This is a genomic window from Streptomyces sp. NPDC048417, from assembly GCF_040651615.1.
Lineage (GTDB): Bacteria > Actinomycetota > Actinomycetes > Streptomycetales > Streptomycetaceae > Streptomyces.
This window is the reverse complement of the sequence record NZ_JBEZKI010000023.1, coordinates 115,344-173,014: the sequence shown is the minus strand read 5'-3', so window position 1 is coordinate 173,014 and position 57,671 is coordinate 115,344. Positions and strand designations below refer to the sequence as shown.

Below are 57,671 nucleotides of genomic sequence, written 5' to 3'. Positions count from 1 at the left end.
TGCGGCCGGAGCGGGTGGCCGAGGTGGCGTACGACCACATGGAGAACGGCGCCCGCTTCCGCCACACGGCCCGCTTCCGCCGCTGGCGCCCGGACCGCACACCGGACAGCTGCACCTACGCCCAGCTGGAGGAACCGGTGCGGTACGACCTCTCGGAGATCCTGGGGTCGTAGCCCCGACACCCCTTCCCCTGGTCGGTCATGCATCGGCTCGTGATCGGTTTCGACCAGGTATGGCCACCGATGAGTCGATGAGCACACAATCAAGGGGACGAACGGGGTGGCAACGGTGGGCATGGGACACGGGGCGCCGACGCGCCGGACCGCGTTGAAGGCGGTGCTGGCCGCGGCCGTGCTGACGGCCTCCCTCACGGCCGGCTGCACCCGGCACGGCACCCCGGACGACGGCCGGGCTCCGCACCGCAGCCAGACACCGGACGGCCAGCACACCGCCGGCACCGGCTCGGTACTGGCCGTGAAGATCGACAACGTCGCCGCGGCCCGCCCGCAGACCGGGCTGGACTCGGCGGACGTGGTGTACGCGGAGCAGGTGGAGGGCGGCCTCAGCCGGCTGATGGCGGTGTACGCCACCAAGCTCCCCGAGGCCGTCGGCCCGGTGCGCAGCGCCCGCGAGTCCGATCTGGAACTGCTGCGCCAGTTCGACCGGCCGACGCTCGCCTTCTCCGGTGCCCAGCGCAAGCTGCTCCCGCTGATCGACCAGGCACCGCTGCGGCCGGAGACCCCCGGCGCGGCGTCCGGCGCCTACTACCGGGGCAGCGACAAGCCGGCCCCGCACAACCTGTATCTCCGCCCCGCCAAGCTGATGGCCGGCGCACCCGGCAAGGCGGCCCTCACCACCGGCTTCCGTTACGGCCCGGCCCCGGCCGGCGGCACGGTCACCGCCACCCGCACCGTGCGGTATCCGGCGGCCCGTTTCACCTTCACCTGGTCCGCCGACGAGAAGCGCTGGCTGGTGTCGCTGGACGGCACCCCGGCCCGGACCACGGCCGGGAAGCGGGTGGCGGCCGGGACGGTCGTGGTGCAGCACGTGCGGATACGTACGTCCAGGTTTCACGACGTGCTCGGCAACTACACGCCGTTCACCGAGACGGTGGGGTCGGGCAAGGCCGAAGTGCTGCGGGACGGGCGGTCGTTCGAGACCACCTGGACGCGGCAGGGGGCCACGGACGGTACGACGTTCACCGGGACGGACGGCAGTCCGGTGGACTTCGCCGACGGACAGGTGTGGGTGGTGTTCGCGAAGGCCTAGGCCTGCGGGACGAGGGGCTCCGTGGGATTGCGCAGCCCCTCCGCGGCGTCCGAGACCCGGCGGATCAGATCGAAGAACTGGGTCTGCTCCTCGGCCGACAGCGGAGCCAGGAAGACCTGGTTCATCCGGGCGGTGCGCACGGTGAGCTTGCGGTGGGTGCGCAGCCCGTCGTCGGTGAGGCGCAGCAGGAAGCGGCGGCCGTCCTGCGGGTCGCGCACCTTGTCGACGAGCCCGCGCCGGCCGAGCCGGCTGATGACCTCGGCGATGGTCGACCGGTCCAGACCCACCCGCTCCCCCACCGTGCGCTGGTCCAGCCCCGGCTCGGCGACGAGCGCGTTCAGGACGGCGAACTGCGGCGAGGTGATCTCCTCCGAGACCATCGTGTTCCACAGCAGGTAGTGAGCCTGCTGAAGCCGTCGGGCCAGGTGCCCGGGGTGGGTGGTGAGGTCCACCGCGGCCATATGCGCCCCCAAGGTCCGCTTCCGAATTGATTGGTGCACTGAACAATACTCGCAGTCACCACATCCTGTCTGTACACCCGTCTGCCGTCATCCAAGCTCTTGACGGGTGACAGCACCAGTGGCAGCGTGAAAGATGTCTCGCTGAAATACTCAGTGCCCTGATTAATTCCTTGATCGAGATGAGGTTTCGCGGATGGGCCGGTCGCGCCCACGCGGCGGAGCCGCACATCGATACAGCCCCGCGCCGGTGACGGGGCGCTCACGCCTAGGACTTTCCATGACACTCACCCAGACCGACATCGACCGCGAGATCGCCGCCGAGCACGCCGAGTACGAAAAGCGCGTCGCCGAGGGCGCTCCCGTCGAGCATCACCCCCGCCGGGACTACGCCCCCTACCGCTCCTCCGCCCTCCGGCACCCGAAACAACCCCTGGTCGCCATCGACACCAGCAAGGATCCGGAGCTGGTGGAGCTGCACTCGCCCGCGTTCGGGGAGCGGGACATCACCGGGATAGACAACGACCTGACCCGGCAGCACAACGGTGAGCCCATCGGTGAGCGCATCACCGTCTCCGGGCGGCTGCTCGACCGGGACGGCCGGCCGGTCCGGGGGCAGCTGATCGAGATCTGGCAGGCCAACTCGGCGGGCCGCTACGCGCACCAGCGCGAGCAGCACGACGCCCCGCTGGACCCGAACTTCACGGGTGTCGGCCGTACGATCACCGACGCCGACGGCGGTTACCGTTTCACCACCGTCCAGCCGGGCCCCTACCCCTGGCGCAACCACCTCAACGCGTGGCGTCCGGCGCACATCCACTTCTCGATGTTCGGTACGGCGTTCACCCAGCGGCTCGTGACGCAGATGTACTTCCCGAGCGACCCGCTGTTCCCGTACGACCCGATCATCCAGTCGGTGACGGACGACGCGGCCCGGCAGCGCCTGGTCGCCACCTACGACCACAGCCTGTCCGTGCCGGAGTTCTCGATGGGCTACCACTGGGACATCGTGCTGGACGGCCCGCACGCCACCTGGCTCGAAGAAGGGCGCTGAGCTGCCATGACGAAGATCGACACGAGCAGTCCGGAGCAGGTGCCGCCCACCCCGTCGCACACGGTCGGCCCGTTCTACGGCTACGCGCTGCCGTTCCGCGGCGGCGAGGAGATCGCACCCCTCGGCCACCCGGACACGATCACGGTCCACGGGTACGTCCTCGACGGCGAGGGCCACCCCCTGCCGGAGGCCTTCGTCGAGCTGTGGGGCGCCGACCCGGACGGGAACGTGTCCACGACCGACGGCTCGATCCGGCGCGACCCCGCGACCGGTGACTACCTCGGCCGCAACGGCGTGGAGTTCACCGGCTGGGGCCGGATCCAGACGGACGCCGACGGGCACTGGTACGCGCGGACGCTGCGGCCGGGCGCCCGCGGCGAGAGCGCGCCCTACGTCAGCGTGTGCGTCTTCGCGCGCGGCCTGCTCATGCACCTGTTCACCCGGATCTATCTGCCCGGCGACGACGCCGCGCTCAGCGCCGACCCACTGCTCACCCGGGTGGGCGAGCGGCGCGACACGCTGATCGCCGCCGACGAGGGCCGGGGGACCTACCGTTTCGACATCCGCCTTCAGGGCGAGGGCGAAACGGTCTTCCTGGAGTTCCAGTGACAACAGTGGATCACTGCGGCGGTGACGCCGGGCTGCTCGGTCCCGGGTGGTCCGGCTCCCCCGCCGCGTCCGCGACCGCAGACGGCGCCTGGCTGCGGGCACTCCTTGACGCGGAGGCGGCCCTCACCCGCGCCCAGGCCGCCCTCGGGCTGGCCCCGGCCGAGGCCGCGGCTGCCGTGACCGGGGCGGCCGGTCCGGACCGCTTCGACGTCGGCTCCCTCGCGGAGCGCGCCCGCGCCGGCGGCAACCCGGTCATCCCGCTGGTCGCCGACCTGACGAAGGCGGTCGGCGCGGAGTACGGGCCGTATGTGCACCGGGGCGCCACCAGCCAGGACATCATGGACACCGCGGCGATGCTGGTCGCTGCCCGCACCCTGGACCTGGTCCTGGCCGACCTCGGGCGTACCGAGCAGGCGCTGGCCCGCACGGCCGCCGAACACCGTGACACCCCGATGCCGGGCCGTACGCTCACCCAGCACGCCGTACCGACGGCCTTCGGGCTGAAAGCGGCCGGCTGGCGTTCGCTGGTTCTCGACGCCCGGGACCGCACGGCCCGGGTCCGGGAATCGCTGCCCGTGCAACTCGGCGGTGCGGCAGGCACGTTGGCGGCCTTCGGCGCGTACGGCGCGGAACACGTCGAAGAGCTGCCGACCGCATACGCACGTGAACTCGCCCTGACCGCACCCCTGTTGCCGTGGCACACCCTGCGTACGCCCGTCGCCGATCTCGCCGGCTGTCTCGCCTTCACGGCCGGGGCGCTGGGCAAGGTCGCCGTGGATGTACTGACGCTGTCCCGTACCGAGATCGGTGAGCTCTCCGAGGGCAGCGGGGGCGGTTCGTCGGCGATGCCGCACAAGGCGAACCCCGTGCGGTCCACGCTCGTCGTCGCCGCCGCCCGGCGGGCCCCGCAGCTCGCGGCCGTCCTGTACGGCTGCCTGGTCGCGGAGGACGAGCGGCCGGCCGGTGCCTGGCACGCCGAGTGGGAGCCGTTGCGGGACCTGCTGCGCGCCGTCGGGGGTGCGGCCCGGGACACGGCGGAGCTGGTGGAGGGGCTGCGGGTGCATCCGGAGGCGATGCGCCGGAACCTGGATCTGACCCGTGGGCTGATCGTCTCCGAGCGGCTGTCCGCCGAACTGGCCCCCGTGCTCGGCCGGTCCCGGGCGAAGGAACTGCTCACCGAACTCGCCCGCCGCACCGGCACCGAGCGGCGTACGCTGCGTGAACTCCTCGCCGAGGAAACCGATTTGAAGGACATCGACCTCGACAACCTGACCGACCCGGCCCGCTACACCGGCTCCGCCGGCGCCCTCACCGACCGCGCACTGGAGCGACGTTGAACGAGAACCTCCTCAACCACCGTGCCGAAGGCCCCACTTCCGCTCCCCCGCTGCTGCTCGGGCCCTCGCTCGGCACCTCGTACGCGCTGTGGGACGCGGTGGCGCCCGAACTGTCGACCGGCCACCGGGTGGTGCGCTGGAACCTGCCGGGGCACGGCGGTTCGGCACCCGGTCTGATCAAGGCGGGGGCGACCGTCGGTGACCTCGCCGACCTGGTGCTCGCGCTCGCCGACTCGCTCGGCTTCGAGCGGTTCGGTTATGCCGGGGTGTCGCTGGGCGGCGCGGTCGGGCTGCACCTGGCCGTTCACCACCCGGACCGGCTGGAGAGCCTGGCCGTGATCTGCTCCTCCGCCCACTTCAACGGCTCCAAGCCCTGGGAGGAGCGGGCCGAGCGGGTGCGCCGGGAGGGCGTGCAGTGGCTCGCGGAGAACGCGGGCGCCCGCTGGTTCACGCCCGGCTTCACCGTGCCGCGCCTCGTCGAGGACCAGCGGACCGCGGACCCGGAGGCGTACGCCGCCTGTTGCGACGCGCTGGCCGCCTTCGACCTGCGGGACCGGCTCGGCGAGATCGCCGTACGCACCCTGCTGATCGCGGGCCGTCGGGATCCGGCGACCCCGCCGCCCCATCTGCGGGAGATCGCGGACGCGGTACCGGCGTCCACGCTGGTCGAGCTGCCGGGCGCCTCGCACCTGGCGCCCGCGCAGTGCCCCGAGGCCGTCCTCACCGCGCTCCGCTCGCACCTCGACGGTGGCGCCAGGCGGGGCATGGCGGTGCGCCGGGAGGTGCTGGGCGACCCGCACGTGGACCGGGCACAGGCCCGCCAGACGCCGTTCACGGCCCGCTTCCAGGACTTCATCGCGCGCTACGCCTGGGGCGAGATCTGGACCGACCCCACCCTCTCCCGCCGCGAACGCAGCATGATCACCCTCACCGCGCTGGTCGCGCACGGCCACCACGACGAGCTGGCCATGCATGTACGGGCCGCCCGGCGCAACGGGCTCACTGCGGAGGAGATCGGCGCGGTACTGCTGCAGACGGCCGTGTACTGCGGGGTTCCGGCGGCGAACTCGGCGTTCGCGACGGCCCAGCGGGTGCTGGCCGAGGAGGAAGGGTGACCCTGGCAGTCGTAGCCCCAGCAGGATCAGGCATCCGGTGGTGGTCCGTGCCTAGGCTGGCAGCATGTCCACCATTCTGATCACCGGTGCCACCTCCGGGCTCGGCCGGTATGTCGCCTTCGAGCTGGTCCGCTCCGGCCATGTCGTCCTCGCGCACGGCCGGGATCCGGGCCGTACCGAGGCGCTGGTCGAGGAGCTGCGCACCGAGGGCGACGCGGAGGGCTTCGTCGCGGACCTGGCCTCACTGGCACAGGTCCGCGAGCTGGGCGCGCGGGTCGCCGAGGCGCGTCCCGACCTGGACGTGCTGATCAACAACGCGGGCGTCGGCGCCGGTACGCCCGGCGCCGGGCGCGAGCTGAGTGCCGACGGCCACGAACTGCGGCTGGCCGTCAACTACCTGGCCCCGGTGACCCTGACCCACGCCCTGCTGCCGGTCCTGCGCGCCGGCGCCCCGGCCCGGATCGTCAACGTGGGCTCGGCCGGCCAGGAGCCCCTGGACTTCGACGACCCCGAGTTCACCCGCGGCTACCAGGGCTTCGCGGCCTACTGCCGGGCCAAGTTCGCCCTGGCGGCCCACACCTTCACCCTGGCCGAGGAGCTGGCGGGCACGGGGGTCTCGGTGAACGTCCTGCACCCCGCGACTTTCATGGACACGGCGATGGTGCGGGAGGGCGGGGTGGCGCCCTGGAACACGGTGGCCGACGGTGCGCCGGGCGTCCTCGCCCTGGCGACGCGGGACTTGGGCACGGGCGGCTACTTCGACGGCACGCGCAAGGCGCGGGCGCACGAGGCGACGTACGACCGAGAGGTGCACAAACGCCTCTCAGCGGTTACTGATCAACTCCTGTCCCTGTAACGTCCCTTTCAAAGGCGCGGGGCTGTGTGCAGGTGCGGCTCCACCGCGCGGGCGCGAGCAACCACGCACTACCCGCACCGTCAACGCAACCCGCGCCCCGTATCCAAAACCTCCCGTGCCTGAGCGACCAGCCCGTCCGCCCCGCACGACCGGGCCAACGCCAGCCCCCGGTTCAGCTCGGCCACCGACCGCGCGGCGATCCCGTACTCCACCCGCGCCGCCGCATGCTCGTACTGACACGGCGAGGCCTCCAGATAAGCCACCGCCTGCGACGCCAGCCGCACCTGCCGCTGCCCGGTCTCCAGCGCGGCGGCGCACCGCAGCGCCTCGCCGATCGCCGTGTCCGTGCCGAACCGCTCGGCCTGCCGCCGCGCGTCGCTCGCCAGTCGCGCCGCCCGCGCCGGGTCCTCGCCCGCGAGGGCCCGGGCGAGGTCGAGCGCCCAGGGCACCACCACCGGGTTGAAGTGACCGCGCGCCGCGGCCGCCTTCTCCGCGGCCTCCAGTTCGTTGACGGCCTCCTTCGTACGGCCGACGGCGAGCAGCAGCCGGCCGCGCACGGACCGTGGGTCCGGCATCACGATCGTGGAGGGGTACGGCGGTGCGAAACCGTACTGCTCGGCCGTCTCCCAGGCCTGCTGGACATGGCCGCGGGCCAGCAGCGTGTCGACCAGGTTGCAGGTGGCGGTCCAGTACAGGGGCAGTCTGCGGCCGACCCGCTCGGCGATCCGCAAGGACTCGCGCAGGGATGTCTCCGCGTCCCGCAGCCGGCCCCGCCTGCGGTGCCCGAGGCCCACGTAGGCGTGGGCGAGGGCGAGATGGCCGCCGCTCCAGCCGGAGGACTCGTAGGCGCGCAGGGCCTCGTTGTAGAGGCTCTCCGCGCGGTCGAGGCGGTCGGTGTAGACGTAGGCGTTGGCGAGCATCAGCAGCAGCTCGATGCCCCACTCGGTGTCGGTCCAGCCGAGTCCGGGAGCGAGCCGGCCGTTGACGAGGGCGCGGTCGCAGAGTTCCACGACCTCCTCGGCGCTCTCTCCCTGGACGAGGAGGTCGAAGCCGCGCAGCATCAGCAGGGCACGCTCGGAGTTGTCCCGGCCGGTGCAGGTGTCGGCGAGCTCGCCGAGGCGTTCGGAGCGGCGCGGGGAGACGGCCTCGCCGGCGATGCCCTCCCACATGAACTGGACGGCCTGGAGCCGGAGCCTGGCGGGGCCCTCCTCGTGCCGGGCGGCCTCCGCCTCGACCGTGCGGACGGCTTCCTCCAGCTGGTCGTTGTGGAGGAGGGCCTGGGACAGGCGGAAGACGGCGTCGACGCGTTCGGCGCCGCCGAGGCCGGGCATGCCGAGTGCGCTTCGCAGGTGGCCGATGGTGACGGCGGGTTTGGTGAGCAGGGTGGCGCAGCCCAGTTCGTAGAGCACGCGCGCGTGGACCTCGGGCACGGGCGGTTCCAGCAGGGCGCGTTCGAGGCAGCGGCGGGCCGCGTCCGAGGCGCCGACGGCGAGGTGTTCCTTGGCCGCGTCCCGCAGCTGCTGGACGAGTTCCTCGTCGTCGTCCGGATGCACCTTCAGCAGGTGGCGGGAGGCCTCGGCGATGCCCCGGCCGTCGTCGATGACGATCTGGGCGGCGATGCCGTGCATGGCGGTGCACATCGCCGGCGGGATGGAGTTGTAGACGGCGCTGGCGATCAGCGGGTGGACGAACTCCAGGTCACCGGTGTGGGAGCGGGAGCCGGCCGGGTCGGGCAGGGTGAGGATACGCGCGCTGCGCAGTAGTTCGGCGCACCGCTCGGCGTCCTCCACGGTCATGGTGGCGAGCTGGGCGACCAGGTCGACGGAGATGCCGGTGCCGAGGATGGCGGCGGCCCAGGCGAACCGGGTGGCGTCGATGCCGAGGCCCTCGAGACGGGTGACGAGTCCGCCGCCGCGGGCCGACCGGTTGAGCGCGCGCAGTTCGCCGGCCCGGGCCTCGACGGGTTCGACCTCGCTGTCCTGGACCTTGGCGAGGAGTTCGACGGTCTCGTAGGGGTTGCCCCCGGTGACGGCCCAGACCTCGCGGCAGAACGGGGCGTCGGCGTGTGCGCCGAGGGTGGCGAGGGTGAGTCCGGCGGTGGCGTCCGGGGTGAGGGCGCTGAGATTGTGCACGGGGTTCGCGGCCGCGGCGGCCACGGTGTCGAGGTAGCGGGCGCTGTCGCCGCTGACCTCGCCGGGGCGGCGGGCGACCAGGAGGAGGACGGGCAGGTCGTCGAGGCGCTCCACGAAGGCGGCGAGCCAGGCCAGGGTCTCCTGGTCGGCCCAGTGCGCGTCGTCGATCAGCAGCACCAGCGGCCAGTCGCGTTTGGCCAGCCGGCGGACGGCGGCGACCAGGCCGTCGCAGACGCCCTGCGGGTCGGCCTGGCGCTCACCCGGGTCGGTTATGCCAAGGGCGGGGCCGGCGATGTCGTACCAGTCGCCGAGGTACTCCCGGGCCTCGTCGGGGTGCAGGGAGACCAGGGCCGGCTGGAGCAGCTGGCGTACCACGTTGAAGGGAACGCTGCGCAGGGTCTCGCCGCCGCGGGTGGCCCAGACGGTGCAGCCGCGGCGCTGGGCGATACGGCGGGTCTCGGCCAGCAGCGCGGTCTTGCCGAGCCCGGCCTCGCCACGCAGGACCAGCAGGTTCCCGGGGGTGGAGCGGTCGGCGCACAGGAGGTCGAGCGCCTCGGTGATGGCGGTGATCTCCGCGTCGCGCTCCCAGAGGGGAGCAGAGGAGCCCTCCGGGGGTAGTCCCTCCGTCATCCCGTTACCTCCCCAAGTCGCCCGAACGACGTACAGACCACGAGCCTAGCCGTCCTGTTGGCTGTCCGGAGGCTGGTCCGGGCCGCTGTTGCCGTGACGGGTGCAAGCCGCTGCGGCGGGGCGACGCGTGATGGCCCCGACCTGCCGCTGTCGAGCGAACGGACCGTCAACGGGCGTGGAAATGAAGCTGGTTTTCGAAGATCGGACAGCACCGGAGCGGAGTCGGCCCCTCCGGGCGCTGGCGGCCGGCTCGGTGGGCAACTTCATCGAGTGGTACGAGTTCGGTGTCTACGGTTATTTCGCGACGGTCGTCGCCGAGCGGTTCTTCACCCCGGCGGGCGGCAGCGCGGCCGAGGGCCTGGTGCGCACCTATGCCTCGTTCGGGCTGGCGTTCTTCTTCCGTCCGCTGGGCGCGGCCCTGTTCGGCCGGCTGGCCGACCGGCTCGGCCGGCGGCCGGTGCTGATCCTCGTGGTCACGCTGATGACGGGCGCCACGGCGCTCATCGGCCTGCTGCCGACGTATGCGCAGGCCGGCGTGGTCGCGCCCTGGCTGCTGACGTTCCTGAGGGCCGTTCAGGGGCTGTCTGCCGGCGGGGAGTTCGGGGGCGCGGTGGCGATACTGACCGAGTTCGCGCCACCGGGGCGGCGGGGGCTGTACGGGGCCTGGCAGTCGTTCACGGTGGCGCTGGGGCTGCTGGGCGGGGCGGGCGTGGCGGCCGGGCTCGCCTCCGCACTGACGGAGGGTCAACTACATTCCTGGGGCTGGCGGTTGCCGTTCCTGCTGGCACTGCCCCTGGGCGCGCTGGCGCTGTGGCTGCGGGTGGGGCTGGACGAGACGCCCGAGTTCCGGGAGCCGGACGTGCGGGCGGCGCGGGTGTCCGTCGGGGCGATCGCGTCGGCCGTCGGGCGGGTGATGGGCTGGTCGGCGGCCGGGTACACCTTCCTGGTCGTGCTGCCGTCGTACCTCCAGACCGCGCTGCACACCGGCTTCCGTACGGCATTGCTGGCGACCGTGGTGGCGAACCTGGGGTTCGCGGCGGCGATCCTCCCGGCGGGGCGGCTCAGCGACCGGATCGGGCGGCGGCCGGTGATGCTGACGGGCGCCGGTCTCGTGGTCGTGCTGGCCCTGCCGCTGCTCGGCCTCCTCCAGGACGGCGGGGCGTCCGCCGGGGTGAAGGGCGCGGCGCTGTTCGGTGCGGGCGCGGTGGTGGGGCTGATGGCCGGACCGGGGCCCGCGCTGCTGGCCGAGATGTTCCCGGCGCGCGCCCGCTGTACGGGCCTGGGACTCGCCTACGCCCTGTCCAATGCCGTCTTCTCGGGCTGTGCGGGCCTCATCATCACGGAGGCGGTGAAGCGCACCGGGAACCTGGACGTTCCCGGCTACTACGCGGCGGCGGCCTGCGCGGTCAGCGTGGTCGCGCTGGTGCGGTCACGGGAGACGAAGGCGGGTTGAGCGGTGCTGGTGATCGGTCTGATGTCCGGGACGTCGTACGACGCGGTCGACGCGGCCGCCGCCGAGCTGCGCCTGTCCGGCGACACGCTGCTGCTGAAGCCGCTGGGGCTGGTGAGCACGCCCTACGACGACGAGTTGCGCGAGGCTCTCGCGGGCGCGCTGCCGCCGGCCGCCGTACCGCTCGCGCGGGTGTGTCTGCTGGACACCCGGATCGGGCAGGCGTTCGCGGCGGCGGCCCTCCGGGCGAACCGTGAACTGTGCGGCGGACGGGCCAAGCTGGTGGCCTCGCACGGGCAGACGGTCTTCCACTGGGTGGCGGACGGCCGGGTGCACGGGACGCTGCAGCTCGGGCAGCCGGCCTGGATCGCGGAGGCGACGGGGCTGCCGGTGGTCGCCGACTTCCGCCCCCGGGACGTGGCCGCCGGGGGCCAGGGCGCGCCCCTGGTGAGCCTGGTCGACCTGCTGTGGCTGCGCGGCCGGCCGGGCACGCCGGTGGCGCTGGACATCGGGGGGATCGCCAACCTCACCGCGCCGGACGGCACGGCCTTCGACACCGGGCCAGGGTGCGCGCTGATGGACGCGGCGGCCCGGGAGTCCACCGGCGGCCGGCAGGCGTACGACGTGGACGGGGCACTGGCGGCGCGCGGCCGGCCGAACCGAACCCTGCTGGAGCGGTTGCTGGCGGACCCGTACTACGCGCTGCCCGCGCCGAAGACGACCGGCAAGGAGCTGTTCCACGCCGGGTACTGGCGGGCGCCGGAGGGCTTGTCGGCCGAGGACGAGCTGGCGACGCTCACCGAACTGACGGCCCGGACGGTGGCGGACGCGGTGCGCGGCGTGGGAGCCACGGAGGTGATCGCCTCGGGCGGCGGCACCCGCAACCCGGTGCTGATGCGGCTGCTCCGCGGCCTGCTGCCGGGGACCCCCGTCCGCGCCTCCGACGCACTCGGTCTGCCCTCGGCCGCGAAGGAGGCCTATGCCTTCGCGGTCCTCGGCTTCCTCACCGCGCACGGCCTCCCGGGCACCGTCCCGACCGCCACGGGCGCCCGCCACCCCAGCGTCCTGGGCTCCCTGACCCCGGGGCGGGACGGTCTGCCGCTGCCACCACGGGCTCCGAACCCGCCGGTGCGGCTGCGGATCGAATGAAAAAACGAAGTGTGACGGATCGGCTCATCCGAAAGTCGCCGGATCCTCTCATCCGACTTTCACCGATGCCTCATACGGTGGGGGCATGACGCAGGTGACTCCCCCCGGGTGGTATCCCGACCCCGGGCAGACAAGTGACGGTCCGGCCACTGAGCGCTGGTGGGACGGCAAGACATGGACGGAGCAGACCCGCCCCGCCGGGTCGGGTGCCGACTGGGGTCCCCCGACGCCGTCGCCGGCCGACCCGGCGTACCCGGCTGACCCGGCGTACCCGGCCTATCCGGGGTATCCGGGGTATCCGGCGCCGCCGGCCACCGGGAGGCGCGGGCTGCGCACCGGCGTGGCTGTCGGTGTCGCCGTGGCGGTCCTCGCCGCCATCGGGGTGGCCGCGTGGGCGCTTTCCGCCAACGGCGGCGACGACAGCGGCGGCCAGGCCACGCAGCAGGGCTCGGGCGGCCAGGGCGGCGGTTCCGGCCAGGGCGGGCCCGAGGGGCAGAACGGCGGGCAGGGCTTCCCGTTCGGCGGTTCGGGCGGCTCCGGGTCCGGCGGGGGCTCGGGCTCGGGCGGTTCCGACGGCGGTGCGTCGCCGTCGCCCGGCCAGTCCGAGGCTCCGAAGGTCCAGGGCGGCGGCACGGTGTCGGACTCCATCAACGCCATCGGCATTCCGGTGCCGAAGGGCTGGACCGGGCAGGCGATCAACGTCGGCGCCCAGATCTCCTCCGACAACTCCTACAAATGCCCCGGCGACACCTCCCAGACCTGCACCGCCGGCGGCGCCTACTCGGCGCCCGCGCTGGTGCTGGGCACCAAGGGCGACACCGCCGAGGAGGTCGCCAAGGCGGACATCTCGGCCAACGCCACGGAGTCGTACGGCGGCAAGACCTACGGATCGATCACCTCGCACCAGGTGCTGGCCTCCAAGGCCGTCACCGTGGCCGGGCAGAAGGGCTATCTGGTCCGCTGGAAGGCGGTGACCAGCAAGGGCGCCGACGGTTATGTCGAGTCGCTGGCCTTCCCGTCGCCCTCGAACGCCCAGCAGATCGTGGTGGTCCGGTTCGGTGTCGACGTCGGCCAGAGCCAGTCGGTGATCGACGACATCACCAAGGGCATCAAGGTGTCCTCCGGCGGCGGCGACGGCCAGACCGTCTGACCCGCCCCGGAACGCCGATCGGCCGGGTGGAGCGCCCCTCCGCTCAAAGGGGAGCCCCACCCGGCCGGGGGGTGCGCGCCGCCCCCGTCCCCACGGTGCGGCGCGAGCAGGTCACCGTCCAGTCATCCCATGGACGGCGGCCTGGGTCTAGGTCAGTCCGAGTGCGGGCAGCGCCACGGCCTCCACGAATCGGACGAGATAGTCGGCGTCGGCGTACTCGCCGGTGAGTACGGGCCGTACCCGCAGGACGCCGAACATCATGGCGGGCACATAGTCCAGCGCGGGATGCCCCTCGGGCACCTCGCCGCGCTCGACACCGCGGTGCAGGATCTCCTGGAGCGCGGCGATCTCGGGTTCGACGAGCGCCTCGCGCAGTGCCTGCGCCAGTTCCTCGTCCGAGTGCATCGCGTGCCCCAGCGCCTGGAGCAGCTTGGTGTCCTTGCGGGTCCAGGCGCCCGCGGCCCGCGCGACCTCGCGCAGGTCCTCGGCGAGCGACCCGGTGTCGACGCCGCCGAAGCGTACCTCGCGGCTGGCGCGCAGCGCGGCCGCGACGAACTGCGGCTTGGTCTTCCACTGCCGGTAGAGCGTGGACTTGCTGCACCGGGTGCTGGAGGCGACCCCTTCCATGGTCACGGAGTCGTAGCCGCATTCGCGGATCTGTTCGAGCACGGCATCGAAGAACTCCCGTTCACGCTCCGGCGTGATCTTGGAGCGGCGCGAGGCGGCGACCGTCTCCGGTCCCTCCGCGGCCTGCGATGTCATGTGCCCTGCTCCTCACTCTCGCATCACTTGCGGATCACCTGGTCCCCGCCCCCCGTTCGGCCCGGGCGGAAACCTACAACCAGTGTGGCCTACGTCTATCGATACGCCACTGTACCGGTACACGACCGTATCGGTACAGTGGCGTATCGGTACGCTTTCGTATCGATGAGTATTGGTGAGTTCGGGCCACCGCCCAGGACTCGGCACAGCACCACCGTGAGTGAGGGGGCCTGGGATGAGATCCCAGTCCGAGCCGGCAGCAGCGGAGCCCGGGGCGATAGCCCGGCCGCCGCTCGTCCGTGAGCTCCTGCTCGTCGCAGGACTCTTCCTCGTCTACAAGTTCGGGCGGCAGCTGGCCACCGGCCATACCGCCGAGGCCATGCACAACGCTCACCGGATCTGGGACCTGGAACGGACGCTGCACCTGCCCTCGGAGGTCGACGTGCAGTCCGCACTGCTGCACGGCGGCGCCCTCGTCCACCTGGCCAACACCTACTACGCCACGGTTCATTTCCCGGCCACGCTGGCCTTCCTGGTCTGGCTCTACCTGAAGCGGCCCGCGCACTACGTCTGGGCCCGCCGGGTCCTCGCCGTGGTCACCGCCGCCGCCCTGGTGCTCCCCTTCACGTTCCCGCTGGCACCGCCGCGGATGCTGGCCGCCACCGGTCTCGTCGACACGGCCCGGGTGTACGGCCCCTCCGTCTACGGCCCGCCCACCAGCGACCACCTCTCCAACCAGTTCGCGGCGATGCCCTCGCTGCACTTCGGCTGGTCCCTGATGGTGGCGATCGGCCTGATCGTCGCGACCCGCTCCCGGTGGCGCCGGCTTTGGCTGCTGCACCCGGCGATCACCCTGCTGGTGATCGTGGGCACCGCGAACCACTACTGGCTGGACGCGATCGCCGCCACCGCGATGCTCGGCGCCGCCCTCGCCCTGATCCGCCCCCAGACTTCGTCCGGGGGGACCCCCACCTCGCTTCGCTCGCCGCACCGCACGGCCACCACGGCCGGACGCGGCCGCCGCCGGCTCGTGTCCGAGGAGCCCGCACTGGTAGGGGCGGGCCGATGAGCACCGCGGCCCTGACCGCCGTCCTCCTCTCCCTGGTCTCGGCCGTCGCCTACGCGGCCGCCGCGGTCGCCCAGGAGCGGCTCGCGTCGAAGAACTCCGGAGCGGGTCTGATACGACTGCTCGGCTCCGGTGCCTGGTGGGCGGCGGTCGGCCTCAACGCGGGCGCCGCGCTCCTGCACGTCGTGGCCCTCAAGTACGGCCCGCTCACCCTCGTACAGCCGCTGGGCGCGCTCACGCTGGTCGCGGCCGTCCCGATGGGCGCGCGGGTGGCCGGGCGCCGGGTAAGCGCGACGGAGTGGCGGGGCACGGCCCTGACCCTGCTCGGTCTCGGTGCCCTGCTGGTCACGGCCTCCGGTCCCGCGCCCCACCGGGTGCTGAGCCTCACCGACGCGGTCGCGGTGGCCGGTACGACCGCCGCCCTGATCGGCGTCCTGTCCCGCCCCGGCACCAGGCCGGGACTGCGGCACGCGACCGCGTCCGGCTTCGCCTCCGGCGTCGCCTCGGCACTCACCCAGACGGTGACCGTGTCGGCGACGGACCGCTCGGGCCCGGCCCTGAGCGTCCAGGTGGTCGTGGTGGCCCTCCTGGTGGCCGCGTTCGCGGTGGGCGGCCTGCTGCTCTCCCAGACGGCCTACCGAGGCGGCCTGGGCGCCCCCCTGGCGGTGGTCACCCTGTCCAACCCGATGGCGGCCGCGGTCATCGGCCTGACCCTGCTGGGGCAGGGCCTGCAAGGCGGCGCGGCGGGCATCCTGCTCGCCCTGGCGGGCGCGGGCCTCGCCTCCTGGGGCGTGGTCCTGCTGACCCGGGTGACCCCGGCGAAACCAGTGGTCGAGCTCGAACCGGACGAGGAACACCCGGTGGCGGCGGTACTGGCCCTGGAGTCGGCACGGGTCGCGGCGGAGCAGGCACTGCTGCCCCGCCAGAAACCGGAGAGCGAACACCTCACGACCCTGTGAAAACGGGGCGCTCCGAACCGGAGCGCCCCGTCAGGGGTTCTGGGTTGTATCGACGGCGGCTCCGCCGGGTGGGCGCGCCCGGCCCCGACGGACCCGCGGACGACCTCTCAGCCCAGCCCCCGCGAGTCCTGCTTCAGGGCCGTGTCCACGGTCAGCGCGGTCGCCACCACCAGGCTCCGCAGCGGTTCCGGCAACTGGTGGTGGATCTGCAGGACGTAGTTGTCGGCGGTCGTGAACATCGTCTTGGCGAGCCCCTCCCACGTCTTCGTGATCCGGGCCACCTCCGTGTCGGTGTGGTCGACGATCGCGAAGTTCCACGCGCGCCAGTTCTCCGCCTTGATCGCACCGACCTTCTGGTCACCCGCGATCATCGCGAAGTTGATCTTCCCGATCATGTTCTGCTGGACGATCTCACCCACCTGCGAGCCGTCCGGACGCGTGACGATCACCCTGGACTTGAAGATCTTCGCGGGCCGGGTCAGCAGCAGCTGCGGCTGTCCGGACGCGTCACGGATCTCCAGCCGGTGGGTCATGTACTGGTCGAGGCTGGAGACGAAGCGCAGGATCTTCTTCAGCGCGCTCTGGCCGACCTCGGCCACCGAGCCGATCTCCCGGCCGTGCTGGTCCATGACCTTGTACTCGTTGGTCAGCTCGATCAGCTTGGCCTTCTGGTTCACCACCAGCACCGGCTCGGTGAAGAGTGTCTGGGCCGCACCGTGCGGATCGCGGTACGAGTCTGCAGGAGTGTTCGATTGCGTGGTCACCGGGGCACACTACCCCGACGTGACCCGTACCTGATCAGTTCCGCACGATGCGGCCCTCAGCCCCTGGTCACACGGTGCTGATCGCCGGGTCGCTGACCCCCGGCCGCCCGTTCTCCACGTGCCCCGCGAACCGCCGCACAAAGGTCGCGTCGGTCTCGGAGGTGACCGTCAGGTCGTACCACTGGTCGCTGTGGTTGAGGTGGGCGATGTGCTTGACGGTGGCCCCGGCGCGCACCGTGAACGTGCGACCCCGGCCGCCGTAGCCGTCCGCCACCTTCAGCTTCACCGTACCGCTGCCCATGTTGGTGAAGGTCAGCTCGATGTCGTCGCCGTGCGGACGGGCGGTGACCTCGGGTCCCGCCACCTTGCCGGGACCCTGGAAGCTGCGCAGGAAGCCGTTCGGGCCGTGCACGGTCAGGTCGTACGAGCCGCCCGAGTACACCGAGTTCCAGGTGTCGGAGACGGATTTGCCGGCTTCGGTGGTGTAGCTCCAGGGGCCGTCGGCGCGGTTGTCGGAGGTGACCACGAAGGCGGCGCCGGCCTGCGCGCCCGACGCGAAGGTAAGCGTGAGCCTGCCGGCCGCCGCGTCCAGCGAACCGTCCACCAGCGGTACGTACTTGAGTGGCCGGGTGGGCCGGGAGCCGCGCTCCTGCTTGGGCAGGGCCGGGTTGGCGGGCGGGGTGGGCACGTAGTCGGGGTGCCGGTTCCCGTCCGGCGGCCGGTAGCCGTCGGTCGAGGGCAGCGCGACCGGCTTGGTGTCCTTGTGGGAGAAGTCGAACGCGGCGGTCAGGTCGCCGCTGATCGCGCGCCGCCAGGGCGAGATGTTCGGCTCGTGGACGCCGAAGCGGTTCTCCATGAACCGGATGACCGAGGTGTGGTCGAGCGTCTCGGAGCAGACGTAACCGCCCTTGCTCCACGGGGAGACGACGATCATCGGCACCCGCTGGCCGAGGCCGTAGGCGCCGGCGGCGTGGCTCGCGTCGCCCTTGAAGAGGTCCAGGGCGGGGTCGACCGTGGACTTGCCCTGGGCGGCGGAGGCCGGCGGGAAGGGCGGGACCACGTGGTCGAAGAAGCCGTCGTTCTCGTCGTACGTGATGAACAGGGCCGTCTTGGCCCACACCGCGGGGTCGGCGGTGAGCGCGTCGAGGACCTGGGAGATGTACCAGGCACCGTAGTTGGCGGGCCAGTTGGGGTGCTCGGTGAAGGCCTCGGGGGCGACCACCCAGGAGATCTGCGGCAGCTTGCCGGCCTTGACGTCGGCCTTCAGCTGGTCGAAGAAGCCCTCGCCCTTGGTGGCGTCGGTGCCGGTGCGGGCCTTGTCGTACAGCGGGTCGCCGGGCTGGGCGTTCTGGTACTGCTTGAAGTAGAGCAGCGAGTTGTCGCCGTAGTTGCCCCGGTAGGCGTCCTGGATCCAGCCCCAGCCGCCGGCCGCGTCCAGGCCGTCGCCGACGTCCTGGTAGATCTTCCAGGAGACGCCCGCCTTCTCCAGGCGCTCGGGGTACGTCGTCCAGGAGTAGCCCGCCTCGTCGTTGCCGAGGACCGGCCCGCCGCCCTGGCCGTCGTTGCCCGTGTAACCCGTCCACAGGTAGTAGCGGTTCGGGTCGGTGGAGCCCATGAACGAGCAGTGGTAGGCGTCGCAGATGGTGAACGCGTCGGCGAGCGCGTAGTGGAACGGGATGTCGTCCCGGTTCAGGTACGCCATGGTCGTGGAGCCCTTGGCCGGCACCCACTTGTCGTACTTGCCGTTGTTGACGGCGGTGTGCGTGTCGGCCCAGCCGTGCGGGAGGTCCTGGATGAAGGCGAGGCCCAGGTCGTCGGCGTCCGGGTGGAACGGCAGGATGTCCTTGGTGCCGTTCGACTGGCGCCACACCGACTTGTCGTCCTGGGTGACCGGACGCGGGTCGCCGAAACCGCGGACGCCCCTGAGGGTGCCGAAGTAGTGGTCGAACGAACGGTTCTCCTGCATGAGGACGACGATGTGCTCGACGTCCTCGATCGACCCCGTGCGGTGGTTCGCGGGCAGCGCGGCGGCCCGCTGGATGCTGCTGGACAGCGCGGTGAACGCCGTGGTGGCGCCCGCGAGTTGAAGGAATCGGCGCCGGTTTACTTCGGTCATGAGTGAGCGACCTCTCATCCTGACGCACGGGATGGCCGGAACAGGGCGGATTGTGCGCGGGTGCGAGTGTTCCAAGAGCATCGAACGTCAGGGAAGGGTCCGGTGGCGCGGATGTGAAACTCGGCGGTACGGGAGGTAGGTAATCGGTAAGAAGGCGGGGCCGGCCACGGCCCGGGCGGCCGTGGCCGACGCGGGACTCAGCTGATGAAGGAGCCCGGGGCGCAGGCGCTGGACGCCACCCACACGTGGGACATGATGTTGTCGTTCATGTTCTCGCCGTTGGTGAAGGAGTCGCGGGTGAGGTTGTCCACGTACAGCTCGCCCGGCTTGAGGCAGCCGTAGGCCGAAGAGGGGTAACCGGGCACATAGTAGAAGGCCACGACGTCCTTGCCGCCGACATAGCCGCTGTTCATCACGGAGGAGGCGGCGTTGGCGTCGGAGCCCCGGAAGGCGTCGAAGCCGTCGCTCCAGTCGGGGTCGTTGCCCGGGGTGGCACCGAGCAGTTCACCCTGGCAGTCGGCGTCCCGCCAGGCCCGCACGTAGCCGTCCCGGCCCGGCCACTTCGCGTTGCAGCCGGAGACCGCGTGGGCGTTCGCCGGTACCGAGAGGCCGAGGGCCGCGAGGCCCAGAGTGGCGATGGCGAGGGTCAGTTTGCGCATGATGGATCCCGTTCTGCCTCGTCGGAGGCGGTGAGTGTGGGTGTGAGTGAGGCCGCGACGGGTGCCGCGGAGTTCGTGGGGCGCCCGCCGGTGTCAGACGCGGGCGGGGACGAGCCGCTCGGCGCGTGCCAGCGCCTGCTGCCGCAGTTGCCGGTAGGCGTCCAGCTGGGTGCCGTATTTCGCGTTCAGCTGGGCCAGGTAGTGGGCCTCCCGGTCCTGGCCGACGGACTTGAGGGAGACCTCGCGGGCGCAGGTGGCGTCGGCGACGGCGATCCGGGTCTCGGCGGCGAAGCTCCGGGCCTCCTCGGCCCGGCTCTGGACGGCGGGGTGCTCCCGGGTGGCCTGCCGGGCCGCGTCGGGGTCCGGGTAGGGGTGCCCGGCCCGCTTCATGCAGCTCGCCCAGTCGTGCACGGCGGCGGTGAACCGCCGGTCGTGCAGCAACTTGCCGACGTACAGCGGGCGCAGGTTGCTCGCGGTGGTGTCCAGCCGGAACCAGGTGGCCGGATCGCCGTACAGCGTGCGCTCGGCCGCCGCGTCGCAGCCACCGGACTGCTTGCTGACCGAGCCACCGCCGGGGACCGCGGTACGCAGCGGCTCCGTCTTCCGTCCGCCGTCCAGCGCGGTGTCGTAGGCGGTCCGGCCGGCTGCCGAAAGCCCCTTGCGGTAGGCGATGTTGGGGTTGCGCAGGCGGGCGCGGTCCTCCTTGGCGGCGATCCGGCTGCCGTAGCCGTAGGTCCGGGCCCAGCGGACGTCGTCCTGGACGTAGCCGAGCGGCCGGCTCTCCGCCAGGGACAGGGAGCCGTCCGACCAGTAGCGGAAGCCGTGCCGGGCCATGCACTGGGTGATCAGGCGCTGTTCGGCGTCCGAGACCCGGAGGTCCTCGGCGTAGGTCAGCTCGCGCGCCTTGCCCGCGGCGACCGGCGCCGGGGCGTCGCCGGACGTCCCGGAGCAGCCGGTGAGGGCGAGCGCCGCCACGGCGGCGACGGCGCTCAGGTACGTGACCTTGCGGCGGAAGGCGGGGCGCTTCATCGGGCAACTCCCTGGGTTGCGGCGAACGGCTCGGTGCTTTCGGCCCGTTGACGGTGTCGGCGGGGCGTTCGTATGACATGCGGCCGCGGGGAATTCCGGCGCGACAAATTTCGCGGCCGATCCGGGGGCGCGGTCATACGAGGACCCCCGGCCACCCGTCTGACGCACAGGGGCCGCTATGACCACCCACAGAAACCAGCCAAGTGCGGCGGCGGGGAGATCCCTCCCCGGATCCCTGTCGGCCCTGCCCCTGTTCGGCGCACCGGGCGTCGCGGAGGGTTCCGTACCACCGATCGGACAGCACGGATCCGGTCATGACGGCCCGGTCTTCGCCCTGCTCGGACGGCACCCGCCGATATCGTTGCCGGCATCCGCCAGGAGCGATCGGGGACCGATGTTCGAAGTACGTCTGCTCGGCCCGGTGGAGGTCTGGGAAGGGAGCCGACGGGCTCCGCTCGGCGGTTCCAGACCCCTGGCCGTCCTCGCCGCACTCGTCGTGCACCTGGGCGAGGTGATCTCCACCGAGCGCCTGGTGGACTTCGTGTGGGACGAGGAGGCCCCGGCCACCGCGGGCGCCCTGGTCGCCACCCATGTCTCCGCCGTACGCCGGGCGCTGTCCCGGGTCGGCACCGCCGAGGTGATCCGCACCCGGCCCCCGGGCTATGTCACCGATCTCGCCCCCGACCGGGTCGACGCCCGCCGCTTCGAGGAACTCCTCGCGGCGGGGCGGTCCGCGGGGCGTCCGGAGGAGGCCGCCGAGGCGCTGGCCGAGGCGCTGGGGCTGTGGCGGGGCCGGGAGGCGCTGGAGGGGCTCGACCAGTCGTTCGCCCGGATCGAGGCGGCCCGGCTCGGGGAGCTGCGGCTCGTCGCCCAGGAGGAGTCCTTCGGGCTGGCGCTGGAGCTGGACCGCGCGGACGGCGCGATCGCGCCGCTGCTCGCCCATGTGGGCGCGCATCCGCTGCGGGAGCGGCCGCGCGGCCAGCTGATGACCGCCCTGTTCCGCACCGGCCGGGTCTCCGACGCGCTGCGCGTCTTCCAGGAGGGCCGTGCGGTTCTCCGTGACGAGCTGGGCATCGACCCGGGCCCGGAGCTGCGCGCGGTCCACCAGGCCGTCCTGACCAGCGACACGGATGTGCTGGGGACCGGACGTCCGGCCCGGACGGTGCCCGCCCCCCGCAGTGCCGAGCCCGCACCCTCTCATCTCCCGCCCGACATCGCCGACTTCGTCGGCCGCGGCGAACAGGTCAAGTGGGCCACCGAGCTGCTGCGGGGCGTCGGCGACCCCGGCCGGACCGCCCCCCCGATCGGGGTGATCTCAGGACGATCCGGCATGGGCAAGACCGCCCTCGCCGTGCACGTCGGCCATCGCACCGCCGAACTCTTCCCCGACGGACGCCTGTTCGTGGACCTGAGGGCCGCCGACACCACCCCGCTGGAGCCCGCCGACGCCCTCTCCCGGCTGCTGCGCGCGATGGGGGTCGACCCGGACACGGTGCCCTCCGGCGTCGAGGAGCTGACCGGCCTGTACCGCACCCACATCGGGCACCGGCGGGTCCTGATCGTCCTGGACAACGCGGCCGGTGAGGCGGATGTCCGGCCGCTGTTGCCGCCCGGACCCGGTTCCGCGGTGCTGATCACCAGCCGCCGCCGGCTGGTGGCCCTGGAGGGTGCCGCCCATCTGGACCTCACCGTGCCGGACGAGGCCGAGGCCCTCGACCTGTTCCGCCGGGTGGCCGGCGAGGGGCGGACCGGGGCGGACCCGGAGCGGGCCACCGAGATCGTCGCCCTGTGCGGGCGGCTGCCGCTCGCGGTGCGCATCGCCGGCGCCCGGCTGGCCGCCCGCCCGCACTGGGCGCCCGGCCGGCTCGCCGCGCGACTGCGCGACGAGCAGCGCCGTCTCAACGAACTCAGTGCCGGTGACCTGGAGTTGCGTACCAGCCTGCAGCTCGGCTACGCCGACCTCGCGCCGCAGGAGCGCCAGGCCCTGCGCCGCCTCGCCCTGCTGGACCTGCCCGACTTCGCGGCCTGGATCGCCGCTCCGCTGCTCGACATAGGGACCGAGGAGGCCGAGGAGGCCGTCGAGCGGCTGGTGGACTGCCACTTCATCGATGTGATCGGCGTGGACGGCACCGGCCTCGCCCGCTACCGCATCCACGACCTCGCCCGCGAACACGCCCGCGAGCGCTGTCTCTCCGAGGAGAGCGCCGAGGAGCGTGCTGCGGCGGTACTGCGCCTCGTCGGCTGCTGGCTGGACCTGGCCCGGAAGGCGGCCGCCCGCGGCCCCGGCGGCGCGGTACGGCACTTCCCGGAACCGGCCGCCGTACGCCCGCTCGACCCGGAGACCGAGGAGGCGCTGCTCGCCCGGCCCGCGGCCTGGTTCGCCGCCGAGCAGGCCGGGCTGCTGGCCGCCGTGACGCACTGCGCCGACCACGGCATGGCGCGAGCCGCCCGGGACCTCGCCGGGGCGCTGATAGCGAGTTCGGCCGCGCTGTACAACCAGTTCGACGCCTGGTCCCGCTCGCACACCGCGGCCATGGCGGCGGTGCGTCGCAGCGGGGACGTCGAGGGCGAGGCCTGGCTACTGGCCGGCCTCGGCCAACTCCGGTACGAGCAGGACCGGTTCGAGGAGTCCTACACCTACTTCGCCGACGCCTTGCGGCTGTTCGAGGAGCGCTCGGCCGAGGGGTCGGCCGTCGCATTGGCCGGGATGGGCACCGTCCGCCGCGAACAAGCCCGCTATGGCGAGGCGTTGGAACTGCTGGAGGCGTCGCTGGAGCGGTACGGCGACGACGGCGACGCGGGCTCCCGGGCACGGGTGCTGTACGACATCGGGTACGTGCACCGCGAGCAGGGGCGCGGCCCCGCGGCCCGCCAGGCGCTGTCCCGCGCCCTCGACCTCTACCGGACCGCCGCCGACCTGCACGGCGAGGGGCTCACCCTGCGCTCACTGGCCCTGTGCGACCGGGCCGAGGGCCGGTACCCGGAGGCCGAGCGGCTGCTGCACGACACGCTGCGGCTCTTCACCGAACTGCACGACACCTTCGGCGCGATGTACACCGAACAGTCCCTGGCCAAGGTGGAGTTGCGCACGGGCCGGACGGAGGAGGCGCGGCGGCGGCTGGTGCGCTGCCTGGAGGTGGCCCGGGAGCGGCAGGACCGGTTCGGCGAGGCGCTGGTGCTGCGCACGCTCGGGGAGGCGCGGCTGGCGGCCGGGGACACCGACGGTGCCCGGGAGCCGCTGGAGCACGCGGCGGCTCTCTGGGCGGAGCTGGGGCTGTCCCTGTGGCGGGCGCGCACGGTCTGGGACCTGGCCGAGGTGTGGACGGCGGACGGCGACGCGGAGGCCGCGCGGGCGGCCCGGGCACAGGCGCTGGAGGTGTTCCGGTCGGCGGGCGGACGGGAGGCCCTGGAACGCCGGGACGACGCGTCGTCGTAACCCGGTGGGGGCTGTAGAAGCCCTGGTGACACGCTTGCAGGGAACCTGCAGGGCAATTGCAGGGGTACCGGGCACTGTTGTCTGCGTGACGGACATCATCACCCTCTCCGACTCCCGGGTCGCGGCGGTCACCGAGCAGGAGTGCGGTGAACCGCTGGTCGATCTGCGCGGGACTCCCGGCCTGCTGATCGACCCCCGCCAGGCCGACGCCGACGGCAGCTACGCGCACCTGCGCTCCGGGGCGCTCAGCCGGCTCCTCGACGCGCAGTCGCTGCTGCCCGCCGGGATCAGGTTCCTGGTGGTGGAGGGGTACCGGCCGCCCGGTCTGCAGCGGCGCTACTTCGAGCAGTACGCGGCGACGCTGCGCGCGGCCCACCCCGACGCCCCGCCGGGCCGGATCCGCGAACTGGCCAGCGCCTACATCTCCCCGCCGGAGGTGGCGCCCCATGTCAGCGGCGGGGCGGTGGACCTGACCCTGTGCACGGCCGACGGCACTGAGCTGCCGCTGGGCACGGAGGTCAACGCCACCCCGGAGGAGAGCGCGGGCGCCTGCCGTACCGGGGCACCGGACATCGGCGCCGAGGCGCGCGCCAACCGGGCGCTGATGGCGCAGGCCCTGACCACGGCCGGCTTCGTCAACTACCCCACGGAGTGGTGGCACTGGTCCTACGGCGACCGGTACTGGGCCCTGCTGAGCGGTGCGCCGGCCGCCCGCTACGGACCCGCCGCCGCCTCCGTCCGGGCCGTCTGACCAGCGGGCCACGACCTTCTCCTCGGTCGGAACACGAAGACACCACGAAGACCACGAGCTCCACGAAGACCACGAAGACTCCAAAGACCACGAAGACCACGAAGACCGCGAAGACCATCGGGGGACGACCATGGAAAGCCACGGCGGCAGATGTGCGCAGGACCCGCGCGAAGCCGTACCGCACCCGCGGGCAGCCGTACCGAACCGGCGCGAAGCCGTACCGAACCGGCGCGAAGCCGTACCGAGCCGACGCGAGACCCTGCGGGGTCCGGGGGAGGCGAATCAACCGCCCATGAGCCCGGGGGACTTCGACGCCTCCTTCACCGCCGACATGCCCAGACTGCGCAGACGGCTGCTGGCCCTGACCGGCAATCCGCACGACGCCGACGACCTGCTGCAGGAGACGTATCTGCGGCTGTCCCGGCGGGCTCGCGCCCGGAACCTGACGCACCAGCAGCATCCCTACGCCTACACCTGCACGGTCGCGCTGAACCTGTTGCGCGACTCCTGGCTGCACCCCTCCCGCCGTGAGCGCACCACCGACCGGCTGCCCGAGGCGGGCTGGGACGGCGGGCTCGGCTCGTACGAGGCCTCGGCCACCGCCCTCGCGCTGCTGAGCGTGCTCTCGCCGAAGGAGGCGGCCGCGGTGATCCTCGTCGATCTGGAGGGCCTCACCCACGACACGGCCGGGGAACGGCTCGGCGCCCACCGTGGCACCGTCCAGCGCAACCGTATGCGGGCGCTGGCCAAGATGCGCGCCGCGCTGGCCGGTTGAGCACCGGGTGCCGCGTCCCCACGGGGGTGGGACGCGGCACCCGGCATGTCAGCGGACCCCCGTACACCTCCGTACACGGCTCCACGTCGACCAAGGATGTGCACCTTGAGACTCTCCGAACTCACCACGCCGGGCCGGGCGACCGCCGCCGCGGCGGCGGTCGCGCTGATCGCCTTCCTCCCCGCCACCGCGCACGCGGCCGCCCCGCGCGCCGCCCAGGACGCCACCTGCGGGGTGCTGGCCTCCGGCGCCTCGGCCACCGCGGAGGCCGCCGTCGGCGCGGCCTGCTCGCAGATCGGTGTCTGGTACAGCTGGGGCGGCGGGCACGGCGCCACCCCCGGTGCCACCTACGGCTACTACGACGGCTCCGACCCCGACAGCCTGCACGACAACGAGCGCAAGGGCTTCGACTGTTCGGGCCTGATGCGGTACGCGTACTACCGGGCGACCGGCCGGGACCTGCTCAACGGCACGGCCGACGACCAGTACCACAGCTCACAGGCCACGGCCCGCTTCTCGGCCTCCCAGGGCACCGCTCCCCTGGTCCCCGGTGACCTGATGTTCTGGGGCAGCGGGCACATCCACCATGTCGCCATGTACCTGGGCGCCGGGCAGATGGTCGAGGCGTACGAGTCGGGCACCCACATCCGGGTCGCCCCGGTGCGCACGGGCGGCGACTACGCGGGCGCGATCCGCATCAACCCGTCGGGCACGCCGGTGCCGCCGCCGGCCAACGGCGGTACGACGTTCGAGACCTGGGGCACGGGCGTGCGCACGCACTCCACGCCGAGCGTGCGCTCCTCCGTCGTGGACACCTTCGCCGGGCCGACCCAGGTCTCGGTCCAGTGCCAGGAGCACGCGGAGACGGTGACCGCCGAGGGCTACACCAACGACATCTGGTCCAAGCTGGCCGACGGCTCCTGGCTGACCAACATCTACATCAAGGGCCCGGCCGAGCTGCCCGGCATCCCGGACTGCGGCGGTGACACCCCGCCGCCGCCGGGCGGGGGGAGCACGGCGTTCCAGACCTGGGGCACGGGCGTGCGCACGCACAGCGAGCCGAATGTGAACGCCGGTGTCGTCGACTACTTCCCGCAGCCGACGACGGTCAACGTGGTCTGCCAGGCGCACGCCCAGACGGTCACGGCCGAGGGCTACACCAACGACGCCTGGTCCAAGCTGACCAACGGCGCGTGGATGACGAACATCTACATCAAGGGCCCGGCATGGCTGCCGGGGGTCGCCACCTGCTGATCCGGGCCCGGCCGCGGGGCGCCCGACGAGTCGGGCGCCCCGTCCGTGCCCCTACTCACCTTGTTGACCATGGGCATCCTCACCTTGTTGAGCACGGACGTGCTCACCTTGGTGACCATGGACAGCCGCCCGCTCCTCGAGTCTGCGCAGCGCCAGCTCGCCCCACCGCAGGTTCTCCCGCTCGAACGACATCCCGCGCAGCAGCGTGAGGTACGGGCCGATGCGCTCCGCCTCCGCGAAGTACGCCTCCTCCGAGCGCCCGGCGAGCAGGCGCCGGCGGATCCGCTCGTAGCGGGCCAGTTTGGCGGTGGCCCAGTCCATCCGCCCGGCGACGGCGGCGCGGACCGCCTCGATGTCACCGGCGTCCACACACTGCACCTTGACCAGCAGTTCGTCCCGGACCACCGCGGGCCGGGCCGGGGGCTCGGCGGTGTAGGCGCGCACCGCCTCGCGGCCCGCCTCCGTCAGCGAGAACAGCCGTTTGTTGGGCCGGCGCTCCTGCTCGACGACGCGCGCGGTGACCAGTTCCTCGGCCTCCATGCGCTCCAGTTCGCGGTAGAGCTGCTGGGGCGTGGCCGTCCAGAAGTTGGCGACCGTCGCGTCGAATCCCTTCGCCAGGTCGTACCCGGAGGCCTCGCCCTCCAAGAGGGCGGCCATCAGCGCGTTCCGCAGAGCCATGGGTGCACGCTAGCATGCACCTACTCAATTTATTGACTAGGTGAGGTGGACCCATGCATCCCTTCCGCAAGGCCGTCGAGAGCGACGACCTGGACGCCGTGGCCGCCCTGATGGCCGACGACGTCGTCTTCACCAGCCCGGTCGCCTTCAAGCCGTACGCGGGCAAGGCGATCACCGTGGCGATCCTGCGCGCGGTGACCCAGGTCTTCGAGGACTTCACCTACGTGCGGGAGATGGCGAGCCCCGACGGCCGGGACCACGCCCTCGTCTTCACGGCGACGGTGGCCGGCAAGAAGCTCCAGGGCTGCGACTTCCTGCACGTCGACGAGAGCGGGAAGATCGACGACCTCACGGTGATGGTGCGCCCGCTCTCCGCCGCGCAGGCGCTGGCCGAGGCCATGAACGCCCGCTTCGAGGGGATCGCCCAGGAGGCCGCCGCCGCGCGGTGATCCCGGCTTGGAGCACCGGCCCCGGCTGCCGCCTTCGCCCGATCGAGGGACTGGTGGGAGCCGGGCACCGCACACAAGACTCGGGGCCATGACCGCCACCGACCCGCCTCAGGGGCTCGCCTGGGACACCCCCGCCGCCGCGGCCGCCTACCGCGACCGTGACATGAGGCTGGCCCGACGGCTGATCTTTCCGGCGGTGCTGGACCGCGTCGGCGCTCCCCCGGGCCCCGGTGCCACCGTCCTCGACATCGGCTGCGGCACCGGCGCACTGGCCCTGGAGCTGGCCCGGGCCGGCGGCTGGTCGGTGCAGGGGATCGATCCCTCCGCGCACATGCTGGACATCGCCCGCGCCGGCCGCCCCGACCCGCGCGTGAACTACCGCCTCTTCGACGGCCGTTCCCTGGCCTGGATCCCGGACGGCAGCATCGACGCGGCCGTCTGCTGCCTGGTCTACTGCACCGACCCCGACGACGCCCGCCTGGCCGCGCTGACCGCCGAGATCCACCGGGTGCTGCGGCCGGGCGCCCCCTACGTCCTCGCCGACCTCAACCCCGCCGCGGTGGGAGAACAGTTCGCCACGCTGCGGTACGGCGAGCCCGGCGCGTCGTACGCCGAAGGGTCCTCCGTGCCCACCGAGCTGCGCCGGCTCGACGGCGACTGGGTCACGACGTCCTGTCACTTCCGTCCGTTGTCCGCTTACACCGCGCTGCTCACCGGCGCCGGTTTCGCCGCACCGGCCACGGACACCCCGGCCGTGCCGGAGTCCGAGCGGGCCGCCGGGTCCGGGCTCGCCCCGTACCTGGTGCTGAGCGCCGTGCGCGCCCCGGCCCACGGCTGAGCGGACGGTCCGCGGGCTTCCCTACCGGCCGCCGGCTCGGGGCATCGCCCATTCTCGATCAACTTCACTCAACTGCCGTGCGGTTGACGCGGGCCGCCCTCAGGAACGTCCACAATGGGCGGGCGTTTCCGGACGAATCCCGGCGACGCTCCGCACGTCCCGCCGGGTCGAGGAGTCGGTCTGTGAACCAAGAGCACAAGCGCCGAGCGCGTGCCGGTGACCCGGTGCACCCCCGCCTGTCGGTGCGGAGTACGGACGTCACGCTGTAGGCCGGCGAGCGGGTGGTCGCCCACGCGCCGGGAACCGCCCCGGACTTCCCACTGGTGGAAACGGCACGGGCCATGGCCCCGGCTCCATCAGCGGTCACGAGAGACCCTGGACCCACCGCCTGCACGCCACCCCTGCGCACGGTCACCGGTACATGACGCCGTCCGGTACACCCCGGCCGGTCTCCGGTCCCGCGTGTCCGTCCAGCAGCATGGGTGGAGGCGCCGCCCGGCGGTCGGGGAAGCCGAGCTCAGCCGCCGCGCCGCACCCGTGCCGCCTCGCGGGCCTCCGCGAGCTTGCGGGCTTCGCTGCTCTTGCGGGACGACCTGCCGCCGGAGCCGCTCTTCGCGTCCTTGGTGCTGCCCAGGCCACGGAACGGGGTGTTGTGGTTCTTGGGGCGCGGCACGGCCGCCCCGCCGTCGAGAGGCTTTCCGGAGGGGGCCCTGGCGCCGGTGATCCGGCTCAGCTCCGCCTCTCCGGACCGCACTTTGGTGACCTGGGGAGCGACGTCGGCGTCCGTCATGACCTGGCTCGTCTCGCGGCGCTGTCCCGACAGGACGAGTGTCACGACGGTGCCGGAGCGGCCGGCCCGGGCGGTGCGGCCCGCGCGGTGCAGATAGTCCTTCGGATCGGTGGCCGGGTCGACATTGACCACGAGGTCGAGGTCGTCGACGTGCAGGCCACGTGCCGCGACGTTCGTCGCCACCAGGGCAGTGACCTGCCCGTTCTTGAACTGGGCCAGGGTCCTGGTGCGCTGTGGCTGGGACTTCCCGCTGTGCAGAGCGGCCGCGGCCACGCCGCTGGCCCGCAGATGCCGCGTGAGCAGGTCGACGCCGTGCTTGGTGTCCAAAAACAGCAGGACGCGGCCGTCCCGGGCGGCGATCTCCGTGGTCACGGCGTACCGGTCCGGGCCGTGCACGACGAAGACGTGGTGCTCGATCGCGGAGACCGCGCTGGACGAGGGGTCCACGGAGTGGACGGCGGGGTCGCGCAGGTAGCGCTGCACCAGCTGGTCGACGTCGCGGTCGAGGGTGGCGGAGAACAGCATGCGCTGCCCGTCGGGTCGCACCTGGTCCAGGGCTGCGGTGACCTGCGGCAGGAACCCCATGTCACACATCTGGTCGGCCTCGTCGAGGACCGTGATGCGCACCTGTCCCAGCCGGCATCCCTTCCGATCGATGAGGTCGTGCAGCCGACCGGGCGTGGCGACGACGATCTCGGCGCCGTCCCGCAGCGCGGCGGCCTGCCGTCCGATGGACACCCCGCCCACCACGGTCGCGAGCCGCAGCCCCAGCGCCTCGGCGTACGGGGTGAGCACCTCACCGACCTGCTGCGCCAGCTCCCTGGTGGGCACCAGAACGAGCGCCAGCGGCTCCTTGGGCTGCGCGCGCCGCCCGGCCGTACGGGCGAGCATCCCCAGGCCGAAGGCGAGCGTCTTGCCGGATCCTGTACGGCCCCGGCCCAGGACGTCCCGTCCCACGAGCGCGTTCGGCAGCGCCGCCGCCTGGATGGGGAAGGGCACCGTCACACCGTGCTCGTCGAGCACCCGCAGCACCTCGGCCGGCAGCCCCAGCTTCGCGAAGGACACCGCCGGGGGCAGAGCCGCAGTGGCGCCCGACGCCTCGGACACCTCGTCCTGCTGCCGGGCATCGGCACGTGCTGATTCGCTCACAGGAAGCCTTCCTCCGAGGGGACCGTACCGAGGAAGGCGCGGCGGGGACGCGGCCACCGGCCAGGGACCGCGAACCGGGCACCGACACAGCGACGCTGCAAACGCCCCACGTTAGCACGGGACACACACCGTGCGGGCCTCCCACGGCCGCACCGCTCATCGCGCAACGACAGCCGGGCCTGCCTGACAACCGTCGTGGTGCCTGGTCGCGGGGGCGGAGGCCATATCCCGGCCTTCACACCGACTCGCCGACAGACGGCCATGATCCTCACTAGCCGATCCTGCGCCCGTAAGCCGACGCTGCACCACTGGGCTGCGAGCCGTTCGCGGTCGAGTATCCGCCAGAACTGGAGGACCGGGCCCGTGCGAAAGCCAAGCTCTCCCCCGCAGCCTCGCGTGACGTTCCCGGAGCAGCTGCTGCACGAGCTCGCGGAGGCGGGCGGCCGGATCGTCAAGAACGGAAGCGGGCCGGATTCCGTGAACTGGCCGTCCCGTATCGCCGCTGCCCGCAGGTCCGGAAGGATCCCACGAATATGTGAGCGCCGTGCGCACGCGAATCGAGGCCATGCCGCCGGGGAAGGCGAGAACCGAAGCCGAAGCACGGATCAGCTGGGCAGCGGACACCGTGGAGCGTCGCGACCCCCTGGAAACTCCGCCCCAGTTGCCCGACATCCCCGAGCCGCGAGCCGACGACCTGAAGCCCTTCCTCGGCCACTGGAGCCCCTACGGCCCCTGACCCGCCACCCGCCCGACGGCCCGCCCAGCGTCACAGCCGATTGCAGCACTAGGCGTTCAGCAACGGCTACTTCACATCACCGCGAGAACAGGCACATAGCTGGACCCACGGTGACCGCACCGCAGTTCATCAGGGCCGGAAGGGCGGCCGGACGCTGAGCAGCTCGGTCCGCAGCACGGGCGTGCCGTCGACAGGCGCCGGGTCCTGCGTAGTTGGCTCGATACCACCAGCAGCGATCTTGTCGAGCGTCTTCAGGCCGGCGGCACCGACGGTGCCGAACACCGTGTAGTTGGGTCGCAGCGCGGAGTCGCCGTAGACGACGAAGAACTGCGAACCGTTCGTGTTCGGCCCGGCGTTGGCCATCGCCAGCAAACCGCGCCCGTAAAGGCGACGGACGCCGGTCGGATCGCTCGGTGCCGGCGGCAGGTCCACCGGCAGCTCGTCCTTGTACTCGTACCCCGGCCCACCCTCGCCAGTGCCGGTCGGGTCGCCACACTGCAGGACCTTCAGCGTCGGATACGCCGTCAGCCGATGGCACACCGTACGGTCGTAGAACCGGTGCCGCGCCAGGTGCACGAAGCTCTGGACCGTGCACGGCGCCTTCGCCCGGTCCAGACGCAGCGGGAGCGGGCCCTGGCTGCTCCGGACAGCCATACCGACCGTGCCGCGACTGGGGGTGTGCCGCGGGTCGGGCGGCAGGGGAACCTGCCGCGCCGCCGGCTCGTCCGGAGTCCGGGTGTACTGGCAAGGACCGTGCGTGGTTCGCGGCGGGGCATCGTAAGCGGAGGCGGTGGTGCTGCCCCCGGACACGACCAACGCTGCTGCCGCCCATGCGGTCATGAGAGCTCGGTTCATCCTGCACACCCTCCAAAAGATCGCCAGATTTCGGAGCGGTCGCAGCCTAAAGCGCGGCCCGGCGGGCGAGAACCCGCCCGCAAGCCAAATCCACCTCCAGCATGACCAGCTACACGACGACGCCCCGCCCGCAGCAAGCCGGCGGGGCGTCGTCGTATCAGGTCCCCGTCTACGCAGGACCCCCGCCGGAAGAAGCCGACGGGGGTCCTCACCTGTCACGAGCGATCACAAGCGGATCACAACCCCATGGACGCACTCACGTCACAAAGCTCTGACCTGGACTTACGCGCCCACCCTGGACCAACTGGACGCCTGCGGACGGTTTCTACGACATGTGCCAGGTCGTGCCGAGTGAGGGCAGGGTGTTCGGTGGTGTCTCGCTCACCCGTCTGCCCCTCTCATGTATCACGACTGCCCCCATGACAGGGATGGTGAGGATGTCGGTCGGATCAGGCGGAAGACCTCCCGGGCGGCGTGCCGCTTGAGGCATCGGACGATTTCACGCCGGGTCCCGCCCTCTTTGATGCGGCGTTCACAGTAGTCCTGGGTGCGCGAGCCGTATCACGGGGACTTCTACTCACCGTCCGCCGACAACTCCCCCAAGGGAATTCGCCGGAACTCGATCGTTTCATACGCCGTCCGAACACCCGTTTCGTACAGGATTCCTATGCTCTCGCCATCCGTCTGAACGAGGTCCGAGTACCCGGCCTTCCGAGCGGACAAGGTCAGCGCCTTGCCGAAGGACCGCCCCCCGTCCGTACTGCTCCACAACGCCATCGCCGCACGGTCGGTCGGCACGGACGGCCCTGAGAACAACAGGTTGCCTCTCTCCCCGGCCAGTTGCAGCACGCTGCCCTCCACCAGGGGCACGTCGTTCAGCGAAGGCTGCTCCGCATAGCCCCGGTCCAGGCTGGCGCCCCCGTCACTGGAGTAGGCGTCCAGGCGGTTCCCCGAGCTCGTGCCCTTCTGGTTCCGGGCATTGAAATACAGTCGTCCGTCCGGCAGTTGGGCCGCTGTCGACTCGTTGGCGTTGTACACACCTTCGTAGGAATCGTCGATGAAGCCGAGGTGCCAGGACTTCCCCCCGTCGTCGCTGTAGATCGTGTGCGCCCCGTAGTACTTGGGCTCCTGGCCGGTGTCCGGCGACCCCACAGGCGGCGCGGAAGAGTGGTTCGCCGGGACGACCAGCCGCCCCGCGTGGTCCCCCCGCGTCAGCGCTATGGCATGGCCCGGCCCTGTGGCGTACCAACGCCAGTCCGGCCTCTTCACCGCCGAGGTGATCTCCCGCGGGGCGGAGAAGGAGCGTCCGTCGTCCTCACTCGTCTGCACGAAGACCCGCCGGCCCTGCTGGCCCGTGGCCTCACCGCGCAGAATCCGCGCTTCGGTGACGTCACCACTGTGGTACGAGGTGACGAGCACGATGTTCCCTGTCCGGGGATCGACGACCGGGGCCGGGTTGCCCCGGGTGTTCCCCTCGCCCTTTGCGACGACTTGCAGCCGCCCCCATGTGCATCCGCCGTCCCACGACCTCCTGAGCACGACGTCGATGTCGCCGTGGTCCGCCCTGCCACCGGCCCGGCCTTCGGCGAAGGCGAGCAAGGTCCCGCCGCGAGTACGGACGACGGCAGGTATGCGGTAGCTGTCATGGCCTCCCGCCCCCGAGACGTACGGAACCGAGGAGACGCATCTTCGTTCCGGCTCGGCATCCGCGCTGTCGGCCCGATCCGCCCAGAACCGGACGAAGACCACGAGCGCAGCGATGCCGATCACGACAGAGCCGAGCACGGACATACGACGGCTCGGGAAGGGACGGCTCATTGCTCTCCAGGTCAGCGGGACGATCCAGCCGAACCTAATGGCACGCCTGCGACGCGAAAACGGCTTTGAGGTGAAGGAGAGATGAAGGACCGGGCGGCTAGGCACGCGCTCTGGTTCTGTCAGCCCTGCCATCGGAGGCCCCGCCAGAGTGACGCCGATATCCGGTGGGGCCTCCGCATTACTCAACCGACAGGACTCGTCAGCCGGAGGCGAAGAACTCGACGACGTGACGGGCTACTTCGTCCAGTGCGTCGAGGGAGTAGTCACGGCGCTCCGGCCCGGATTCCTCCACACGGAATCCCGACCCGTCTCTACGGAACCGGAACACCCGATCGTCCCGCCGGGGAGGGGGCATGGTGAAGCGGAGGTCGCCGTAGCTGATCTCCGGATAGAAACTCCTCAGTTCACCGAAAGGCGCGAGAGCGACGAGCAGCCGCTGGCCGCCCGTGTGGTGGACCGACTCCAGCAGGTCCTCCCACTGGGCTTCGGCGACCCTTCCCTCCAGGAACGCGCGCGCCAGCCTCCCTGGGGTCATGAACGGGAACTCCGACACGAAGTCGTCGAGGGGCTCGCCGCCCTGCCAGGCGGCAGCCGCCCGAAGCACCTGCTCGACGTCCTCGGTCCCTCCCCTCGCCCATTCGATGCCGGACTCGTGGATTGCCACGGGGAAGGACCTCTCCCAGGCCCCGACCTTGATCCAGACGTCACCACGATCAGTGGCAAGCATTGCCCCGGGGGTGCAGTCGTAGATTCCCTCGAGCTTCAATCCGAGCCCCGCAGCCCGGCGCTCGAGCGCCTTGGCCAAGCCTTCGGACACGTCGAGGTCAGGGTAATGCAGGGCCGGATCCCATGAATCTTCTGGCAGCCTCTTGCTATTCATCCCAGGGAACCGAACCTTCGCACTTGCACATGGTGAACGGACTTCTGACCGGATCGAGTTTGCCGAACGTGGACCAGTCAGGCTCAGCGGGACGGGCCACCGGGACGGACTTTCCACCCGGACCCACTTCGTAGAAGTGCACGGAATCCCATGAACGCTGACCATTGGCAACCGCCCTGGCGATCCAGCTCATCTCAAGCTCTGTGGCCTTGCCTCCCTCGAGACCGTTCCTCGCCGCGCCCTCGAAATCTGTTTCCCATCCCGTCAAGTTGACGCGGAGAGTGACGTTGGGGTCGCCGATCATTCGCTCCACGGGGAACTTCCAGCCGTCATCCGGGTTGTTGATCATGTGGGTGTAGTTATTCGCCTCGTCCCACTCCGCGGTTCCCATGGTTCGCCACCCAAGGGCGAGATCACAGTTGTGCACCAGGACCGGCGTGGAACCGGCGAGCACATAGTACGTGTGGAGTTCCTCGACGGTGAGGTTGTACATGTCGCCCGCGCCGGCCCGGTGGCGCACGCCGACCAGGCGGACATGGCCGTCATCGGCGGTGCTGAGGTCGTGGCCCGCGGTGAGCTCGCCGGCTTGGATCCACGCGTGTGCCGTGGCGTCCCAGAACGGGTGCTTGAAAGTGGTGGGGATGGTGACCGTACGGCCCTGCTTGTCACGGATCCTCAGGTCGACCAGGTCCGTGTCGCGATGGCTGCCCTGAGCGGTGACCGTGCGTGCACCTTGGCGCTTGCCCGTCTTCGGATCTGCCGCCTCCACTTTGTCGCCGGGCTTGATCTTCCCGATCTGTTTGGTGCGCCCGTCCTTCATGAGCACGCGGGTCGAGGGGGTGAAGCTGCACAGAATCCGCCCGGCCTTGGCCATCGCGCCGATGAATCTGGTGGCGCCCCGGGCGATACCGCCGGCGTCCGCCGAGGACATGGCCATGCCGAGGGTGTCGCACTTGTCCTGGTTGTGGTTGAAGGCACATTGGTACCAGGGTTCGAGCATCGTCATGTCACCGAAGGCGGACATGACGGTCTTCAGGAGCTGCTTGTCGGAGTCGATCTCCGCTTGCGTGTAGCAGGTGTCGTACTTCGGGAGCGGCAGGACCGGATTGCCGAAGCACTTCGACGGCTTGAAGAAGTAGTTGTAGAGCTTCTGCGCCTCCTTCTGCCGCTTCTTCCTGAAGTACTCCTCGGTCTCCTTGTTGGCCTTGTTGACCTTCTCGATGTTCTTCTTCACGCACGCCGAGTCGCAGCTGTTGTCCTTGTGGCCGCACAGTTCGGGGTTGGCGTCGCACTTCGTGCGGCCCGTCGGGTCGCTGTAGGTGACCGGGTTGTTCTCCGTGTAGCTGTAGCCGTTCATCTGCTGCGGGTCGGTCGAGTCCATGACCGGGTCGACGCTGATGAAACGGCCGGTCGCGAGGTCGTACTCGCGGGCTCCGAGGTGGGTCAGCCCGGTCGTACTGTCGTCGGTGCCCCCGATGAAACCCTTCTGGCCGGGCCATGAGGCCGGTGCCTGGCCGCGGGCGGCGCCGAAGGGGGTCGAGCGGCGCTGCTGCATGGACAGGTCGGTGGCGTTGACAGCGAGCTCGGAGGTGCCGTGGTGGTCGCCGACGAGGAACGACAGCTTGCCGTCGTCGGTGCGGATCGCCTGGTTGCCGCCGCCGAGGTCGTAGTAACGGGTGGCCTTGGCGGTGGTGGCGCCCTTGGCGAGGGTGATCTCGGTGGAGCCGAGGTAGAGCGTTGTGTCGGCGTCGGTGCGGCGGATCAGGCGGTTGCCGTCGGCGTCGTAGACATAGGAGGTGGTCTTGGCCCCCTCGGTGACCTTGGCGAGGTGCCCCTCGGCATCCCAGTCGAGGGTCTGCTTGTCACCGCCGATGGTGCGGGTGTGCGTGTTGCCGACCGTGTCGTACGTGTAGTTGTCGATCCCCGTGCCGTTGAACCCGGTGGTGGTGACCTGGGTCAGGCCGTGCGGCCGCGGGGACTTGGGAGCGGGGTAGTCGTAGGTGCGCTTGACGTCCTTGGCGGCGTCGCCGGTGGAGTCGTGGAGCGTCTCGGTGCGGCGGTTGCCGGTGGCGTCGTAGGTGTACGACTGCCAGTAGGGGGCGGGTCCGCCGAGCAGCGATCCGGCGATGGCCGAGCAGCCGGTGGCGCCCTGGGCCCAGGCCTCGGTGAGGCGGCCGAGGTGGTCGTAGCGGAAGCACTGGTTGTCGGTGCCGTCGCGCGACACGTCGCTGATCGACGTGATGTTGCCGGCCTGGTCGTAGCCGAAGGTGGACGACTTGTCGACGCCGGGCACGCCCTCACGGTCGACCCGCGTGTTGTCCAGGCGCTGGGTGCCCCACTGGTAGGTGTTGGTGACCTGGGTCTTCTTGCCACCGCTCTGATAGGTGAACTGCAGTGGCTTGCCGGTGTAGCTGTAGGCGGTACCGGTGATGTACGTGACGCCGCCCGTGCCGGAGAGCGTCACCGGGCGCAGGATCTCGTCGTACGTCGGGGTGAGGACGTCGGAGGCAAGGCTGCCCGCCGCCGGGTAGCTGCTCGACTGGACGGTGCCGTCGGGGTTGTACTTGATGTTCGACTGGTAGGCCCCGGCCAGGGCGCCCTCGGACGCCGGGATCGTGGTGGTCACGCGGTTGGGGCGGTAGAGCGTGTCGTAGATGTTGTAGGTGGTGGTGTACGCGCTGCCGCTCGCGCCGTCGACGTAGCGGGTGGCGGAGGCCGGCTGGCCCTCGTAGCCGGCCGGGTCCCAGACGCGCTTGGTCAGCAGCGGGCCGGTGGCGGAGCCGTCGTGGGTCTCCAGCTCACGGCCCAGGCCGTCGTAGACGTGGGTGATGGTCTGCTTCGGCACGCGGTCGTCGGTGCTGGTGATCAGTTGATTGCGGTCGTCGTAGGTGTAGGTGCTCTCGCCCTTGTCGGGGTCCTTCGACCAGTTCTTGTTGCCCCGCTGGTCGTAGCTGTACGCCCACTGGTTGCCGACGGGGTCGGTGACCGCGGCCAGCCGCCCGGCGGGATCGTAGTCGTAGTGGGTTGTGGACGGGGTGCCGGTCGGCGTCGCGGCGTCGTACTGCAGCAGGTCGGTGGTGTGGCCGCGGACGTCGGTGATGGTGGTGCTCGGGGTGCCGCCGGCCGGCGGGGTGACGGTGGTGCGGTCGCCGCCGTAGCTGGTGCTGGTGGTGGCGAGCACCGTGCCGCCGTCGCCGTTGCCGGCCACCTGCTGGGACTTGGTGACGCGGGCGAGGCCGTCGTAGGTGTTCCAGGTCTGGGTCTCCACCGCAAGGGCGTCGTCAAGCTTGAGCAGCTCGGTGGAGGGTGCCTTGGTGTTGTAGTACGGCGCGAAGACCTTGGCCGTCAGGCCGCGTTCGTCGTAGAAGACGTCGTTGACCAGCATGCCGCCGGACGGGCCGGGGGTCTGGGTCTGACGAGACCGCAGAAAGCCGTCGTACAAGGTGTACGAGGTACGCTGCCCGCCGTCGTTCTTCAGCGTCTTGGTGGCCACCGCCACCGGCTTGCCGTCGGTGATGGTGTAGTCGAACTCGTAGTTCGGGGTCTGGTTGTTGGCTTTGGAGCGGTCGGGCAGCCAGATCTTGAGGCCGCGGCCGAGCGCGTCGTAGGTCCTGTCGGTGCGCTTGTTGTTCGTGTCCAGCACGGTCACGGGCATTCCGCGCAACGTGTCGTACGTGGTCGTGCTGGTCTGGGCGGTGGAGGCGGTGCCCGGGGTGGCCGGCGGGGTGGTGACGGTGACCGTGGTCGGGAAGCCGGTGGCCGGGTTGTACGCCGTGGTCGTCGTCCGGCCGTCACTGCGGCCGGTGCGCGTCGGGGTGCCGGTCTGGGTCGCGGTGACCGTGCCGGTGATGTCGGTGCTGGTGAGCTGGCGACCGTAGGTGGTGTCGTAGGTGACGCCGGACTCCAGGTAGGTCGCGGTGGTGCCGTTGTGCGACTGCAGGCTCGCGATGCGCGTGGGGTCGCCCCTGGTGGGGGCGGCGTTGTACGCCTGGCCGTCGTAGGCGGTGCGGATGTCGGACAGAACGTCCTTGCTGCGGTCCGGGGTGGCATCGCACTTGACCGCCACGGTCTCCACCCGCGAGGGCTTGGTCAGTATCCAGTCGGCGATGTTGTCGACGTAGGTGGTGCGGGTGCACTGGTCGTCGGCCGCGGTGCCGGTGCTACCGAAGTCCTCGAGCTGTGTGACACGGCCGGCGGTGTCCTCGTAGGTGTTGGTCTGGTAGGTCTGCCGCCACTTGTCGCCCACGCCGTCGTCGAGCGAGGTCCAGGTCCGGACGGAGGCGGTGCCGGTCAGGTTTGCGGTGGTGGTGCCCCACACCCGGACCCGGCTGGCCGTCTGGTGGTGCCAGGGTGTGCTGACGGTTTTCTCGAGCACCCGGCCGCCGGGGCCGCTGTAGTCCTCGGTCTTGTACTCGAAGCCGGCTGCGGAGTCGTGGTCGGTGATGGTGCCGCCGTTGTCGTCGGAGACACTGGCGGACTTGGTGCCGCCGGACGGGGCCGCCCGGTCGCCGTCCATGCCGCGCAGGAAGTAGTGGTCGGTCTGCGACTTCATGCCGACCGGGTCCTGGCCGCCGGTGCGTTCTCGTACATGGCCGTAGCCGCGCCACTGCGACCAGGTCTTGTACTTCTCCTTGGTCAGGCCGTCATCGTCGGCGTAGTGCCAGGCCGCGCCGTCGAGGTAGTCGTAGCGGGTGACCATGTCCGGCGAGGAGTTGGTGCGGTCGGTCTCGGTGACCGACTCCACCACGTACTTGTTGAACCACTGCAGGCTCGGGTCGGCGTCGCCGGACTTGGTGAAGTAGACCGGGTAGCAGCGGGTGGTGTTGGTCTGCGGGGTCGGCAGGTTGCCCGCGTCGCAGGCCGCCGCGGAGTAGTTGACGTCGATCTGGCCGCCGGACTCGTCGGCGACGGCGGAGAGGCGCTCCTTGATGAACGGCGCGGTGTTGTCACCGGGGATGTCGAGGCGGTTGGCGTCCTGGTGGTATCCGAAGGTCACCTTGGGGAGGGTGATCTCGGGGGTGGCCGACCTGCCGGTGTGCTGGATCGAGTCGAGCAGCAGCTGGTAGTCGATGTCCGCCATGCCCCAGCGGTGGCCCAGCGCCCAGGTGTCGACCGGGGCGTACGTGCCGTCCGACTTCAGCACTTGTGTGGTGACATCGGTCAGGCGCTTACGGGTCCAGAAGCTCGGGGAGGCGGATTTGGTGCAGTCCTCCCCGGACTTGCAGTTCAGGTCCCAGGGCGTGTCGTACCAGTAGAACTTCTTGTCGTCGATGGTCGAGGCGTCGCAGGTCACACCGGTCTGCGGCAGGCAGCGCTCGGCCGAGGTGAAGGAGACCTTGGCGAGGGCCTTGGCCGAGTAGACGGTGTCCTTGCGCAGGCCGTACTCGATCCGGTCCAGATAGCCGCCGCGGTCGTAGGCCGTCTCGTCGGCGACCGTGAGGTTCCGGGCGTAGTAGTTGGATTCCTTCTTGTAGTAGTAGGCGATCGCGTTGCCGTGGACGTCGACGGCGTAGTCGAGGTTCCAGCGGTAGGCCTGCCGGCACCAGGAGTCGGCGAAGGTGGCGGCGTGGCAGGGCTCGTCCGCGTCGTCGCCGTAGACGGGGGTCGTCCAGGTGGAGTCGGTGGTGTCCTTGCCCGATGCCCAGCCGGGCAGGCGGTTGTAGCCGAAGAAGTACTGGGTGCCGTCGGTCGTGGTGACCTTCCAGTACTCGTCGTTGCGGGCGCCGTTGGAGCGGACGTCGGTGGTGGTGCCGTAGACGCGCTGGATCTTGGTGCCGTCGTCGCCCTTGATCCTGAAGGTGTCGGTACCGGTCGGGATCAGCTCTCCGGCACGCCCGTTGAACGAGATGGTGGCGTTGTCGTACGCCCAGCACAGGTCGCCGGGCTTGTTGCCGTCGGCGTTCTTCACGTCGTCGTCGGCACAGCCCTTGTAGCTGCGCTCGATGGAGCCGGGCCACAGGTTGAAGCCGTCGCCCGCCCAGGAGGACTGGTTGTTGGTCGAGGACGTACGGCCGTCGACGCCCCCGGAGGAGTAGGACAGGCCCACGCTGGGCGCGAACTTGCCGGGCACGCCCGGCACGGGCATGTCGTACGACCAGGAGAAGCTCCCCGAGTTCAGGCTCGTCGACCAGGTCGCGGAGGGGGACAACTGGCTGGCGGTGTAGTCGCCGTGGTCGCTGGAGGCACCGCCGGCGGCGGCTGTGGTCGCCGCCAGCATCATCGGCTCGGCGCCCGCGATGCTGACGTCACCGGACAGCTTGGTCCCGTCGTTACGGGCGTCGACCGGCTGCTGCGTGCGGCACTCGGCGCGCTGCGGGGTCGTCGCGGCGCAGGCGGGCAGCCGTACCAGCTTCAGGCGGGCGGCGTAGGCACCGCCGTACGCCTGCGCGAAGGCGGAGTGGTCGACGCTGACGCCGACCTTGGTGCCCTGGGCACCGGTCCCGCGCCGCACGGAGAACAGCAGGCCCTCGACACCGGCCTTCCGGGCGGCCTTCGCGTCCAGCACGCGTACGGTCGCGGCACCCTTCAACGCCGTCGGCGCCTTCTTCGCCGCGGGCGCCGTCAGCGACACCGGCAGCGTTCCCGCGCGCCGCGTGACCGCCTTCTCGCCCGGTCGCAGGGTCACCGTTGCCGACCCGGCCTTCGGCCACGTGTGCCGCGGCGCCACGGGCGGCACCTTGCGCTGCCCGTCCGTCCCCCGCGGCAGCGACTTCACCGTGTGGCCGGACAGCGCCTTCTCCGAGGCCGGGACCTTCGGCATGTCGTCCGCCTGCGCCGACGACAGCGTGAACGCCCCCTGCAGCAGTGTTCCGACCAGCACCGCGGACACCGTCACGGCGACTCTGCGCCGCGCTCTCGCCCGTCCCCATCTATCCAAGATCATGTGTTTCCCCCATTCACCCGCTGGTTGATTCCGACGCCACAGCGACCCGGCGGCCCCATCGGAACCGTGGCCGCCCGCGAATCGACCCGCCCTCGCGTGGAGCGCGGGTACTAATGCCACCCGTGCGCGGGGAGCGGGCCGTTGGGTCCGCCCCCCGCATCGGTCGTGCCGGCTGTTACGGGCCGGGGACCGTGGCCAGGTCCGTACCGTTGGCCAGCCGGTCGATCTGCTCTTCCGAGGCCACGCCCTGGAGGGTCCACACGTCGTCGATCACGCCGGGCCAGTACTCGCCCCACGTGCCGTCCGTCCTGCCACGGCCGAGCTGGAGGCCGGCGGTGGCGTTGAACGGCAGGACGTTGGAGTTCCAGGACACCGAGTCGGTGCAGCCCGCGACATCCGGACTCCCGTCGTCGTCACTGTCGGCGCAGACGACCTGCTCCAGGTTGCCGTCGACATACAGCCGCATCTGATCGGCGAAGGCGTCGTAGACCACCGCCAGATGGTTCCAGCTCGTGTTGTTCATGAAGTTGGGATGCTCGGCCGTCGCCACCGTCGCTCCCTTGACGTCGGAGCCCGGCATCGCCAGCTGCCATCGGCCGGCGTTCGCCGGGTCGGTCGCACTGGGTACGTACCGCACCGCGAAGCCGCTGTTGACCGAGCCCGCCTGCGAGAACACCGTCACCGGATGGTCCGGCCGGGCAGCCGTGCTCACCCACGCGGCGGCGGTGAAGCTGGTCCCGGTGGAGACGGGCGAGGTGGCCGTGGCGGCGTAGTCGCCGTTGCCGTCCAGCAGCAGCCCACCGGGGCCCACGTAGTTGGAGTTGCCGGAAACGTCGATCGAGGCGTTGCCGCCCAGCGTCAGTGCCCGCTTGCCCGAGGAGTCGTCCGCGGAAGTCAGTGGTGTGCCGGAGCCGGAGTCCAGTTTCCAGCGGCCCTGGACGACCGGACGGGCCTTGTTCAGCTCCTTGACCTCGTCCCCGGACAGCGTCCGGTCGAACAGCCGGACATCGTCCAGGTCGCCCTTCATGAAGGCCTGGGGTCCGCCCGTCGCCTTGTAGCCCAGGGTGACCGGGCCGGTGGCGAGCCAGGGGGTGGTGAAGGGCTGTGTGTCTTTCAGTACCCCGTCGACGTAGAGCCGGATCTCACCGACGTCGTAGTCGTAGACGCCCACGACATGGGTCCACTCCCCGAGTCGGGCGGCCGCGCAGTTCACGTTCGGATCGCAGGCGTTCTGCCGGGCCCGCACCAGCGTGGCGCTGGTCGAGTCGGAACCGGCGCGCAGGAAGGCCCAGCCGCCGAGTGCCGAGGAGTGGACCAGTTCGAAACCTGGGACACTGGCGCTTCCTTGGGTCACCGCCGTCATCGCCCGGCTCTCCTTGTCCTTGGGCAGCCTGGCCCAGGCGGAGACCGCGAAGCTCTGATAAGTGTCCAGCACCGGCTGCGAGGTGATCACACCGTCGTCGACGCCGTCGAACGTGGCCGCCGTACCGTCGACGCCCGCGGAACCCAGCACCGTTCCACCGTTGACGGTCGCCGTCACCTCCTGCGACCGGCCGACGGCCGCGGTCGCTGTGGCTTCCTCGTCCAGCGGCCAGACCACCTTCGCCGGACGGTTGGTGTTCACCGGCTGCTTGGCGTACAGGCGGCCGATCTGTGCGTCGGTGAGCTGGTAGTCGAAGAGCTGGGCCTCGTCCAGATCACCGGTGAAGTAGTTGCTCAGGGTGCCGTAGTGCTGGGCGGCGCCGAGGAGAGTACGGCCGCGGGAGTCCCACGGGGTGGTGAACGCCGCACTGCCGACCAGCGCGCCGTCGACGTACAGCCTCAGCTCCTGCTTCGTGTTGTCGAAGACGCCGACCAGGTGGGTCCAGGTGCCCAGCCGTGCGGCGGCACAGGCGGTGTCGCCGGTCGGACAGGCGGGCTGCGAGGCGCGCGAGATGGCCGGAGACGAGGCGTCGACGCTGTGCCGCAGGAACTGCCAGCCCCCCAGCACGGGGGAGTAGTAGATCTCGAAGCCGCTGGTGTTGGCTCCGGCCTGCGAGAGAGCCACGACCGAGGTGCCGGGCTGGGTGGCGGGCAGCCTGGCCCAGGTCGACACGGAGAAGCTCTTGCGCGTGTTGAGGACCGGGGAGGTGGTGGCGGCGTAGTCGTCCGTGCCGTCGAAGTGCAGACCGTGGCCCAGGACGCCTTCCCCGCCCGGCGTCGCGCCGTTCAGCTGGGCGGGCCACTCCCCGCCCGTACCGCTGGCCGTGGCCGAGCCGGCCGCCTCGTTGAGCTTCATGTTCAGCCGGTCGGGCTGGCCCGCGTTGACCCGGAACTGATAGGTGCGGATCTCACTGCCGTTGCCCGCGGTGTCGAAGGCCTGCGCCGTGAGGAAGTTGACGCCGGACTTCGTCGGCATGAACTTCGTCGTCTGCGCGGCGCCGCCAGAAGTGGTCAGCGTGTGCGCGCTGGTCGGGTCGCCGTTGATGCCGAACCAGTACTTGGCCACATCCGTGGACGAGGAGTCGATGGTGAAGGCGCCGTACCGGCCCACCCCGTCCAGCCACGGGTCGTTCGGGTCCTCGGGGTCCGAGGCCGGGTACTGGGTGGAGGCGATCGAGGGACCGGCGGGCACGCTCGTGTCGTAGACCATGAGGCAGTCGGGCGCCGCACCCGAATAGCTCCACGGCGACCATTGCGCGCTGTCGTAGGAGCGCACATGCCAGCCGACGTACTTGTTCTTCGGGATGCTCGTCGGAAGCGAGATCGAGAAGTCGGAACCCGACTTCTTGTAGGTCGTCCGGGCCGAGGTCCAGCGTGCCGTGAAGCCCTTGCCGTCACCGGTGTCCCAGGACGCCTGGAACTGCACGGCGATGCTGTCGCCGTCCGGGTCCGTCACGTCGTTCGCCCGGATCGTGGGCAGGATGCGGACCCGCTTGGCGGTCGCGGAGCAGGCGCCGCCGGGGTCCTGCGTCAGCTGCGACGTGCGGATCTGCGTCGGCGGACGGTTGTACTGCACCCGCAGCCACGCGTCGTCGGAGAACCGCTTCCACGACAGCACGTCGTTCTCGTCCCTGGCCTTCAGGCCGAACGTCGTGGTCGACCAGCCGTTGGCCGCCGCCTGCTGCACCGCACGCAGCGCCCAGAACTCCACACTGCCGCCCGGGCACTCACTGCTCCAGCCCTTCGCCTCGCTCAGCGTCTTCTGCAGGTCGACCCAGAAGCCGTCGGCGTTCTGCGTGTTCCACGTCGTCGAGGAGTTGATCCCCTTGGTGCGCCACAACTGCACATCGGTCTTGGTACAGCTGTAGGAGTGTGTCTCGTTGACCACGAACTCCGCCGACAGGACGGTCTTGCCCGCGAAGCGCGAGGTCGGGATCGTGTAGAAGATCCGCTTGACGTCCTCGGGCGCGCAGCGCGTGTCACCCGCGCAGTAGCCCATGCCCGAGTCGGAGTTGCCGTTGAACTTCCACTGCGGGGACGAGGCCCAGTAGCGGGAGGCGAAGGTCCAGCTGCTCGCCTTCGGCGTGTACCACTGCGGGTCGATATAGACCGGGAACGTGGCGTTCTTCAGCAGTTTCTGGTCCGGCGTCAGCACCAGCGCGTCATCACCCGAGGGGACGCTCACGCCGATGGGCGCGACCTTCGCGGACTCGCCGGGCCCGTGCGACGGATCGGCGGCTTCGGCCGCCTTCCCGGCTGCCGTGCGTGCCGCTGCGGTCGACGCGCCCTTGCTGGAGTCCCACATCATCGGCCGCGCGGCCTCGAAGACCGGCCCGCCGGCGCCCGTGTCGACCGCCGCGAGGCCGCCGTCCGGCGTGGTGCGTACGTCCATGCCGTCGGCGTCCATCGCCAGCCGCAGCTCGGCCAGCTTCGGATTCGCCGCCGCTTCGGGCGTCTTGACGACCAGCACCTCCGAAGCGCCGTCGACGCTCGCCTTCACCTGAAGGTCCACGTCCCCCAGCACCGACGGATAGGTCGCCGTGTCACCGTCGATCACCGGCTCCGGGAGCGCCGTCGGCCAGAACAGGGACAGCTTCCGGCCCGCCCGCTCCAGCGTGATCAGCGGCTGCTTCTTCCCGCCGCCGGAGAAGGCGATACCCACCGTCGCCGCCTTGGGCGCGACGCTGCCGTCCGCGCGTTTCTCCAGCGCGGTGTCGATCGCCTTCCACCCGCCATCCACCCGCGCCCGCACCGGACGCAGATGTTCCACGGCCTCGAAATTGCCGTTCGGCAGGGCGTACGTCTCGCTGGTTTCACCACGCAGCGAGGCGATCTCCACCTTCTTTCCCGAACGTGCGGCCTGACCGAAAGCGGCGCTCTCCGTGTCCTTCGCCGTCGCCGCTCCCTGGGCCGCTTCCTGCTGCGCCCTGGGAGCGGCGACCGCCGTCCCCGTGAAGCCCGGCACCATCCCGCCCAGCAACGTCAGACCTGCAACGGCGCTCACTGCGCATGCAGCGGCGCGGCCCCGTTTGGGAACCGTCATCCCCCAGCCCTCCCCCGGACTTTTGATCTACAAAACGATCAAGACATCGCCAGTCGAAGGTAAAGGGAGGGCAATAGCTCGTCCAGATCAACCGATGCGCAAATCCAGGGATTTGACCGACAAGGCCTATGGAGAATCTGTGTGACCCCCGTCACGATGTCCACACTCCGCCATTACGTCGGGCGGGAAATGGCAGCACACATCGAAATGAAAGAGAACTCCAGATGAACACTACATGGATACGGCAATGCCTTTGTGTATGTCACTCCGTGATACCGAACATCAGCCCAACCAGCGGTGCAGTCGCAGGGCGGCCACGGCACACAACTGACGCCTCGACAACTGCATCGGCCTGCAGAATGGCCCGGCCGCCCAGTACGCGAGGTTCACCGGTTCCGGTCGCAGGCGGGGAGGCGCCGTAGGACCGTGGTGAAGGAAGGGCCAAGCGGCTGCCGAACCCGCTGGTAAAAGCGCGGCAGCCGGCTTCCCGGAGCAGCACTCTCTGGCCAGGGCGCGGTCACGCCGGCGGCGGAAAAACGCGTAGACCCGGTCCCACGGCGGGAAGTCCACCGGCATCGCCCGCCACTTGATGCCATTGTCGACGAGGTAGCGGACCGCATCGAGGATCGCCCGGTGGCAGTACACCTCCGGCTGCCCTCCCCGGCCGCGCATCCAGCCCGGCACCGGGACCAGCGGCCGGACCACGGCCCACTCCACGTCCGTCATGTCCGAGGGATACCGCCGAACACGTTCCGGGTGATCGGCCGCATTTCCGAACCGGTGAGCGACACCATCACACGTCGGTGCAGCCGAGTTGAACTCCACCGGCGCGAACAAGGGTGCGCGGTCGCTACTGCGAGACCTGAACCGGGAGAACGTCCTGGAACGGAAGCCCGGGGTCGGGGGCCGCGCGATCTACCGCATCCCCGGGGCGGGCCGGAGTGGCTGTACGTCCTGGATCCGAAACTGGACACTGTCGACGGGGGGCCACCGACCCCCGCGCAGGTGTCGAAGCTGGCTGGCGAGGAGACCGGGCCGGGGCAATGGTGGCTGGGCCGAAAGCTCAAGGAGATGAAAGCCGGCGTCCGGTTGTGGATCTACTTCGCAGCACCGGAAAAGAAGATCGCTGCCATGGCCGAGGTGACCTCGGAGCCGTACCCGGCACCGGCTGGCTCCGAAAAGTCCTACCTGGTCAACGCGACATCGCATGCCGAGGCAACTGAGGCGCTACGGAACAACCCGGTGAGGTTGGAGGCGATGGCGAACCAGCATCCTCAGGGGTGCGTGGGCCTGGCTGACGCGGATTTGGCGCCGGCACTAAAGCACGCGGCTCTGTAACGACGATGCTCCCCGCCCCCGCAGGGATGGTCCCGGGGAAGCCTCGCCGTGGGACATTGGCGACCCCTGCTCCCCGCGCCCGCGGGAACGGTCCCTTGCCCCCGCCGAATAGATACCGACGTGATCCTGCTCCCCGCACCCGCGGGGATGGTCCCTCTCGCGCGGCCGCAGCCGCCGGATCCTCGCCCTGCTCCCCGCGCCCGCAGGGATGGTCCTCGTCTTCGACCGGCCGATCGGCGCCGACGATTGGCCGTATGCCTCAAGCCGACTCCCCGGCCCGGCAAGCCGACCCTGAGCCGGGTCGGCCGGACCGTCACCCTCCCGCTGCGGCAGGCTCGTCGAGGGAGTACACACCGTCGACCAGCAGGTCACCGCCGATGACGGCGACGTGATGACCGGCAGCTGTCGCTTCCCCCCAGGCCACAGCCACACAGAAACTCCAGCCTCATAAGTGGCGAGCAGCGGATTCAATCTGTTGGCCAGAGTGCCGAATCCAAAGCCCGACGGGACGATGCCGGCAGGTCAGACGCCTGCATCGTAGGGCGGGTGGGACTCGAAGCCACGGCCGACGGATGGCGAGTCCACTGATCTGCTCCACGACGTATTTCTCCCCGCCGACTTCCCACCCCCGACATAGGGCTGGGGTCGGAAAGCCAGACCAGGGACCGTCCTGACCACACCGTCCGAAGCCCAATCGAGCCGCGTGTGGGCCGAGTCAGCACCCGGCAACAGCCCCGTTTCCGCAAGCCGGAAGCGGCGTCCCGTGGGTGTCATCGGGGGGCGAACAGCCGGTCGACAGCCGTCTCTCTGCGTCCTTCAATCCAACAACCTCCTTGCGATTCCTGCCCCCAAGCCTTCGCACCACCAGTCCGACCTGCGAAAACGCACCGGAGAGCCGAAAGGATGGCAGATTCGACCCGGATTCGACCCCGACGCCCTCTCACGCGCCAACGAACACACCTGATCTGCGACGATGCAACTTCTGCTCCTGTACGGACAGTTTGCGGCGCAGTAATCGATACAAAATGTTCAATGACGACATATCGCGCGAAGCGGAAGCGCGGGGCTGGGCACGAAACATCGCCGGAAACGGTCAGCGAGGTGGCCGGCCCGGCGCGCTCCTGATTTCCCTCCCGACAAGCGAGCACCTGCCCTGAACAGGTAGTTTCCCCAGCCCCTTCCGTGAGACGGAAGAGGTATTGCGGCACAGCGGTGCCCTTCCGGACGATGCCACCACAGCAGACAGACGGGAGCCGCAACGATGCCGCACATGACCACTTTCGCCAGGAACCAGTGGTACGTCGCCGCCTACAGTCACGAGGTCGGCCGGGAGTTGCTCGGGCGGACGGTTCTCGGGGAACCGCTCGTGTTCTACCGCACTGAGGAGGACGGCACCCCGGTCGCCCTCAACGACCGATGCGTGCACCGGCGTTACCCGCTGTCGCAGAGCGGTCTCGACGGTGACCGGATCGTCTGCGGGTACCACGGGTTCACCTACGACCGGACCGGCGCATGCGTGTACGTGCCGGGGCAGAAACGCATCCCGCGCACCGCCCGGGTCGCCTCCTACCCGGTGGTCGAGCAGGACTCCCTGGTGTGGGTGTGGATCGGCGACCCCGGGCTCGCCGACGCGGACACCATCCCGCGGGCCCGGCACCTCGACGCCCCCGGCTGGACGACCGTACGGGGCATGGAGCCCATCGACGCCGACTACGGCCTCCTCGTCGACAACCTCCTCGATCTCTCCCACGAGACCTATCTGCACGGCGGCTACATAGGCACCCCGGAGGTCGCCGAGACGCCGATCACCACGGAGGTCGACGAGGGCGCCGGGATCGTGCGGGTCAGCCGGCACATGGACGACGCCGAGTGCCCGCCGTTCTACGCCCGTTCCACCGGGATCGAGGGCCGGATCACCCGCTGGCAGGACATCGAGTACCACGCGCCCTGTCTGTATCTGCTGCACAGCCGGATCGCGCCGGTCGGTGTGGGGCCGGAGGCCGACGGCAGCGACCCGAACGGTTTCCACACGGAGATCACCTACGCGATCACCCCCTCCTCGGACGGCAAGGTGTACGACTTCTGGATGGTCTCCCGGGACTGGGCGACGGACGACGCCGAGGTCACCGACTTCCTGCGGAGCAACAACCACACGGTCGTCATGCAGGACGTCGACGCCCTCAACCTCCTCCAGCGGACGCTGGGTTCGGAACGCGCCGGCTACCAGGAGCTGAGCATCAACATCGACACCGGCGGCCTCGCCGCCCGCCGTATCCTCGCCCGGCTGGTCGAGGAGGGCGACAAGCCCGTGGAGAAGGTCCTGTGAGCACGCCGGCCGGTGAGATCTACCGCGTCGACTGGCTGCCGGGCACCGACGTGCTGCACGGCACCTGTCACTGCGGAGCCGAGCACACCGCGCAGGACCCGGTCGAGATGTGGGAGTGGATGCTCGGCCACCCCGAAGGACACCAGCCCCCGGAGCGCACCACATGAGCCTGTACGAAGCCGAACTGGTCGTCGGCGAGAGGGTGCCGGCGGCCGACGGGGTCCTCGCCCTCACCCTTCGGCATCCTCTCGGCGAGGTCCTTCCGGAGTGGGAGCCGGGGGCGCACATAGATGTCGTGCTCGGCCCTGGGCTGGAGCGGCAGTTCTCGCTGTGCGGGGATCCCGGGGACCGTGCGGGCTGGCGTGTGGCCGTGCTGCGGGAGCCCGCGGGGCGGGGCGGATCGGCCTACGTGCACGAGCAGTTGGGCGTCGGCGACAAGGTGCGGGTACGCGGCCCGCGCAACCACTTCCGGCTGGAGCCGGCCCCGCGCTACCGGTTCGTCGCGGGCGGCATCGGCATCACCCCGATCCTGCCGATGCTGGCCGCCGCCCAGGCCGCGGGCGCCGAGTGGACGCTGCTGTACGGCGGCCGGACCCGGCGGTCCATGGCGTTCACCGGCGAGTTGGCGCGGTACGGCGGGGAGCGGGTCACCGTCGCCCCGCAGGACGCGACCGGGCTGCTGGACCTCGGCCCGGTGCTGGACGACGTCCCGGACGGCACCCTGGTGTACTGCTGCGGTCCGGGGCCGCTGCTGGACGCGGTGGAGGAGCGCTGCCCGGCGGGCGTGCTGCGGGTGGAGCGCTTTCAGCCGAAGGCCCGACAAGGGGGCATGGAGGCGGAGTTCGAGGTGGTCCTCGGGCGCAGCGGTCGTACCCTCACCGTCGCACCCGGAGTCTCCGTGCTCGACACCGTCCGGGCCGCCGGGGTGGAGGTGCTCTACTCCTGCACGGAGGGCACCTGCGGGACGTGTGAGACCGATGTCCTCGAAGGCACCCCGGACCACCGGGACTCGGTGCTCGGCGAGGAGGAGCGGGCGGCCGGGGAGACCATGCTCATCTGTGTGTCGCGGTGCCGAGGCAAGCGCCTGGTGCTCGATCTGTGATCCGCAGGTCCGCCTCGATCCGCGTCGCCGCCACGAGCAGAGGCGACAGCAGGTCGCGGCGGACCGCGGCGGCGGACATCCGGCCGGAGTGGACCGCCAGGGCCACCCCGGCCACCACCTGGCCGCTCTGGTCCCGCACCGGGGCGGCCAGGGTTCTGACGCCGACCTCCAGGTCGTCTTCGAGCAGGGCGAATCCCTGACGGCGTATCGACTCCGCTTCGGGCAGGCCGGGTGAGCAGGGCTCGGGCGGGTGGGCGAGCAGCACCGCCCCCGCCGCCGTCCGGTGGGCCGGATACCTCGCACCCACCGCGACGGTCGCCGCCATCACCCGCCGGGCCGGCACCGCGGCGACATGCACCACCGCGTCTGCGTCCAGGACGCAGAGTGACGCCGACTCCCCCACCAGCACGGTGAGTTGCTCCAGATGCGGCTGGGCGAGGCGCGGCAGGTCGAGGCCGGAGAGGTAGGCGTAGCCGAGTTCCAGGACGCGCGGGGTGAGGCGGAACCGGCGGCCGTCCGAGTGGACGTAGCCCAGGTCGACGAGGGTGAGCAGCAGGCGGCGGGCGGCGGCCCGGGGCAGGTCGCAGGCGCGGGCCACCTCGCTGAGCGTGCGCGCCGGATGTTCGGCGTCGAAGGCGCGGATCACGGCCAGGCCGCGCTCGAAGGACCTCACGAAATGCGGTGCGCGGGCATCACTCGACATCGGCGCCTCCCGGTCCGGTACGTCCCGTCACGGTCCGTCGCGGTCCGCCGTCGCGCGGCGGTTCGACGGCTCGACACGGAGAACACGGTGAGAGCGCGGTTCAGTAACTGTCAACAATTTTGTCAGCTGAACCCATTGACCGGGTTGTCCGGCCGGTTCTACCTTCCCGCTGAGCACCATCCGAGCACCACTGTGCGCACAGCGCACGCCCTGTCGGAACACCGTTGTCTGCACAGGAGGAGCCCATGCGTCGTCTGCTCGCCGGTCTCGCGGCCGGCACCATCCTGCTCACCACGGCGGCCTGCGGCTCCTTGGGGGGCTCGTCGTCCACATCGTCCTCGTCGGGCGGCACCACCACCGTCAAGGTGGGCATCATCCCCATCGTCGACGTGGCCCCCCTCTACCTCGGACAGAAAAAGGGCTTCTACGGCAAGCGCGGCCTGAAACTGTCGATGACGCTCGCGCAGGGCGGCGCGGCCATCGTGCCGGGTGTGACGAGCGGTCAGTTCCAGTTCGGCTTCAGCAACATGACCTCGCTGATGATCGCCCAGTCCAACAGCGTGCCGGTGCAGGCGATCGCGAACGGCGTGGCCTCGACGGGCGTGGCGGGCAAGGACTTCGGTGGGCTCGTCGTGAAGAAGGGCAGCGCCATCACCTCGGCGAAGCAGCTGGAGGGCAAGAAGGTCGCCGTCAACACGCTGAAGAACATCAACGAGACCGCGGTCCGCGAGTCGGTGCGCAAAGACGGCGGCGACCCGGACAAGGTGAGCTTCGTCGAGCTGGCCTTCGACCAGATGCCGGCCGCTCTCGACAAGGGACAGATAGACGCGGCGATGGCGGTCGAGCCGGCGCTGGCCACCATGAAGCTCCAGGGCGCCACCGAGATCGCCTCGCCGATGGTCGACGTGGCGAAGAACCTCACCGTTGCCATGTACTTCACCTCGACCTCGTACGCGCAGCAGAACCCGGACGTCGTGAAGAGGTTCCAGCAGGCCACGGCCGAGTCGCTGGCCTACGCGGACGCGCACCCGGACGAGGTCCGGCAGATCGTCACCACCTACACCAAGACGCCCGCGGACGTGCTGGCCGCGGTGACCCTGCCGAAGTGGCCGGCCGACCCGAACCGTGCGTCCATCGACGCGCTGGAGAAGCTGAGCGAGCAGGACGGCCTCTTCAAGACGGCACCCGACCTGGACAAGCTGCTGCCGTGAAAGAGGTGAAGGGGCTGAACACCGCACTCGGTGCAGCCGGGCTCGCGGCCTTCCTCGCCCTCGGCGAGGCGGTGCCGCGGCTGGGTCTGGTCAAGGCGGACTACTTCCCGCCGACCAGCCGGATCGCCCGTGCCCTGGGCACCGAACTCGCCGACGGGGCCTTCTGGTCGGCGCTCGGCGACACCCTCACGGGCTGGGCGGCGGGCCTGGCCGTCGCGGTCGGCGCCGGCATCGTGGCGGGGGTCGTCCTCTCGGTCGTCCCGCATCTGCGCGAGGCCACCGCCTCCACGGTCGAGTTCCTCCGCCCGATCCCCTCGGTCGCCCTGATCCCCCTCGCCATCCTGCTCTACGGCACCGAACTCCGCTCGGTCCTGCTGCTCGTCGTCTACGCCTCCTTCTGGCAGGTCCTGATCCAGGTGATGTACGGCGTCCAGGACGTCGATCCGGTCGCCGAGGAGACCGCGCGGTCGTACGGACTGGGTACCTGGGCCCGGATCCGCCATGTGCTGTGGCCGACCGCGCTGCCGTACGTCATGACCGGCGTCCGGCTGGCCGCCGCGGTCGCGCTGATCCTCACCATCACCGCCGAACTGGTCATCGGCGCACCGGGGCTGGGCCAGCAGATCGCCGTCGCGCAGGCCTCGCAGGCGGTGCCGGACATGTACGCCCTGATCGTGGTCACCGGCCTGCTGGGCCTGCTCATCAACGTGGGCGCCCGGTCCCTGGAGCGGCGGGCGCTGGCCTGGCACCAGTCGGTGCGCGGGGAGGTGGCGGTGTGAGGCGGCTGCTGCTCGCAGCGGTGTACGTCCTGGCCCTGCCGGTCGTGCTGGTCGCCCTGTGGTGGGTGGCCTCCGACGGCAGTACGAACGTCTACTGGCCGCCGCTGCGCACCATCCTGAAGACCTTCCCGGACGTCTGGACCGGTCAGCGGCTCCGTGACGACCTGCTGCGCAGTGTGCTGCGGCTGCTCGCCGGGTACGCGACGGCGGCCGTCGTGGGCGTGGCCCTGGGCACGGTCGTCGGCTCCTACCGGCGGGTGCGGGCGGTGTGTGAACCGGTCCTCGAATTCCTGCGGGCGGTACCGCCGCCCGTCCTCGTCCCCGTCATCATGCTGTTCGCGGGCATCGGCGACGCCATGAAGATCGTGGTGATCGTCAGCGGCTGCGTCTGGCCGATCCTGCTCAACACGGTCGAGGGCGTACGGGCGGTCGACCCGGTGATGACGGAGACGGCCCGCTCCTACGGCATCACGGGCGTGACCCGGCTGCGTACGCTGGTACTGCGTTCGGCGAGCCCGCAGATCTTCGCGGGCCTGCGGCAGGCGCTGTCGATCGGGATCATCCTGATGGTCATCAGCGAGATGTCCGCGGCCAGCAACGGGCTCGGCTTCACCATCGTGCAGTTCCAGCGCAGCTTCGCGATCCCCGACATGTGGACCGGGATCCTGGTGCTGGGCCTGCTCGGCTTCGCGCTGTCGGTGGTCTTCCAGCTGGTCGAGCGCCGGGTGCTCGGCTGGTACCACGGGCTGCGCGCGACAACCCGGCGGTCCTGAAGTGAGCATCGTGAAGGGGCGGTCCATGCTCGACGTACGCGGCCTGAAGAAGGTCTACGACGGTTCCGGTCGCCGCGTCGAGGCGGTGCGGGACCTCACCTTCACCGTGGAGGCGGGCGAACTCGTCTGTCTTGTCGGCCCGTCGGGCTGCGGCAAGACCACCCTGCTCAAGTGCATGGGCGGCCTGCTCACCCCGACCGGCGGCGAAGTCCTCCTGGAGGGACGGCAGGTGACCGGGCCGCCGCCCGGGATGGCGTTCGTCTTCCAGGAGTACGGCCGCAGCCTGTTCCCCTGGATGCGGGTCGCCGAGAACGTCGAACTCCCCCTCAAGCAGAAGCGGTTGCCCCGGGAGCGACGCAGGGAACTGGTCTGTGACGCGCTGCGCTCGGTGGGCCTCGCGGACGCCGCCGGCGCCTACCCCTGGCAGCTCTCGGGCGGCATGCAGCAGCGGGTCGCGATCGCGCGGGCCCTCGCCTACGAACCCCGGGTCCTGCTGATGGACGAGCCGTTCGCCGCCGTCGACGCCCAGACCCGGGCCGATCTGGAGGATCTGGTCCGGGGTCTGTGGCGGGAGCGCGGGATCACGATCCTGTTCGTCACCCACGACATCGACGAGGCGGTCTATCTGGGCCAGCGGGTGATCGTCCTGTCCGCCTCCCCGACCGTCGTCCAGGAACAGCTGAAGGTCGATCTGCCGGACCGGCGCGACCAGTTGCACACCCGGGTCGCCCCACGCTTCGCCGAACTGCGCACCCATGTGTACGAGCAGATCCAGGCGGCGAAACGCGGGACTCCCGGGGCGGCGGAGGTCACGACGTCAGATACGCCTCCACCTCGCTGAACTGTGCGGCCGGCCAGGCGTTGTTGGCGGTGACGGTCAGCCGCAGATAACGCAGGTTGGTGCTGCCGGGCAGGGCCACGGTGACGGTGTTGCCGGTGGCCGGGTCGAACCGGTAGCCGGCGGAACCCACGACGGTCGAGTAGTTCGAGCCGTCGGTGCTGCCCAGCACGGTGATGGTCTGGGTGCGCGCGCCCCAGGCCGAGGACGGCGGCAGCTTCAGCGCCAGCCGGCGGGCCGCGTAGGAGGAGCCGAGGTCGACGGTCAGCGACTGCGGGAAGGCGTTGTTGGCGGACTCCCAGTAGCTGTTGGCGTCACCGTCGACCGCCTTGCCGGGCGTGTACACGTCCTGCGAGCCGGTGGCGGTCGCCGGGCGGCCCTTGGCGAGGTTGCGCGCCGGGTCGGGGTCGGGGTTGCCGGTGCCGGGCTGCGGCCAGCTGGAGCAGTCCGACCAGGTGCCGGCCCAGCCGGAGTTGCCGCCGCCGTCGGTGAGCGCGAAGGAGCCGGAGTTCGCCGGGTAGGGGCAGTTGTAGACGCCGGCGGCGCCGACGCCGGTGGCGGTGACGTTGCGGAAGGTGGCGGCGCCCTGCGCCTCGGCCTGCACCACGACCGTCCCGGTGTTGCGCACGGTCGCGCCGGTCACGTTGATGTTCCGGACCGGGTATCCCTGCCCGCCGCCGGAGACGAACTCGAAGGCGCTGTACGGGCTGTCGGTGATCGTGGTGTTGGTGATGTTGACGGTGGCGTTGATGGCGCTGTCGTAGGAGTCGACGCGCAGTGCGCCCATCGGGTGGTTCCAGTTGGGGTTGATCGCTCCCGTGCGCACGAGCGTGTTGCCGTCGACCGTGATGGTGCCGGCGAGCGGGGAGAAGGGGTCCGCGAACTTCTGGTTGGAGATGGCGATACCGCTGCCCAGCGCGTTGGTGTCGGAGATCAGGTTGTTCCGCACGGCGATGTCGGTGCCGCCGTAGATCGCGATGCCGTTGGCCAGGTTCGGCTGGGAGATGGTGTTGTTGGTGAAGCTGGAGTTGGTGTCCGGCGAGTACAGCGACCACATGGCCAGGGAGTCGTCGCCCTGGTTGCGCAGGAAGTTGCCCCGGACCTGGACGCCGTGGGCGGTGCCGTTGAGGTTGAGGCCGTCGGCGGTGGTGTCGAGGATGCGGTTGTTCTCGACGACCAGGTTGTCGTTGTTGCCGGTCAGCCAGAACCCGCACTTGAGGTGCTGGATCCACATCCCGGACACCGAACTGTTCGGCCCCAGTGACCCGTTGACGAAGTTGTCCGGGTTGGAGTCGACGCGTTCGGTGACCTCGCCGATCACCGCGAAGTTGTTGATGTGGACGTTCCCGGAGGAGCTGGACTGGTCGATGAAGCGCGAGGTGTGCACGACCGAGTACCAGCTGCCGGCGCCCTGGAGGGTGACGTTCTGTACGCCGCTCAGGGATGACGTGAGCTTGTAGTCGCCCGGCGGGATCCACACCGTCCCGCCCTGGGCGGCCGCGATGGCGTCCCGGAAGGCCTGGGTGGAGTCGCCGTTGCCGCTGGGGTCGGCGCCCTTGGAGGTGACGGAGACCGACCCGGCGGGCTGGGCGGCGGCCCCGGCCACCTGCTCGAAGTCGGCCACGTCGACGGTGACCTGGGTGCCGGTGGACTCGAAGGCCACCTTGTCGCCTGCCTGGACGTTCTGGCCGAGCAGCAGGCGTGCGTTGTCGAAGAAGTGGTGCTGCTTGGCGCCGGCGATCCAGCCGGTGTCGACGTAGGAGTACTTGGAGGTGACGGTCAGGGTCTTCGCGAGCTTGACCCCGTTGACGTACACGTTGAGGGTGCCGGACTGGCCGTCGGGGACGCTGTAGGAGACGTTCACGGCGTTGGACGCCTGGGGCGCGGTGAACTCGACGCGCTGCCCGGAGGTGAGGCGCACGGCCTGGCGGCCGGAGGCCTCGGAGGCGAGGGTTCCCTGGGTGTAGTCCGGGCCGATCCTGGTGCCGGTGGTGGTCGCCGCCTCCGCCTCGACCGAGGTGAAGGGGAGGCTCGCGCCCACGGCCGCGTGGGCGGCGGGCGCGACGGCGACGAGCATGCCGGCGGCGAGGGCGACAGCGGCCGCCACTGCTGGCATGCTCCTGACAGATCTGCCTGTGGTGCTGTGCATCTGCTGATCCCTTCGAGGTGGGGGGAGGGGGATAGCGCGAGCGGAACCGGCGGCTCAGATCATCAGCCAGGCCGCCGTGTCCTGCGGCAGACGGCCTGTGCCGTCCAACGGGCCGCTGGTGAGGAGAAGTT

The 57,671-nt window shown here is 70.8% G+C and carries 45 protein-coding genes (2 of these 45 cut by a window edge); 27 read left to right on the top strand and 18 right to left on the bottom strand.

Annotated elements, in window-relative coordinates; genetic code table 11:
* Both AB0D59_RS33025 and AB0D59_RS33020 read left to right on the top strand, forming a co-directional pair.
* Window positions 1-173 carry the end of an ATP-dependent DNA ligase gene (locus tag AB0D59_RS33025; RefSeq protein ID WP_362573391.1) on the top strand. 892 nt of this gene lie to the left of the window's left edge, so only the last 173 of its 1,065 coding nucleotides appear in the window; the start codon falls outside the window, past its left edge; it ends in the stop codon at window positions 171-173.
* A 121-nt stretch (window positions 174-294) separates the two neighbouring features.
* Window positions 295-1,269: a DUF3048 domain-containing protein gene (locus AB0D59_RS33020; RefSeq protein WP_362573466.1), complete on the top strand. Its 975-nt coding sequence runs from the start codon at window positions 295-297 to the stop codon at window positions 1,267-1,269.
* Here the strand turns inward: AB0D59_RS33020 and AB0D59_RS33015 are convergent.
* The gene (locus AB0D59_RS33015; protein WP_362573389.1) at window positions 1,266-1,730 is read right to left on the bottom strand and encodes a MarR family transcriptional regulator; all 465 of its coding nucleotides are present in this window, start codon (window positions 1,728-1,730) and stop codon (window positions 1,266-1,268) included. The genes AB0D59_RS33020 and AB0D59_RS33015 overlap by 4 nt on opposite strands.
* A gap of 277 nt (window positions 1,731-2,007) precedes the next feature.
* On the opposite strand from AB0D59_RS33015, the gene pcaH reads away from it, so the two are divergent.
* The 5 genes from pcaH (at window position 2,008) to AB0D59_RS32990 (ending at window position 6,698) form a co-directional block, all read left to right on the top strand.
* Window positions 2,008-2,781, top strand: a complete 774-nt coding sequence (gene pcaH, locus AB0D59_RS33010) for a protocatechuate 3,4-dioxygenase subunit beta (protein WP_362573387.1) — start codon at window positions 2,008-2,010, stop codon at window positions 2,779-2,781.
* A gap of 6 nt (window positions 2,782-2,787) precedes the next feature.
* The gene (gene pcaG, locus AB0D59_RS33005; protein WP_362573384.1) at window positions 2,788-3,390 is read left to right on the top strand and encodes a protocatechuate 3,4-dioxygenase subunit alpha; all 603 of its coding nucleotides are present in this window, start codon (window positions 2,788-2,790) and stop codon (window positions 3,388-3,390) included.
* Window positions 3,387-4,727, top strand: coding sequence for a 3-carboxy-cis,cis-muconate cycloisomerase (gene pcaB / locus AB0D59_RS33000; RefSeq protein WP_362573381.1), 1,341 nt, complete (start codon window positions 3,387-3,389; stop codon window positions 4,725-4,727). The genes pcaG and pcaB overlap by 4 nt, the downstream gene beginning before the upstream one ends.
* A complete protein-coding gene (gene pcaD, locus AB0D59_RS32995; RefSeq protein ID WP_362573378.1) occupies window positions 4,724-5,842 on the top strand; it encodes a 3-oxoadipate enol-lactonase in 1,119 nt (372 codons plus the stop codon). The genes pcaB and pcaD overlap by 4 nt, the downstream gene beginning before the upstream one ends.
* Window positions 5,843-5,906: 64 nt before the next feature.
* A complete protein-coding gene (locus AB0D59_RS32990; protein ID WP_362573376.1) occupies window positions 5,907-6,698 on the top strand; it encodes an SDR family NAD(P)-dependent oxidoreductase in 792 nt (263 codons plus the stop codon).
* 80 nt (window positions 6,699-6,778) lie between these two features.
* Here AB0D59_RS32990 and AB0D59_RS32985 read toward each other — a convergent pair whose 3' ends face one another.
* Window positions 6,779-9,460 carry an AAA family ATPase gene (locus AB0D59_RS32985; protein ID WP_362573373.1) on the bottom strand — a complete coding sequence of 894 codons (2,682 nt, stop codon included), beginning with the start codon at window positions 9,458-9,460 and terminating at the stop codon, window positions 6,779-6,781.
* A gap of 181 nt (window positions 9,461-9,641) precedes the next feature.
* Here AB0D59_RS32985 and AB0D59_RS32980 point away from each other — a divergent pair, with 181 nt between their 5' ends.
* The 3 genes from AB0D59_RS32980 (at window position 9,642) to AB0D59_RS32970 (ending at window position 13,209) form a co-directional block, all read left to right on the top strand.
* Window positions 9,642-10,913 carry an MFS transporter gene (locus tag AB0D59_RS32980; protein WP_362573463.1) on the top strand — a complete coding sequence of 424 codons (1,272 nt, stop codon included), beginning with the start codon at window positions 9,642-9,644 and terminating at the stop codon, window positions 10,911-10,913.
* A 3-nt stretch (window positions 10,914-10,916) separates the two neighbouring features.
* Entirely contained in the window at window positions 10,917-12,059 is a 1,143-nt protein-coding gene (locus tag AB0D59_RS32975) for an anhydro-N-acetylmuramic acid kinase (protein ID WP_362573370.1), read from the top strand.
* Between the two features lie 85 nt (window positions 12,060-12,144).
* Entirely contained in the window at window positions 12,145-13,209 is a 1,065-nt protein-coding gene (locus AB0D59_RS32970) for a DUF2510 domain-containing protein (protein ID WP_362573367.1), read from the top strand.
* Window positions 13,210-13,356: 147 nt separating this feature from the next.
* On the opposite strand, the gene AB0D59_RS32965 is transcribed toward AB0D59_RS32970, so the two are convergent.
* Window positions 13,357-13,971, bottom strand: coding sequence for a TetR/AcrR family transcriptional regulator C-terminal ligand-binding domain-containing protein (locus AB0D59_RS32965; protein WP_362573364.1), 615 nt, complete (start codon window positions 13,969-13,971; stop codon window positions 13,357-13,359).
* 235 nt (window positions 13,972-14,206) lie between these two features.
* Between AB0D59_RS32965 and AB0D59_RS32960 the strand changes: the two genes are divergently transcribed.
* Together AB0D59_RS32960 and AB0D59_RS32955 are read left to right on the top strand one after the other, a co-directional pair.
* A complete protein-coding gene (locus AB0D59_RS32960) occupies window positions 14,207-15,040 on the top strand; it encodes a phosphatase PAP2 family protein (protein ID WP_362573361.1) in 834 nt (277 codons plus the stop codon).
* A complete protein-coding gene (locus AB0D59_RS32955) occupies window positions 15,037-15,996 on the top strand; it encodes a hypothetical protein (protein WP_362573358.1) in 960 nt (319 codons plus the stop codon). Before AB0D59_RS32960 ends, AB0D59_RS32955 begins: the two co-directional genes overlap by 4 nt.
* 107 nt (window positions 15,997-16,103) lie before the next feature.
* On the opposite strand, the gene AB0D59_RS32950 is transcribed toward AB0D59_RS32955, so the two are convergent.
* The 4 genes from AB0D59_RS32950 to AB0D59_RS32935 form a co-directional block, all read right to left on the bottom strand.
* Window positions 16,104-16,760: a phospholipid scramblase-related protein gene (locus AB0D59_RS32950; RefSeq protein WP_362573355.1), complete on the bottom strand. Its 657-nt coding sequence runs from the start codon at window positions 16,758-16,760 to the stop codon at window positions 16,104-16,106.
* Between the two features lie 67 nt (window positions 16,761-16,827).
* Window positions 16,828-18,876: a phosphocholine-specific phospholipase C gene (locus AB0D59_RS32945; RefSeq protein ID WP_362573353.1), complete on the bottom strand. Its 2,049-nt coding sequence runs from the start codon at window positions 18,874-18,876 to the stop codon at window positions 16,828-16,830.
* Between the two features lie 197 nt (window positions 18,877-19,073).
* Window positions 19,074-19,535: a hypothetical protein gene (locus tag AB0D59_RS32940; protein ID WP_362573351.1), complete on the bottom strand. Its 462-nt coding sequence runs from the start codon at window positions 19,533-19,535 to the stop codon at window positions 19,074-19,076.
* A gap of 93 nt (window positions 19,536-19,628) precedes the next feature.
* Window positions 19,629-20,564 (bottom strand): hypothetical protein, encoded by a 936-nt coding sequence (locus AB0D59_RS32935; RefSeq protein WP_362573350.1) that lies wholly within the window; start codon window positions 20,562-20,564, stop codon window positions 19,629-19,631.
* 394 nt (window positions 20,565-20,958) lie between these two features.
* On the opposite strand from AB0D59_RS32935, the gene AB0D59_RS32930 reads away from it, so the two are divergent.
* From AB0D59_RS32930 to AB0D59_RS32915, 4 genes are all read left to right on the top strand, one after another.
* A complete protein-coding gene (locus tag AB0D59_RS32930) occupies window positions 20,959-24,000 on the top strand; it encodes a BTAD domain-containing putative transcriptional regulator (RefSeq protein WP_362573346.1) in 3,042 nt (1,013 codons plus the stop codon).
* A gap of 85 nt (window positions 24,001-24,085) precedes the next feature.
* Window positions 24,086-24,751 carry a M15 family metallopeptidase gene (locus AB0D59_RS32925; RefSeq protein WP_362573343.1) on the top strand — a complete coding sequence of 222 codons (666 nt, stop codon included), beginning with the start codon at window positions 24,086-24,088 and terminating at the stop codon, window positions 24,749-24,751.
* A 292-nt stretch (window positions 24,752-25,043) separates the two neighbouring features.
* Entirely contained in the window at window positions 25,044-25,526 is a 483-nt protein-coding gene (locus tag AB0D59_RS32920; protein ID WP_362573340.1) for an RNA polymerase sigma factor, read from the top strand.
* A gap of 96 nt (window positions 25,527-25,622) precedes the next feature.
* Window positions 25,623-26,780 (top strand): NlpC/P60 family protein, encoded by a 1,158-nt coding sequence (locus AB0D59_RS32915; RefSeq protein ID WP_362573337.1) that lies wholly within the window; start codon window positions 25,623-25,625, stop codon window positions 26,778-26,780.
* A gap of 51 nt (window positions 26,781-26,831) precedes the next feature.
* Here the strand turns inward: AB0D59_RS32915 and AB0D59_RS32910 are convergent, their stop codons facing one another.
* Window positions 26,832-27,458, bottom strand: coding sequence for a PadR family transcriptional regulator (locus AB0D59_RS32910; protein WP_362573335.1), 627 nt, complete (start codon window positions 27,456-27,458; stop codon window positions 26,832-26,834).
* Between the two features lie 53 nt (window positions 27,459-27,511).
* On the opposite strand from AB0D59_RS32910, the gene AB0D59_RS32905 reads away from it, so the two are divergent.
* On the top strand, window positions 27,512-27,907 hold the full coding sequence (locus AB0D59_RS32905) for a nuclear transport factor 2 family protein (RefSeq protein ID WP_362573332.1): 396 nt from the start codon (window positions 27,512-27,514) through the stop codon (window positions 27,905-27,907).
* 88 nt (window positions 27,908-27,995) lie between these two features.
* Entirely contained in the window at window positions 27,996-28,745 is a 750-nt protein-coding gene (locus AB0D59_RS32900) for a class I SAM-dependent methyltransferase (RefSeq protein ID WP_362573329.1), read from the top strand.
* A 517-nt stretch (window positions 28,746-29,262) separates the two neighbouring features.
* Here the strand turns inward: AB0D59_RS32900 and AB0D59_RS32895 are convergent.
* Window positions 29,263-30,642 (bottom strand): DEAD/DEAH box helicase, encoded by a 1,380-nt coding sequence (locus AB0D59_RS32895; protein ID WP_362573460.1) that lies wholly within the window; start codon window positions 30,640-30,642, stop codon window positions 29,263-29,265.
* 586 nt (window positions 30,643-31,228) lie between these two features.
* Between AB0D59_RS32895 and AB0D59_RS32890 the strand changes: the two genes are divergently transcribed.
* Window positions 31,229-31,420, top strand: a complete 192-nt coding sequence (locus tag AB0D59_RS32890) for a hypothetical protein (RefSeq protein WP_362573326.1) — start codon at window positions 31,229-31,231, stop codon at window positions 31,418-31,420.
* A gap of 129 nt (window positions 31,421-31,549) precedes the next feature.
* Here the strand turns inward: AB0D59_RS32890 and AB0D59_RS32885 are convergent, their stop codons facing one another.
* The 6 genes from AB0D59_RS32885 to AB0D59_RS32860 all read right to left on the bottom strand — a co-directional run bounded on the left by AB0D59_RS32885 (window position 31,550) and on the right by AB0D59_RS32860 (window position 47,047).
* The gene (locus tag AB0D59_RS32885; RefSeq protein WP_362573323.1) at window positions 31,550-32,260 is read right to left on the bottom strand and encodes a peptidylprolyl isomerase; all 711 of its coding nucleotides are present in this window, start codon (window positions 32,258-32,260) and stop codon (window positions 31,550-31,552) included.
* A 588-nt stretch (window positions 32,261-32,848) separates the two neighbouring features.
* Window positions 32,849-34,225 carry a sialidase family protein gene (locus AB0D59_RS32880; RefSeq protein WP_362573320.1) on the bottom strand — a complete coding sequence of 459 codons (1,377 nt, stop codon included), beginning with the start codon at window positions 34,223-34,225 and terminating at the stop codon, window positions 32,849-32,851.
* 67 nt (window positions 34,226-34,292) lie between these two features.
* The gene (locus tag AB0D59_RS32875; protein WP_362573317.1) at window positions 34,293-34,910 is read right to left on the bottom strand and encodes a hypothetical protein; all 618 of its coding nucleotides are present in this window, start codon (window positions 34,908-34,910) and stop codon (window positions 34,293-34,295) included.
* 55 nt (window positions 34,911-34,965) lie between these two features.
* Entirely contained in the window at window positions 34,966-41,793 is a 6,828-nt protein-coding gene (locus AB0D59_RS32870) for a polymorphic toxin-type HINT domain-containing protein (RefSeq protein ID WP_362573314.1), read from the bottom strand.
* A gap of 238 nt (window positions 41,794-42,031) precedes the next feature.
* Complete coding sequence (locus tag AB0D59_RS32865; RefSeq protein ID WP_362573312.1) at window positions 42,032-46,282, bottom strand: LamG-like jellyroll fold domain-containing protein; 4,251 nt, start codon at window positions 46,280-46,282, stop codon at window positions 42,032-42,034.
* Window positions 46,283-46,603: 321 nt separating this feature from the next.
* The gene (locus tag AB0D59_RS32860; protein ID WP_362573309.1) at window positions 46,604-47,047 is read right to left on the bottom strand and encodes a transposase; all 444 of its coding nucleotides are present in this window, start codon (window positions 47,045-47,047) and stop codon (window positions 46,604-46,606) included.
* Between the two features lie 279 nt (window positions 47,048-47,326).
* Between AB0D59_RS32860 and AB0D59_RS32855 the strand changes: the two genes are divergently transcribed.
* The 4 genes from AB0D59_RS32855 (at window position 47,327) to AB0D59_RS32840 (ending at window position 51,087) form a co-directional block, all read left to right on the top strand.
* On the top strand, window positions 47,327-47,659 hold the full coding sequence (locus AB0D59_RS32855; RefSeq protein ID WP_362573307.1) for a hypothetical protein: 333 nt from the start codon (window positions 47,327-47,329) through the stop codon (window positions 47,657-47,659).
* 1,261 nt (window positions 47,660-48,920) lie between these two features.
* On the top strand, window positions 48,921-49,985 hold the full coding sequence (locus AB0D59_RS32850) for an aromatic ring-hydroxylating dioxygenase subunit alpha (RefSeq protein ID WP_362573305.1): 1,065 nt from the start codon (window positions 48,921-48,923) through the stop codon (window positions 49,983-49,985).
* Complete coding sequence (locus AB0D59_RS32845) at window positions 49,982-50,152, top strand: hypothetical protein (RefSeq protein WP_362573302.1); 171 nt, start codon at window positions 49,982-49,984, stop codon at window positions 50,150-50,152. The genes AB0D59_RS32850 and AB0D59_RS32845 overlap by 4 nt, the downstream gene beginning before the upstream one ends.
* On the top strand, window positions 50,149-51,087 hold the full coding sequence (locus tag AB0D59_RS32840; protein ID WP_362573299.1) for a PDR/VanB family oxidoreductase: 939 nt from the start codon (window positions 50,149-50,151) through the stop codon (window positions 51,085-51,087). Before AB0D59_RS32845 ends, AB0D59_RS32840 begins: the two co-directional genes overlap by 4 nt.
* Here AB0D59_RS32840 and AB0D59_RS32835 read toward each other — a convergent pair.
* Entirely contained in the window at window positions 51,038-51,790 is a 753-nt protein-coding gene (locus tag AB0D59_RS32835; RefSeq protein ID WP_362573296.1) for an IclR family transcriptional regulator C-terminal domain-containing protein, read from the bottom strand. The two genes, AB0D59_RS32840 and AB0D59_RS32835, sit on opposite strands and share 50 nt — an antisense overlap.
* Window positions 51,791-52,035: 245 nt before the next feature.
* On the opposite strand from AB0D59_RS32835, the gene AB0D59_RS32830 reads away from it, so the two are divergent.
* The 4 genes from AB0D59_RS32830 to AB0D59_RS32815 are packed head-to-tail and all read left to right on the top strand — an operon-like array spanning window position 52,036 to window position 55,394.
* Window positions 52,036-53,001, top strand: a complete 966-nt coding sequence (locus AB0D59_RS32830; protein WP_362573293.1) for an ABC transporter substrate-binding protein — start codon at window positions 52,036-52,038, stop codon at window positions 52,999-53,001.
* A 5-nt stretch (window positions 53,002-53,006) separates the two neighbouring features.
* On the top strand, window positions 53,007-53,780 hold the full coding sequence (locus AB0D59_RS32825; RefSeq protein ID WP_362573457.1) for an ABC transporter permease: 774 nt from the start codon (window positions 53,007-53,009) through the stop codon (window positions 53,778-53,780).
* A complete protein-coding gene (locus tag AB0D59_RS32820; protein ID WP_362573290.1) occupies window positions 53,777-54,553 on the top strand; it encodes an ABC transporter permease in 777 nt (258 codons plus the stop codon). Before AB0D59_RS32825 ends, AB0D59_RS32820 begins: the two co-directional genes overlap by 4 nt.
* A 25-nt stretch (window positions 54,554-54,578) precedes the next feature.
* Window positions 54,579-55,394, top strand: coding sequence for an ABC transporter ATP-binding protein (locus tag AB0D59_RS32815; RefSeq protein ID WP_362573288.1), 816 nt, complete (start codon window positions 54,579-54,581; stop codon window positions 55,392-55,394).
* Here AB0D59_RS32815 and AB0D59_RS32810 read toward each other — a convergent pair.
* Both AB0D59_RS32810 and AB0D59_RS32805 read right to left on the bottom strand, forming a co-directional pair.
* A complete protein-coding gene (locus AB0D59_RS32810) occupies window positions 55,363-57,540 on the bottom strand; it encodes a discoidin domain-containing protein (RefSeq protein ID WP_362573285.1) in 2,178 nt (725 codons plus the stop codon). The genes AB0D59_RS32815 and AB0D59_RS32810 overlap by 32 nt on opposite strands.
* 54 nt (window positions 57,541-57,594) lie before the next feature.
* Window positions 57,595-57,671 carry the 3' end of a glycoside hydrolase family 13 protein gene (locus tag AB0D59_RS32805; RefSeq protein WP_362573283.1) on the bottom strand. Its footprint extends 1,531 nt past the window's final position, so the window shows 77 of its 1,608 coding nt (coding positions 1,532-1,608); its start codon lies off the right edge, out of view — the gene reads right to left on this strand; the stop codon is at window positions 57,595-57,597.

Coding starts and splice junctions, on each gene's coding strand:
- AB0D59_RS32960 (WP_362573361.1), top strand. CDS start 14,207: ATGAGATCCCAGTCCGAGCCGGCAGCAGCGGAGCCCGGGGCGATAGCC.
- AB0D59_RS32930 (WP_362573346.1), top strand. CDS start 20,959: ATGTTCGAAGTACGTCTGCTCGGCCCGGTGGAGGTCTGGGAAGGGAGC.
- AB0D59_RS32815 (WP_362573288.1), top strand. CDS start 54,579: ATGCTCGACGTACGCGGCCTGAAGAAGGTCTACGACGGTTCCGGTCGC.
- AB0D59_RS32920 (WP_362573340.1), top strand. CDS start 25,044: ATGAGCCCGGGGGACTTCGACGCCTCCTTCACCGCCGACATGCCCAGA.
- AB0D59_RS32810 (WP_362573285.1), bottom strand. CDS start 57,540: ATGCACAGCACCACAGGCAGATCTGTCAGGAGCATGCCAGCAGTGGCG.
- AB0D59_RS32935 (WP_362573350.1), bottom strand. CDS start 20,564: ATGAAGCGCCCCGCCTTCCGCCGCAAGGTCACGTACCTGAGCGCCGTC.
- AB0D59_RS32940 (WP_362573351.1), bottom strand. CDS start 19,535: ATGCGCAAACTGACCCTCGCCATCGCCACTCTGGGCCTCGCGGCCCTC.
- AB0D59_RS32910 (WP_362573335.1), bottom strand. CDS start 27,458: ATGGCTCTGCGGAACGCGCTGATGGCCGCCCTCTTGGAGGGCGAGGCC.
- AB0D59_RS32850 (WP_362573305.1), top strand. CDS start 48,921: ATGCCGCACATGACCACTTTCGCCAGGAACCAGTGGTACGTCGCCGCC.
- AB0D59_RS32985 (WP_362573373.1), bottom strand. CDS start 9,460: ATGACGGAGGGACTACCCCCGGAGGGCTCCTCTGCTCCCCTCTGGGAG.
- AB0D59_RS32905 (WP_362573332.1), top strand. CDS start 27,512: ATGCATCCCTTCCGCAAGGCCGTCGAGAGCGACGACCTGGACGCCGTG.
- AB0D59_RS32830 (WP_362573293.1), top strand. CDS start 52,036: ATGCGTCGTCTGCTCGCCGGTCTCGCGGCCGGCACCATCCTGCTCACC.
- AB0D59_RS32860 (WP_362573309.1), bottom strand. CDS start 47,047: ATGACGGACGTGGAGTGGGCCGTGGTCCGGCCGCTGGTCCCGGTGCCG.
- AB0D59_RS32880 (WP_362573320.1), bottom strand. CDS start 34,225: ATGGCAGGGCTGACAGAACCAGAGCGCGTGCCTAGCCGCCCGGTCCTT.
- AB0D59_RS32965 (WP_362573364.1), bottom strand. CDS start 13,971: ATGACATCGCAGGCCGCGGAGGGACCGGAGACGGTCGCCGCCTCGCGC.
- AB0D59_RS32990 (WP_362573376.1), top strand. CDS start 5,907: ATGTCCACCATTCTGATCACCGGTGCCACCTCCGGGCTCGGCCGGTAT.
- AB0D59_RS32900 (WP_362573329.1), top strand. CDS start 27,996: ATGACCGCCACCGACCCGCCTCAGGGGCTCGCCTGGGACACCCCCGCC.
- pcaG (WP_362573384.1), top strand. CDS start 2,788: ATGACGAAGATCGACACGAGCAGTCCGGAGCAGGTGCCGCCCACCCCG.
- AB0D59_RS33020 (WP_362573466.1), top strand. CDS start 295: ATGGGACACGGGGCGCCGACGCGCCGGACCGCGTTGAAGGCGGTGCTG.
- AB0D59_RS32885 (WP_362573323.1), bottom strand. CDS start 32,260: ATGACCGCATGGGCGGCAGCAGCGTTGGTCGTGTCCGGGGGCAGCACC.
- AB0D59_RS32955 (WP_362573358.1), top strand. CDS start 15,037: ATGAGCACCGCGGCCCTGACCGCCGTCCTCCTCTCCCTGGTCTCGGCC.
- AB0D59_RS32970 (WP_362573367.1), top strand. CDS start 12,145: ATGACGCAGGTGACTCCCCCCGGGTGGTATCCCGACCCCGGGCAGACA.
- AB0D59_RS32835 (WP_362573296.1), bottom strand. CDS start 51,790: ATGTCGAGTGATGCCCGCGCACCGCATTTCGTGAGGTCCTTCGAGCGC.
- pcaH (WP_362573387.1), top strand. CDS start 2,008: ATGACACTCACCCAGACCGACATCGACCGCGAGATCGCCGCCGAGCAC.
- AB0D59_RS32915 (WP_362573337.1), top strand. CDS start 25,623: ATGTGCACCTTGAGACTCTCCGAACTCACCACGCCGGGCCGGGCGACC.
- AB0D59_RS33015 (WP_362573389.1), bottom strand. CDS start 1,730: ATGGCCGCGGTGGACCTCACCACCCACCCCGGGCACCTGGCCCGACGG.
- AB0D59_RS32980 (WP_362573463.1), top strand. CDS start 9,642: ATGAAGCTGGTTTTCGAAGATCGGACAGCACCGGAGCGGAGTCGGCCC.
- AB0D59_RS32840 (WP_362573299.1), top strand. CDS start 50,149: ATGAGCCTGTACGAAGCCGAACTGGTCGTCGGCGAGAGGGTGCCGGCG.
- AB0D59_RS32945 (WP_362573353.1), bottom strand. CDS start 18,876: ATGACCGAAGTAAACCGGCGCCGATTCCTTCAACTCGCGGGCGCCACC.